This is a genomic window from Actinomadura opuntiae (genome assembly GCF_030283205.1).
Lineage (GTDB): Bacteria > Actinomycetota > Actinomycetes > Streptosporangiales > Streptosporangiaceae > Spirillospora.
Genome location: NZ_JASNWF010000006.1, coordinates 227221 through 283013, shown reverse-complemented (window position 1 = coordinate 283013; position 55793 = coordinate 227221). Strand labels below are relative to the sequence as shown.

Sequence of the window (55793 nt, the reverse complement as noted above, 5' to 3'; positions counted from 1 at the left end):
GTCCGCGAGCCCTACCAGGAGCCCGGGCAGCGCACCCGCTACGAGTACCACCTGACCAAGATGGGCCGGGACCTCGCGCCCACCCTCGTCAGCCTCATGGAGTGGGGCGAGACGTACCTGCCGGGCGAGGAGGGCCGGCAGGTCGCGCTCCGGCACGCCGGCTGCGACGAGCCCGTGACCGCGCAGGTCCGCTGCGCCGCCGGCCACGACGTCGCCGTCGACGAGATCGTGATGGGGTCGCCGTCGGATCCGGCCGGCGGCCCGCCCGCCTAGCCCTCCCCGCCCGGACGCGGCCGGACGCGGCCGGCCCGTCAGGACGGCCGCTGCCTCGGCGCGTCCACCACGGCGACGCGCAGCTGGGCGCTCCACCGCAGGACGGTGCCCGCCCCGACGCCGCCGGACAGGTTCCGGACCGCGGTGAGCCGGTCGCCGAGGTAGCGGTAGCTGCCGCGCGCCACGACGATCTGGAGGTTCTCGCCCTGCCCCGTGCGGGCGAAGCCGATGCCGCGGCGTCCCGCGCCGTCGACGGCGTCGCCGTCCAGGCGCACGCCCGGGACGCGGGCGAGCACGTCGTACAGCGCGGCCCGCAGATTGCGCGGCAGGTGGCCCTGCATGAGGTCGGCGATCGTCTCCACGGCCGCCTGGTCCCGGTCGAAGCCCTCCAGGAACGACTTCTCGTCGGCCTGGGCGTAGACGCGCGCGCGCAGCAGGGCGGGGTCGGTCGGCAGGGAGCGGACGAACTCCTCGTCGTCGGGGTCCCATCCGTGCTGGTCGGGCAGCAGCGCGAGCTTCTCCTCGCGCCCGTTCACCTGCCGGATGACCGTCGCCGGGACGACCGCGCACCAGCCGCCGCGGTCACCGCCGGGCCCGCAGTCGCGGATCTTCCCGCCGGTGGCCGGGTACCAGCTCCGGATGTGGAACGACGTGGTGGGACGCGGGGTGTCGGCGTCCTCGCCGGGGGCCCACATCACGCCCTGGCCGGGAACGCCCCGCTCGGTCGACTCCACGTAGATCCACTGGCCGGGACGGGCGACGGTGTCGAGTCCGACGCGGGTCGCGGCGGCGGCCCGGCGCAGCACGACGGCGGCCTCGGCGGGCGCGGCACCGTGTCCGCCGAGCACCGGCACGACCCCGATTGCGACCGCGGCGGCAGCGGCGAGTCCCCCGGCGAGCAGCGTCCGGCGGCCCGGCCTCGGCAGCGCGACGCGGCGGGTCCGCGGTGGACGGGCCGGTGTGGGGTCGGGCACGTCGGCGAGGATCCAGGTGAGCGTGGCGTCGAGCGCCTCCCGGCTCGGCGCGGGCACGTCGGGCTGCGCGGCGCGCAGCAGGTCCAGCTCGTTCACGGGGTGTCCTCCTGCGCGATCAGGGTGGGGTCGGAGCCGCCGAGCGCGTCGCGCAGCCGGCGGCGGGCGCGGTGCAGCCGGGACCGCACCGTGCCGACCGGCACGTCCAGGGCCTCGGCGACCTCCTCGTAGCTGAGGTCGGCCCACGCGACCAGCAGCAGGACGTTCCGGACGCGCGCGGGCAGCGCCGCGAGCGCGCCCGCCAGCGGCCCGTGCAGGCTCTGCGCGGTCACCCGGTCGGCGACCCGCTCGCCCAGGTCGTCGCCGGACGGGGCGGCGGCACCGGGCGCGGTGCGCTCCAGCAGCCGGTAGTTGCGGACCTCGGCCGCCCGGTGCCGGGCGATGAGGTTGGTCGCGATGCCGTACAGCCACGGCCGGGCGTCGGGGCGGCCCGGGTCGTAGCGGTGCCGGCTCCGGAACGCCACCAGGAACGTCTCGGCCATCACGTCCTCGGCGGCGTCCGGCCCGAGCCGCTGCGCGATGTAGCGGTGGATGCGGGGGGCGTGCCGGTGGAACAGCGGCGCGAACTCCTCGGGCCGCGCCAGCGACCGCGCGATGAGGACGGCGTCCCTGATCTCCGCACCCTGGCCCGCGCCCAGGCCCGCACCTGGGCTCGCGCCCGGGCCGTCAGAGGCCCCGGGCGCGGCGGCGTCAGGGGCCGCGAGCGCGGTGGCGGGCCGCCGCTCGCGTCCGCCGATCAGGGTCACGTCCGTCCCTGCCGGATCGTCGTGCTGTGCACTCTGGCCTCCTGTGCCGGGGAACTGTCATGGATGATTCCTCGCTCACGCGGAACGGGTTCCCCTGGCGGCACGGCGGACGGCGATCAGGCGGCGGGCGGAGGCGTCAGTTCTCCGCCCGGGCGGGTGTGGGCCACGGCCGCGGGCCCGGCTCGGACGGGGCGCGGGTGGACGCCGCGCCGGCGATCCGCAGCGCGTGCTCCACCAGCGCGACCAGCACCTGCTTCGCCGACCCCGTGCGCCGCGCGTCGCACAGCAGCACCGGCACGTGCGGCTCGATGTCGAGGGCGGTGCGGATCTCCGGCGGCTCGTAACGGTCGGCGTCGTCGAAGCAGTTCACCGCCACGACGAACGGCGTGCCCTTCTGCTCGAAGTAGTCGATGGAGGCGAAGCTCGCCATCAGCCGCCGCGTGTCGGCCAGCACCACCGCCCCGAGCGCGCCGCGCGACAGCTCGTTCCACATGAACCAGAACCGCTCCTGCCCCGGCGTGCCGAACAGGTAGATCGCGACGCCGTCGCGCAGCGTGATGCGGCCGAAGTCCATCGCCACGGTCGTGGTGGTCTTGGCGGCGACGCCGTCCAGGTCGTCGACGGCGGCGCCCGCGTCGGTCAGGGCCTCCTCGGTGCGCAGCGGGCGGATCTCGCTGACGGCGCCGACCAGGGTCGTCTTGCCGACCCCGAACCCGCCGGCGACCAGGATCTTCAACGCGACGCGGGGCCCGTCGTCCCGCTCGTCGTGCTCGGCGGCGTCGTCGAGCGGTCCGTCCCCGAGGGGACCGGTTCCGGGCGGGGGAGTCGGAACTGCTGGCATGTGAGTGTCCATGAGAGTCCGCAAGTGTCAGAGATGTTCACGATGGTGTTGACGTGCATTTCTGGAGTGGGCGGGAGCACCGGGGCGGGCCGAGGAGACCATGCCGCCGGCGGGCGACAAGTGGTGCCGAGGTCCCGGGTGCCGTTGTGCTGCTAGGGGTGCATGGTCAGGCCACATCGATTGCACGTTCGAATCGAGTGACTTAAAGTATCCGTCATGTTGCGGTCGGTTTCCGAGAGGGGGGCGTCTTTCACGCCGCCGTTCGTGGTGGCCGGGCCGACGGGCGTGGCGGTCCGCGACCGCCTCAAGGACCTGACGGCCGAGGACGAGCGGGTGCTGCGGCTGGCCGGAGCGCACCTGGGGTCGCTGGCCGGACGCGACCTGAAGGCTCGCTGCACCGATGGCCTGGATCACGACGCCGATCGCTGGGCGGCGCGCAAGCGGGCCTTGTCGGCCTCGTCGTCGGCGCGGTGGGCAGGGAGCATCACCAGGGCCACGCATGATCAGTGGGCGCTGGCGCGGCGGGGAAGACTCGCGCATCTGCGGTCCATGGAGGCCGGGGTCCGCACGATCGAACATCGGCTGTCCCAGCCGATCGGCCAGAAGGGCACCCGCCGGGAACCGGGCGGCTACCGCTCCAAGCGCGAATGGTTCGCCAAATCGCGCCGCCTTGCCGTGCTGAAGGAGCGGCTCGCCGCCGAGCGGGCCGACTGGGACGCCGGGCGCGTGCACGTGGTCCGGGGCGGGCGCCGACTCCTCAACAATCGCCATCATCTGGCGGAAGCCGGGCTGACCGCACAGGAATGGCGGCAACGGTGGGAGGCCGCTCGATGGTTCCTGCACGCCGATGGCGAGTCGGGCAAGCGGTACGGAAACCAGACCATCCGCGTCACCCCCAATGGAGAGGTGTCGGTACGACTTCCGACCCCGCTGGCGCACCTGGCCAACGCACCTCATGGCCGGTACGTCCTGGCGGCCCACGTGACCTTCCAGCACCGGGGCACCGAGTGGACAGACCGCATCGAGACCGACCGCGCAGTCGCCTATCGCATCCACCTGGACGTCGACCGGGACCGCTGGTATCTGACCGCTTCCTGGCAACGCGCCGCCGTCCCGGTCGTGCCCTTGGAGGGCGCACTGGCGCACGGCGTCATCGGGGTCGACACCAACGCCGACCACTTCGCCGCTTGGCAGCTCGACCGGCATGGCAACCCGGTTGGCGCCCCCAGGCGGTTCGGCTACGACCTGTCCGGGTCGGCTCCCCACCGCGACGCCCAGGTCCGGCACGCCATCACCGGCCTGTTGCGCTGGGCCGCGTCCTGCGGCGTCGCCGCGATCGGCGTCGAGGACCTGGACTTCAGTGCCGACAAGACTCGGGAACGGCACGGCCGCCGCAAGAAGTTCCGGCAGCTGATCTCCGGGATGCCGACCGGAAAGCTGAAGGCCCGGCTGGTGGCGATGGCCGCCGAGGCGGGCGTGGCGATCGTGGCCGTGGACCCCGCCTACACCTCCAAGTGGGGCTCGCAGCATTGGCGTGAGCCGATGAGCACCCCGCACCGCAAGGTCTCCCGGCACGATGCGGCGAGCATCGCCGTCGGGCGGCGCGCCTTGGGGCATCCGATCCGGCGACGGACGACACCGCCCCCACACGACCAGAGCGATCGTGCGGGGCATCGGACCGTTCAGGCCGGGCCGGGTGACCCACGGCGTGAGGGACCCCGCCTCCCCGCCACGGAACGCGCACACGATGCACGGCCTCCGACGCGGACGAGCAGAACGCGGGCGACCAGCGCGTCCAACACCGTTCGGGACGCGTGCAGTATCGGGATTCGAGTACACAACTCACTCCTGGACACTGTCTAGGAACGGTCAGAGCGCGCGGAGTTCATCGAGCACCCTCCTGAGCAGGTTCGGGTCGTTGTGCGGCTGGACGGACGGGGTGGCGGGGGCCCAGCGCTGCACGCTCACCAGACCCGAGTCGACCAGGTCGCCGGCCAGCACCCGGATCACGCCGAACGGCAGGTCCAGGTCGGAGGCCAGGTCGGCCAGGGCGTGCGGGCGGCGGCACAGCGCGAGCAGCCGCCGCTGGTGCCGCGACAGCCGGCCGGGCTCGGCGGGCGGCCGGCCGGTCGCGACGAGGATCGCCACGATGTCGAGCGGCTCGCCGCGCGGCCGGGTCCGGCCGCGGGTCACCGCGTAGGGGCGGACGATGGGGCCGGCGGCGTCGTCGATCCACCGCTCCGACCCCGGGGCACCGGAGGCGCCCTGAACACCGGAACCGCCCGGCACGCCGGAAGTACCCGGAGCGCCGGAAGCCCCGGGCAGAACGGGATATCCGGGATCGCCGGGCATCTCGGAGGAGCCCGGCACACCCGGGGCGCCCGGCGTCCCCGAGGCGTTCGGCATGCCCGGGTAGCCGGAACCGCCCGGCATGCCGGAGGCGTCCGGACGGGCCGGGTAGCCGGAACCGCCGGTGGCACCGGGATCGCCGGAGACGCGGAAACCGCCGGAGGCGGCGGGACCGCCGGGTCCCGGGGGCCCGCCGGTCCCGGGCAGGCCGGGACCGGCGGTTCCCCGGGGGGCGCCGGGTGCGCTGGGGGTCATTGCGGCTCACCCGGATCCGGGCCCCGGGCCCGGCTGTCTCAGGCCGGTGGACAGCTGCTTGCCGACCCGTTTGACCAGCATCGTCATCTCGTAGGCGACCAGCCCGGCGTTCGCGCCGACCTCGCTGAGCAGCGCCAGGCAGCTGTTGGCGCCGGCCGGGACGACGAAGAACAGCCCCTGGTCCATCTCGACCATCGTCTGCCGGACCTCGCCGGAGTCCAGCTGCGGCCGGGCGCCGATCGCCAGGCTGTGGAACCCGGCGGCGAGCGCCGCGAGGTACTCCGCGTCCTCCCGGCCGACGCCCCGGGACATGCCCATCACCAGGCCGTCCCGCGACAGCACGACGACCCTGCGGACCTGGGGGACCCGGTCGACCAGATCGTCCAGCAGCCAGTTCAGCTCGTTGGTGACTCCCTGCCGGCTCATGTCCGCTCCCTGCTGTCGGGTCCTTCGTCCTCGCCCCGGCCCCGCAGCCACCCCGACTGGAGGGCGGCGAACAGGTCGCGGGACGCCTCCGCCGACCGCTCCTCCCAGGCGACGAGCGCGTCGTCGGGGTAGGGCGTCGCCGTTCGCGGGGTCGCCCGCGGGTCGGTGTCGCGCAGTTGCGGCGCCAGGTTGCCGCCGCGGACGCGGCGCGGCAGCGGGGCCCGCCCGCCGCCCGCGGGCACCTCGCCGAACGACGCGGGCGCCTCGAACGCCTGCGTGTCGACGGGGCGCGCGCCGAGCACCGGCGTCGGCGAGCCCGGTGTCTCCAGGCGCCAGGCCTCCTGGAACGGCTGCGTCGCGTCCGGGGCCGGCGCCGTGCCGTAGGACGGCGGCGCGTCGTACGGCGGCGTCTCGTAGCGAGGCGGCGTCTCGTACGGCGGCGGGTCCTCGTACACCGTCCGCGGCACGAACTCCGGCGCGTCGTCGGCCGGGGCGTTGAACGCCACCGGGCCGTCGTACGGTTCCGGGGCGTCCGGCGCCATCGGTTCGGGCGGCGCCTCGACGTCGAAGGGGGTCGGCGCGTTCAGCATCGCGGTGCCGTTCGCGGGCGCGCTCCCCTGCCAGGGGCGCAGCGTCCCGTTGGCCGCACCGTTGGCCGCACCGTTCGCCGCGCCGTTCGCGGCGGCCGGACGCGCGGCGGGCGCCTCGTCGTCGTCATCGGAGCCGTCGGCGTCGACGATCAGCTCGCGCGGGATCAGCACGACCGCGCTGACCCCCCCGTACAGCGACGGCTGCAGCGCCACCTTGATGCCGTGCCGGTGGGCGAGCCGCCCGACGACGAACAGCCCGAGCCGGTCGGTGACGGCCAGGTCGAACTCCGGCGGCTGCGACAGCCGCAGGTTCAGCGCGTCGAGCTCGGACTGGTCGAGGCCGATGCCGCGGTCGATGATGTCGACCGCGAACCCGTTGGCGCCCATCTCGCCGCGCACCAGCACCTCGGTCGGCGCCGGCGAGAACACCGTGGCGTTCTCGATCAGCTCGGCGAGCAGGTGCACGATGTCGGCGACGGCCTCGCCGATCACCGCGGCCCGCCCGGACATCACCACGACCTCGACGCGGGTGTAGTCCTCCACCTCCGAGATCGCCGAGCGCAGCACGTCCTCGACGTGCACGGGCCTGCTCCAGCCGCGGCCCGGCGACGTCCCGGACAGGATGACCAGGCCCTCGGCGTGCCGGCGCATGCGGGTGGTGAGGTGGTCGAGCCGGAACAGGTCCTCCAGCGCCTTCGGGTCGGAGGCGCCGCGCTCCATCTCGTCGAGCATCCGCAGCTGCCGGTGCAGCAGCGACTGGCTGCGCCAGGCGACGTTGAGGAACACCCGGCTGATGCCCTGCCGCAGGTAGGACTCGCGGACGGCGGTCTCGATCGCGGTGTGCTGGACGCGGGTGAAGGCGTCGCCGACCCGGGAGACCTCCCGGCTCTTGCCGATGACCAGCGGCGGCGCCTCGGCCTCCACGTCCACCTCCTCGCCGCGCCGCAGCCGGGCCACCACGCGGGGCAGCCGGTGCTCGGCGAGGTCGAGGGCGGCGCGCTGCAGCCCGCGCAGCTCTCGGGAGAGGCTGCGCGCGGCCAGCAGCGACAGCACGATGGACGCCACGACCGCGAGCAGGCCGAACCCGCCCGCGACGACCAGCCGCGTGATGATGCGGTTGCCGATCGGCTTGGCCATGTCGTCCAGGGCCAGGCTCGCCTGGGTGACCTTCTGGTCCCACGCCTGCCCGAGCAGCTGCGTGGTGGCCGTCCAGTCGCCCGCCTCGGCGGGCAGCCGGTCGCCGCGCGCGTTCACGATCGCCGACTCGGCCGCGCGGTACCGCTGGAAACCGGCGGACTCGGCGAGTTTCTGCAGCGGCGCCCGGATGCTCGCGTTGAGGTCGGCGAGCCCGGCGTCGAAGGCCTGCCGCCCCTGCGCCGCGAACTGGACGAACGCGACGTGCTCGGCAGGGGTGAAGCGGCCGCCGCGCGCCATCGCGGAGATGACGAGCGAGTCCTCCTTGAGCATGGACGCGCGCGCGTTGCCGAGGCTGATCAGCGCGCGGCCCTGGGTGAGGATGTTGACGTCGTCGACCGCGACGAAGCCGTTGAAGACGGCGACGAGGTCGTCGAGGACGGTGCTGTAGGAGTTGATGAGGTCGAGCGGCTCGGTGCGGCCGGCGTCGACCCTGGCGCGCAGCTGCGGCAGCTTCTCCAGCTCCCGGAGGGCGGCGGTGAGCCGCTGCCTGGTCTCGGGTTTGGCGGCGTCCTGCGCGTCCTTGGACAGCGCCGACTTCTTGAAGGCGGCCTCCAGCCCGTCCACGCGGGCGCGCTGCCGGTCGAGCTTCTGCTGGTACTGGGGCTGCCGGGTGACCAGCGCGGCGACGCTCAGGGAACGTTCCGCCTGGAGCTGGCTCACCAGCGTGATGCCGGGCAGCCCGATCTTCTCGTAGGTGGTGGAGAAGTCGTACTTGTCGAACGCGTCGCCCAGCGTGATGTTCGCGGCGAACGCCCACAGGGCTATCAGGGAGACCAGCGGGACGAGCAGCAGCGCGGTGATGCGCATGCGGATCGGCCGCCGTCTCCTTCTGCCGGCGCCTCCCGCGCCGGCGTGCTCTCCGGCGAAGCGGTCTGCGCCGGTCTCGTCCCGGGCCGGGGCCGCGTGCGGGGCCGTCGGCCGGCCTTCGGTGTCCATCGGATCACCCACTCGTCGGGGTCGGGCCTGGTCTCGGCCCGGTGCAGGGTTCGTCGAACTCGGGTCGGTGCGGGCGGGCCGCGCCCGGCCGGGGCGGGCCGGTCACGGCCGCGCCTCGTCCAGCGCGGCGCGGGCGACCAGGCCGCGCAGCCGGCCGGTGATCATCGCCACCGCCTCGGCGTGCCCGCGCGCCGCCTTCTCCCGCGTGCTGTAGCGCCCGACGTCGGCGTGCATCGACAGGTCGGACACGATCGTCTGCCAGAGCAGGGGCCGCCCGTTCGCCGCGAACCCGAGGTCGATCACGGTGAACCAGGTGGACACGACCACCACGACTCCGCCGACGCGGATGACGTCCTGGGCGAGCAGCCTCGCCCGCACGTCCAGCAGGAGCCGCTGGGCCTCGTCCGACGTGGCGCGCGTCCCATCCGCCCGGTAGTACTCCACGGACATGGCAATCCCCATCGCCGCCGGTGCAGGCGTCCGGCGCCGTCGCGCGGCGTCCCGCCGCGGGGGCGGGGCGGAACCGCACGGCGCCGCGAGGTGAGCGGGTGCTCGTCAGTGCGGGTGCCGCTCGTCGTGCGGCCAGCCGGGCAGCTCGCACCAGACCGTCTTGCCGGACGCGGCGAGGTCGGTGCCGTGCCGCTCGGCGAGGGCGGCGACCAGGAACCAGGCCCGTCCGGTCTGCTCCATCAGGTCGACGGGTGCGGGGTGCGGGAGGGCGGCGCCGCGGTCGTGGACCTCGATCCGCAGCCGGGCGCCGGCCCGCAGCAGCCGCAGGCCCAGCAGCGCGTCCGGTCCGCCGGCCTGCCGGACGGCTCCGGTGACCAGCTCGGAGACCAGGACCTCGGCGTCGTCGCGGAGCGCGGCGCCGGCCGAGGCCAGGACGGCGCGGCCGAACGCGCGGGCCCGCGGGACCGACGCCCGCTCGGCGGGCAGCGTCAGCTCGCCGAGCAGGACGGGGTCCGGCCCGTCCATCGTGGTGAGGCCGTGCGCGTGGGAGGGGACGGGGTGGTGGGGGGTGGCCAGGGTGCTAGGCAACTCGATGGTGCGGTGTTCGCCCGACATGTGGAACGCCTCCTTGACTAAGGCGTGGCGGCCCGTCCCGGCCCGGCCTTGACACCCGGCCGGGGAGGTCGCTGGGGGTGAATGCCCGTGTCGCCGTCCGGGCTCCCCGGAGGGGGGACCCGCGCCTCCCGGCCCGCGGGGGCGGGACGGGGGCGTACGGCGGCACGGCGTGCGAAGGGGCGGGGGCCGCGCGGCCGGAGCCGGTCATGGCGCCTCGCTCCCTTCGGCGTGAGCGCCCGCCCGGGCGCGCAGCAGCCGGGCGGTGCTCGTGAACCACTCGTGGTGCTCCTGCTCGAACCGGCGGCCCCGCAGGCAGGTCAGATAGGGGCCGATCGGCGTGGCGCTGCGCAGGAACGTCTGCTCGTCCAGGTCGCCGCGCAGGCGTTCGAGCGTGCGCTCGAACAGCTCGACCTTCGCGGCGGACATGCGGGCGCGCTCCTCCAGCTGCGCGATCACCGCCTCCGCCGAGATGTGGTCGACGGCCTGCACCATGACCAGGATGTTCTCGCGGATGGTCCCGGGCTTGGCGGGCGTGGTGGCGAAGCGCTCCAGCTCCTCCACGCCGGCCCGGGTGACGGTGTAGACGCGCTTGTTGGGTCGGTCCCGCTGGATGACCTGCCGTCCGCTGATCAGGCCCGCGGTCTCCAACCTCGACAGCTCCGAGTAGAGCTGCTGCGGAACGGCATGCCAGAAGTTGGAGACCGACAAATCAAAGATCTTGGCCAGCTGGTAGCCGCTGTACTCGCCGTCGAGCAACGCCGCCAGGACCGCGTGACGCAACGCCATCGGACTTCTCTCCCTGCTTGACTCAGGGTGATGCCCGACGTTATCAGACAACGACATGATTAGTCATGCTTTTGACTATGCTGAGTATGGACGAATTTCGCGGCGCCCGGTTCGAGGTCGGCGCCGAGCACCGCGACCTCGCCGTCCAGCAGCGCCTGCCGGGTCGGCCCGCGCCGCAGCTTGCCGCTGGTCGTGCGCCGGACGGTGCCGCGCCCGGTGAGCACCACGCTGAGCGCGGGCAGCTCGTGCGCGCGGGCGACGGCGGCCTTGATGCGCCCCGCCAGCTCGTCCGGCGGCGTCCCGGCCGCGGCCCTGGTGCTGATCTCCTGGACGAGGACGACCTGCTCCCGGCCGTCGGCGGTCGTCGTGCCGTCGAGCACGAACGCGGCGCCGATCAGCGCGGCCGGGTGCGCCGCCTGCGCGGTCTCCTCGATGTCGTGGGCGTGGATGTTGCGCCCGTTGACGATGATCAGGTCCTTGCTGCGGCCGGTGACGAACAGCTCGCCGCCGTCCACGAACCCGAGGTCGCCGGTGCGCAGGAAGGGGCCGTCGCCCTCGGCGGTGTACGCCTCGAACGTCACGCGCGTCTCGGCGGGGCTCTGCCAGTAGCCCGCGGCGACGCTGCCGCCGCGGACCCAGATCTCGCCCGCGCGCCCGTCCGGCAGCGCCCGCAGGCTCTCGGGGTCGACGACGCGGACGTCCAGGGTGACCGGGCGGCCGCTGCTCACCAGCCGCCGCACCGCCCCCTCACCGTCTCTCTCAGCCTCGTGCCGGACCTCGTCGGCGTCCGCCGGCACGGCCCCGTCCGCCGGGACGGCCCGGTCGCGGGACAGGGCGGCGGCGTCGAAGTCGCGGATCACCGGGCCCGTGCCGTACGGCGCGGCGCTGATGAGCAGTGTCGCCTCCGCCATGCCGTAGCACGGCATCCACATCCACGGTTCGAACCCGGCGGGCGCGAACCGCTCGTTCCAGCGCTCCAGCGTCGCCGCGCGGACGGGTTCGGCGCCGTTCTTGACCGTCCGCAGCGACGACAGGTCCAGCGTCTCCAGCTGCCGGTCGGTGACGCGGCGCAGCGCCAGCTCGTACCCGAAGTTGGGCGCGACGGTGATCGTCGCGCGGTGCCGGGTGATCAGCTCCAGCCACAGCACGGGCCGCTTGATGAACGTGATCGGTGAGGTCAGCACGTAGCGCATGCCGAGGTACAGCGGCTCCAGGAACTGGCCGACCAGCCCCATGTCGTGGAAGTGCGGCACCCAGCCGACGCCGATCGTCTCCGGCGACCCGTGGATGCGCCGCCTGATCTCCTCGGCGTTGTAGAGCAGGTTCCCGTGGTTCACCATCACGCCCTTCGGCTCGCTCGTCGAGCCGGAGGTGTACTGCAGGAAGGCGAGCGTGTCCGGGCCGGACTCCGGCATCGTCCACGCGCCGGGGTCCTCGCCCTCGCCGGCCTCGGTGTCGAGGCACTGCACCTTCCCGGCGAGGCCGGCCTCCTTCAGCCAGCCCTCGATCGCCTCCAGGTGAGCGCCGTCGGTGAGGATCCAGCCGATGTCGGCGTCGCCGATGATCCGGCGGGTGCGGTCGAAGCGCCCGGCGTCCAGGACCGGAAGCGGCGCCGGGACGGCCACGACCCGCGCGTACAGGCAGCCGACGAACGCCGCGATGAACTCCAGGCCCTCCGGATACAGCAGCAGGACGGCCCGGTCCCGCAGCCCGCGCTCCTCCAGCCGCACGGCCAGCGCCCTGGCCCGCCGGTCCAGCTCGGCGAAACCGAGCACGTCCTCCTTGTACGAGCGTCCCGGACCGGCGTCCTCGGTGACGAAGGTGAAGGACCGCCGGTCCCCGTGCGTCGCCGCGTTCTCCCGGAACACCGAGACGAAGTCGGTGTGCGTCCTCGCATCCATACGCCTCACGCGTCCTCGGCCAGCGACGGCAGGGTGAACCAGCGGCGTTCGCCGGAGTCGCGGAACACCGCCTCCTCGAACGCCGGAAGGAACTCCTCCGACAGGACGGTGTCGGGATGGACGCGTTGCAGCAGCCGTTGCAGGCACAGCACGAGCCACTGCCCGTCGGCGAACGCGCCGCCGAACTCGCGGTGGTTGTGCAGCCACGTGAGCATGCACGACGACATCGCGTGCAGCTCGCAGTACCGGCGCGCCCGCATCAGCGCCGCGACCGAGGTGGTGTCGCCCTCGTTCGCGCGGACGCCCTCGTCGACCTTGGCGCGCAGCGCGCCGATGCCCGACATCAGATCCTTCAGCTCCGCCGCGACGCCGGGCGCCGCGTGCGCGTTCGCCGCCGCCAGCACCTCCTCGGCGATCGCCTCGAACCGCTGCCCGACCTCGTCGCGGCCCTCGTTGGTGAGCTGGAGGCGCCGCCCGTCCGGCTCCCAGGTCGGCGGGGTCCGCGTCCAGGAGAACACCTCGGCCAGCAGCTCGTCCTCGCCGCCGGTCTCCTCCGGCGGGCGGGCCAGGAACGGCAGCTGGGCCGCGACGTTGGCGAGGTTGACGTGCGTGGTCCCCTCGAAGACGCTCGCGATCGCGTGGTCGCGCTGGAGCTTCTGGAACACCCCGTGCGCGACGCCCTCGCGCAGGTAGCCGCGCGCCGCCAGGACCGTTCCCATGCTCGCGACGACCTCCTCGCCCTGCACCGGGACGAAGTACTTCACCATCGACGACCACAGGCTCAGCCGGCCGGGCGCGACCGTCAGGGCGCGCGCCACCGGGACCGCGAAGCATTCGGCGATCAGCAGGTCCAGGTGCGCCTTGAGGAGATGGTCGCGGATCACCGGTATGCGGTAGATGTCGGCGCCGTAGAGGGTGCGGCGGTGCGCGTACTCCGTCGCGATCCGCACCACCGCGTCCATCGTCCCGACCGACAGCGCCGCGATGGCGGTCCGGGTGATCTGCAGGGTCTTCAACGTCTGGACGAGCCCGGCTCCGCGTCGGCCGATCACGCAGTCCGCCGGCAGCCGCGCCCCATCGAACGCCACGCCGCTGAGGTCGTGGCCGCGCAGCCCGACCGTCCGCACCGGCGGCAGCGTCGACCAGGTGCCGGGATCGAGGGCCTTCTTGTCGACCAGCAGCAGCGAGAAGTCCCGCGTGCCGGTCTTGGCATAGGTGGTGACGAACCGGCCGCGGGTCGCGTTGCCGACCGGCCATTTCGTCCCGGTCAGCACCAGCTCGTCGCCCTTGCTCACCGCCTCGGACTCGCTCGCCATCACGTCGCTGCCGTGGTCGGCCTCCGACACCCCGAAGCAGGCGAGGTCGCCGTTCAGCACGCCGTCGGCGACCGTCCGGCGCTGCCGCTCGCTCCCCCACAGCCACACCGGGTTCACCGCCAGCAGCCCCGACCCGTACATCACCGCGACCGTGACGCTGCGCCGCGAGATGCCCCGGGTGACGAAGAACAGCTCCTCCAGCGTCGCCAGGCGCCCGCCCAGCCCGGCCGGCACCAGATATTTCGGGAAACCCCAGGCCCGCACCGCGTCGACCGCGCCGGCCGGCAGCTCGTCGCGCTCCTCGGCCTCGACGATCGCCTTGTAGGAGAACGGCCCGGCCTCGTCGTCCATGGGATCGCCGAGAAAACCGTCCAGATCGGCTGCGATGCCGTGCGCCGGCGACAGGCCGGCGCGTGCGGGGACCATTCCGCTGTCCATCTTCCACTCCCTTTGGCTGGACGTATCGCGGGGCCGCGCACCCTCACCGGCGCGCGGCCCCGCCGGGTCAGTGCCGCCCGCTCCGGGGGGCGGCCCCCCGCACCCCCCGGACCGGGCTCATGGCGTCGCCCCCTGCTCCTCCATCCGCCGGCCGACCACGCGGGCGAGGGTCATCGCCGCTGGCAGCGGGCGGACCATCACCGTCAGCCCGGTCACCAGCCCGGACTCCCCGAACGTGAGCAGGTCCAGGCCCTGCACCGCCTTGCCCGCCACCCGCGCGCTGAAGATCAGCGCCTGCGCCCCTTCGGGACTGGCGAGCTCGTGGGTGTAGCGGAAGTCCTCGAAGACCTCCAGCAGCACGCCCAGCAGCGCGGCGACCGTGTCACGGCCCTGGTAGGGCTTCACCATCACCGGGCTGAGGAACTCGATGCCGGGGTCCAGGGCCCGCGTGATCGCGCCGAGGTCCTGGGCCTCCACCGCCGCTCGGAACGTTCCGGGGACCGTCACCTTCGCCGCTCCCTTCACCGTGCGGACCTTCGTCGTACCGGCATTTCGCGGTTCGCCCTCCACGGCCCTGCGGTCCCCGGCGTTCCGCCGTCCCCGCCGCCCCGCGCGGGAACGGCCGCACGGGCGAGGTCGTTCGCCCAGGCGCGGTAGCCGGCGGCGGACGGGTGGAAGCCGTCGGCGGCGAACAGCGCGCGGTCATCGGCCAGCGCCTCGTCCATGGGGACGTGGACGGCCCCGGCGGCGTGCGCCGCCTCCCGCGTGACCCGGTCCATCCTGCGGGCGCGGGCGCCGAGGACCGTGCGCAGCGGACGCGGCAGCGCCGGGAACCGGTGCACCGGCGGCATCCCCGCGACCAGCACGGACGCGTCCCCGAACCCGCCGCGCAGCACGGCGACGAGGTCGGCGACGTCGTCCGCCCAGCGGTCGAGGGCGCGGCGCCGGATCAGGTCGTTGATCCCCACGGTGGCCACCACCAGGTCGGCGTGCCCGTGCCCGCCCGCGCGGCCGCGGGCGAGCCGGGCGACCCGGCGCGCGGTCGCGCCGTTCTCCCCGGCGACCGTCCAGGTCACGGCGCACCGCAGCCGCGCCGCCAGCGCCTCGGCGAGGAAGCCGGGCAGCGCCCGGGCGTGCTCGGCGGCGCCGACGCCGACGGCGGTGGACTCCCCGACCACCACCAGCCGGTAGGCCGGGGCCGCGCCGTGCCGGGGACCGGGCACCAGGCCGCGCTCGGCGCCGGACGCGGGGTCCAGCCGGGGCGTGCGGCGCACGGTCCGCCACGCCTGGACGGCCAGCACCGGCGCGAGCGGCACCAGTGCCAGCGACTGCGGGACATGGGCGGGCGATAATGGTCTCTTCATCGTCATCCCGACTCTTCGACTGCCCCCGAGACTGGCCTGGATCCTCAGCTCGCGCGCTCGCCGAGCAGGCCGGCGGCGAGGTGCCCCATCACCTCCGCGACATAATCGTGCCCGGCCGGGCTCAGGTGGATTCCGTCGGCGCTCCACATCGCGGGGTCGGCAATTTTCGTCACCGTTTCCGGTGCCGGGTACGCCATTCCGAACTCGCGCGCGGCACGCTCGAGCTCGGCATTGAAGAGGTCAATGCGCTGAAGCACGCGTTTCTTACGGAACTGCGAGATCAGGGACCGGTCGAGCAGCGGCGGGCGGGGCACCGGAATCGCCAGCGCGACCGCGCCGGCGCCGCGCGCCCAGCCGTACACCTCGTCCAGCCGGGCGCCGGCCGCGGCCCGCTCGAACCCGTTCAGCGCGTCGTTCATGCCGCAGCCGAGCATCACCAGCCGGGGCCGCGCGGCGCGGACGGCGGGCAGCTGGTCGCGGACCACGTCCTCGATGGTGGCGCCCGCGTCGGAGACGTTCAGCACGTCGCCTGGGGGCACCCCGAGGCGGCGGGCGAGCCGGCCGGCCCAGCCGAGCCAGCCGCCCGCGGGGCCGGGGTCGTCCCGGCCCTCGGCCACGCTGTCGCCGAGCACCACCATGGCGGCGCCCGCGGCCGGCGGGCCGGCCATCACGCGACGAGGTCGAGGAGGTAGTCGGTGAGGTCGGCGACCGTCTCGCGGCGCCGCGCCTCGGCCACGTCCACCTCGACCTGCAGGTGGTCCTCGATGTCGCTGATGATGCTGATGGCGTACACCGAATCGACGCCGTAGCGGGCGAGTTCCACCGCCGGGTCGATGTTTTCCGCCGGCCTGTCGAGGTAGAAGGCGATCCGGTCAAGAAGCCACATCTGGAGTTCGTCGTGGGAAATTGTCTGCGATCCGCTCACCGCACTCCCCTTTTTTCTCAGAGGATCTTGTGGACCAAACCCCGATGGTGCTCCGAACTTGAGCACATGGCACGGTACATGCATATGTACGACCTGTCACATGCGGTGCTGTGAACTATCGGACACGAGCATGTCACTTTTCCGTAAATTAAGTCAGCGACCCGGTAAAACGGATCCTTGGTACTCATGGGTAACAAGTTCCGTAACGGGCCCATGACACGAGGGGCGTGCCGGCGCCGTCACGGCCGCCCCACGGGGCCGCCCGTCCCCCGCGCGCCGACCCGCGGCACGCCACCTGCGCCGTTCCCCACGACCGCGCGCCCGCCACGGAACCGCCCGCGCGCCCGTCCCGGCACGTTCCATGAGAATTTCGGACAACCGCCCTAACGATCACCGATCGGGCGAGATGGGAAGGATCTTCTCTTCGTTCGCCGGACCGGTCAACAAGCAACCGACCGGGTTGGGCTCGCTCCGGCGCTCGATCCGCTCGCGGACCGCCAGCGCGCGCCGCCTGCGCCAGCGGTGCGCCGCCGTCCGCCGGAACCGCGCCAGGTGCGCCGCCTCCGGGCGCGCCCGCCCGGACAGCGCGTACCCGTGCCGCTGGAGCCGGGCCGCGAGGACGTGCTCGACCAGGTCGGCCTCCCACGCCTGCATCCGCTCCGTCCACGCGCCGACGCTCCGGTCGTTGACGGCCTCGTGCGTCCGCAGGTGCCACCTGCGCTCGGGCGGGACCGTCCGGCGCGCGTGGTGGTGCGGTTCGGCCATCGCCTCGTCGTACTCCTCCCCGAGAAACCCGCAGAGCGCGGCCAGCACCCGCTCCGGGTCGTCGACGAGGTCCTCGTAGCGCATCTCGTGGAAGGTGCCGGGGCCGAGCCGCCGCGCGAGCCGGCTCCCGGTGTCGACCGCCTCCCGCCAGGTCAGCGCGGCCGAGTGGACGTCCCCGTCGTACCAGGGCATCCGGGCGAGCGAGCTGACCGCGTCGCGCCCGTCCCGGACCAGGTGGACGAACTGCGCGTCCGGGAACATCCGCAGCAGCACCGGCACCCTGCGGAAGTAGCTCGGCCGCTTGTCGCCCCACCGCGGCCTGCCGTGCTCGCGCGCGTAGCGGCGGAACACGGCCGCCAGCGCGGACCCGAGCGTCGGCGGGCCCTGCACGATGTCGTCGACCACCGCGCCGGCGTCCAGCCCGAGGACGTCGAACTTCGTCCCGTCGCCGGTGGTGATCCACTCGCCGAGGGCCCGCCGGTTCGCCGCCCGCCGCAGGTCGCCGAAGCCGTGCCGCCGCGCGTAGGCGACGTGCACGAACCTGGTCTCGGACGGCACCGCCAGGCGCCGGTGCGAGTGCAGCATCTGCTGCAGCAGGGTCGTGCCGGAGCGGGGGCAGCCGAGGACGAACACCGGCCGGTGGGACTGCGTGGTCATGGCGGGTGAAAGTACGGCCGCCACCTGAATCCACCCTCAGCCGGAGCTCACCGTTCGCTGAAAGTGTCCGGCCGGTCGCCATGCGCGATGGACACATCATTACATACGCGTCCGGGCCCGGCGTCTCAACAAAAGACTTCCATGCCCCCGGAAACTGCGGTAAAGTAGCCCCCGGTGTGCCGGGAAGTCTGGTCGGCGAGACAGGATAGGTCTCCGATCAGGAGGGTCATATGACTCCCCGGCACTTTTCTATGGCACCGCCTCCGGCGCCGCGACGATCGCCGCGCCGCACCCCGCCTCCTGCCCTCAGCGGCTCCCGGCTCCGCGCCGGCCTGACCGCCGCGACCTGGGCGGACTCCTTCCCGGACACATGACGGGCCGCATTCGGCGAGCCCGCCGAATGCGGAAGCGCATTTCCTTTCCTGACCGGTGACCGCATTCGGGCGGGCCGGGCCGTTAATGACGCCTCCAGGCGGGAGCGTGCACGCGAATGGATGAATTCGTCGACACCGCACTCGGCTTCCCGACGGCGCTTTTCAGCTTCTCTCTGGTGGTGGTCGCCGCGTACTGGACGCTCGTCCTGCTCGGCGGCCTGGGGCACTTCCACGCCGGCACCGATGGCCATACGGGGGCCGGTGCCGGCGCGGGAGGCCACGTTCACGGCGGCGGCCATTTCCATGGCGGCGGGCATGCGGGCGGGCACGAGGGCGTGGGCTTCCACGACGGCGGCCACGGCGCCGCCCACGGGGACGGGGCGTCCCATGAGGACGGCCACGGGTCCGGCGGTCCGCTGGCCGCGATCGGGCTGGGCGGCGTGCCCGCCACCATCACGCTGTCGCTGCTGATCGCCCTGGCCTGGTTCGCGAGCCTGGCCGGGTCGGTGCTGGTCGGCGGCGGCACCCCGGCTCCGCCGCTCGCGCTCGCCGTGCTGGCCGCGGCGCTCGCGGCGGCCTGGCTCGGGACGCGGCTGGCCGTCGTCCCGCTGCGCCGGGTGTTCCGCGAGGAGCCGGCGGCGTCGCTGCGCGACTTCGTCGGCCGCACCTGCGTCGTCCGCACCGGCCGGGTCGGCGTGGACTTCGGCCAGGCCGAGGTCACCGCCGACGACGGGTCGTCCGCCATCGTGCAGGTCCGCCGGCACGTGATGGACGTCCCGCCGGGCGGTGCCGGGGTGCCGGCGCTCGCCGCCGGCAGCACCGCCCTCATCTTCGACTTCGATCCGGACGGCCAGTTCTTCTGGGTCACGCCGTACGACGGCCCGGCCCTCTGACCTCCCTCTCCCCCGCATCCCACATCCCCCCGACCAGACAGGGATCCCGATGGACGCCATCACGATCGGAGCGGGCGTGCTGATCGCGCTCGCGCTCCTCATCGCGCTCGGCACGACCCTGATGATGACCCGGCTGTTCCGCAAGGTCGACCAGGGCAGCGCGCTGATCATCTCCAAGCTGAAGAAGGTCGACGTCACCTTCACCGGCGCCGTCGTGCTGCCCGTCCTGCACAAGGCCGAGCTGATGGACATCTCGGTGAAGACGATCGAGATCGAGCGGACCGGCCGGGACGGGCTGATCTGCCGGGACAACATCCGCGCCGACATCCGCATCACGTTCTTCGTCCGGGTCAACAAGACCGTCGAGGACGTGATCAAGGTGGCGCAGGCAATCGGCACCGACCGCGCGAGCCACCAGGACACGCTGCAGGCGCTGTTCGCGGCGAAGTTCTCCGAGGCGCTCAAGACCGTCGGCAAGCACCTGGACTTCACCGACCTGTACACCCGCCGGCACGAGTTCCGCGACCACATCATCGAGCTCATCGGCACCGACCTGAACGGCTACAGCCTGGAGGACGCGGCGATCGACTACCTGGAGCAGACGCCGCTGCTGTCGCTGGACGGGTCCAACATCCTGGACGCGCAGGGCATCCGGAAGATCACCGAGCTGACCGCGATCGAGCACGTCCGCACCAACGAGTACACCCGCAACGAGGAGAAGGAGATCACCCGGCAGAACGTCGAGGCGCGCGAGGCGATCCTGGAGCTGGAGCGCCGCCAGGCGGACGCGGAGCTGCGGCAGCGGCGCGAGATCGAGACCGTCCGGGCGCGGGAGCAGGCGGAGACCGAGCGGGTGCAGGCCGAGGAGCGGCTGCGCGCGCGGACCGCGGACATCCGCACCGACGAGCAGCTCGGCGTGCAGCAGGAGAACCGCAACCGCGAGGTCGCGGTGGCGGAGAAGAACAAGGAACGGGTCATCGCGGTCGAGAACGAGCGGATCGAGAAGGACCGGATGCTGGAGGTCATCGCCCGCGAGCGCGAGACGGAGCTGACCCGGATCGCGGCGAACAAGGAGATCGAGGCGGAGAAGCGGGCGATCGCCGACGTGGTGCGCGAGCGCATCGCGGTCGAGCGGACCGTCGCCGAGCAGGAGGAGGCCATCAAGCGGGTGCGGGTGGTGGAGGAGGCCGAGCGCACCCGGCAGGCGGTGATCATCCAGGCCGAGGCGGAGGCGCAGGAGAGCCTGGTCAAGGACATCAAGGCGGCGGAGGCGGCGGAGGCCGCGGCCCAGCACCGCGCCCGCGAGCAGCTGACGATGGCCGAGTCGCGGCGGCAGGCGTCCGAGCTGGACGCGCAGGCGAAGGTCCGGCTGGCCGAGGGGATCCGCGCGGAGGCCGCGGCGGAGGGCCTCGCGCAGGTCGAGGTCCGGGAGCGGGACGCGGCGGCGATCGAGAAGGTCGGCCGCGCGGAGGCGGCGGTCGCCGAGCGGAAGGCCCTCGCCGAGGCGGCGCGGATCCGGGAGGCGCTGAAGGCCGAGGCGGAGGGGCTGACCGACAAGGCGGCGGCGATGGCGGCGCTGGACGACGCGACGCGCCAGCACGAGGAGTACCGGCTGCGGTTGCAGGCGGAGAAGGACATCCGGCTCGCCGGGATCCAGGTGCAGCGGGACGTCGCGGAGGCGCAGGCGGCGGTGCTCGCGGCTGGGCTGGAGAAGGCCGACATCGACATCGTCGGCGGCGACAGCGTGTTCTTCGACAAGCTCGTCGGGTCGGTCGCGCTCGGCAAGAGTGTGGACGGGTTCGTGGAGAACTCGCAGGTCGCGCGGGCGCTGGGCGGTCCGTGGCTGGACGGGACCGGCTCGTTCGCCGGCGACCTGACGCGGATCCTGGAGTCGGCGGGCGGCGGAGGCGTCGGGGACCTGACGATCGCGGCGCTGCTGACGCGGCTAGCCTCGTCCGGCGGCCCGAACGCGCCCGCGCTCAGCGACCTGCTGGACGCCGCCGAACGCCTCGGCGTCGCCAACGCCCCCCTCACCGCCGCCAACGGCACCCCCCTCACCCCGGCGACCTGACGTCGACTTGCGGCGTGTCGTCGTTATGCGGCGTCGCATAACGACGACACGCCGCAAGTGAACGGGTGTTCATGATGGAGAGCGGAGGGGACGCGTGAGCGGGCTCGACCAGGGGACGTACGAGGTGCTGCGGGCGCGGCTCGCGGAGCGGGCGGCGGAGACGGCGCGGCGGGCCGAGGCGCTGAACGCCCGCCGGCTGGAGGTGTTCGGCGGCGCGGAGCTGCGGCTGACCGGCACCGAGCAGGTCCGGACGGAACGCGCGGGCGTGCCCCGCGACGTGGTCGCAATCGGCAGGGTGCTGCTGCTCGGCTGCGACACGCCCGCCGCCGTGGGCGAGACCGCGGTCGAGGACGTGTTCTCGCTGCACCGGTTCGAGGACGGCGGCGGATTCGCTCCGGCGGGCCCGGACGCGGTGCCGGGGCTGCTGGACGACCCGCACTTCCGCCGCGACTTCGCCGACACGGTCCGCTACTACCGGCAGGCGCGGCTGCTCCAGCTCCGGCGGGTGGACGGGCGGCTCCTCGCGGTGTTCCAGACCGGCCCGCAGGTGTCGGACGTGCGCGTCCTGCGCTGGCGGACGGCACCGGACGGCACCGTCGCCTACGAGGACAACCAGGGCGAACGCGACCACGCGTTCCCGCCCGCGCACGACGTCGAGTGGATCGGGACGACCCGCGACGACCACGTCCGGGGCCCGCACCCGCACATCTCGATCGAGGGCGAGGTGTTCGTCGGGACGGTCGGCGGGGCGCTGACCGTCAAGATCGAGAACGACACGGGTACCGGCGACGGCGTGTTCCGCGAGCCGGTGGACGAGCCGCTGCAGGCCCTCGCGGACGCCGACGTCCGGTACGCGCGGGTCGGCGCGCTGATCCTGCTGCGGATCCGCCCGTACAACGAGCCGGCGTGGCGGCATCTGGTGTTCAACGTCCGGACGAAGGAGGTCGTGCGGCTCGACGGGATCGCGCAGGCGTGCCGGCGGCTGCCCGACGACCACGGGATCGTCTTTCCTGGCGGCTACTGCCTGGACACGGGCGTGGTGAAGACGTTCGACACCGACGTCTCCGGGCTGGAGTACGAGCGGGTCGTCCGGTCCCCCAACGGCGAGGACGTCCTGTACGTGTTCCATTCGCGGGCGGACGGGCGGTCGCTGCTGCTGCCGTACAACGTGATCCGCAAGCGGGTCGCGGCACCGATCACCTGCCACGGGTACGCGCTGTTCGACGACGGGGCGCTGGTGGTGCTGCGGGCGCTGCCGGCCGAGCCGGTCCGGGCGCATCCGGCGCAGGTGTGGGCGACGCCGTTCGCGTCGGAGGAGCACGCCGCCGCGCAGCCGGTCGGGACGGGCCCGCTGGAGCGGGTCGGCAACGCCGACCTGGTCCGGGGCATCTCCGAGTGCCTGTCGATCACCCGGATGGCGGACGAGATGTCGCCGTCCGCGCGGGTGTTCGAGGCGCTGATCGCGGCGTGCACGCGGACGGCCGACCTGTTCCACTGGCTGGCCGACGAGGAGCTGGGCGACCTGGCCGCACCGCTCGCGGAGGTCCGCGCGACGGCCGGGCAGGTGCTGGAGGAGTACGCGAAGGTCCGCGCGCTCACCGAGCAGGCGGCGGCCGCGCTGGACGAGGCCGCCGGGCAGGTCGCGGCGCTGGTCCGGCGGGTGAACGGCGAGGCGCCCGCGACGGCGGACGGCTGGATCGCGCAGCTCGCCGGGATGCGCCGCGCGCTGGGGCGTCTCGAAACGCTCCGCGACCTGCGGTATGTCGACACCGGCCGCATCGACGAGCTGTCGGCGACGGTCGAGACGGAGCTGCGCGGCCTCGGCGAGCGGTCCGTCCGGTTCCTCCAGGGCGAGGACGCGTTCACCGGCTACCACGCGGAGGTCGAGCGCATCACCGAGGCCGCCGCCGCCATCGCCACGGCCGCCGACGCGGTGCCGCTCGCCGAGCTGATCGACGCGCAGAACGAGGGCCTGGAGGTCGTCACCGAGGTCGTCGGGGACCTCGACATCACCGACGCCACCGCCCGCACCGCGATCCTGGAGCGGGTCGGCGAGGTCCTCGGCGGGCTCAACCGGGCCCGCGCCGTCCTGGACAACCGGCGCCGCGACCTGCTGGAACACGAGGGCCGCGCCGCGTTCGCCGCCGAGCTCGCGCTGCTCGACCAGGCGGTCGCGGGCGCGGTGGCGGGCGCGTCCACGCCGGAGCGCTGCGACGAGCAGCTCGGCCGCCTGCTGCTCCGCCTGGAGACGCTGCAGGCGCGCTTCGCCGAGCTGGAGGAGTTCGTCTCCGAGCTGGAGACCAAGCGCACCGAGCTGCACGAGGCGTTCTCGTCCCGGCGGCAGGCGCTGCTGGACGAGCGGACGCGCCGCGCGGCGCGGCTCGCTGAGTCCGCCGATCGGATCGTCACCGGGGTGCGGCGGCGGGCCGCGACGCTCGCCTCGCCCGACGAGGTCAACGCCTACTTCGCGACCGACGCGATGGTGGCGCGGCTCCGCGCGATCGCCGGCGAGCTGCGCGACCTCGGCGACGACGTCCGCGCCGAGGAGCTGGACGGGCGGGTGAAGGCGGCCCGGCAGGAGGCGGCGCGGGCGCTGCGCGACCGGCTCGACCTGTACGGCGACGGCGGCGCGACGATCCGGCTCGGCCGGCACCGGTTCGCGGTGAACACCCGCCCGATCGAGCTGACGCTCGTCCCGCACGACGGCGGGATCGCGTTCACGATCACCGGGACCGGCTACCGCGCGCCCGTCCGCGACGAGGCGTTCGCCGCGACCCGCGAGCTGTGGAGCCAGACCCTCGTCTCGGAGACGCCGGAGACGTACCGCGCCGAGTACCTCGCCGCGTCGATCCTCGCGTCCCGCCCGGTCGCCGAGCTGCGGGACGCCGACCTGCTGCGGGTGGTGCGGGAGGCGGCGGCCGACCGCTACGACGAGGGCTACGAGCGGGGCGTCCACGACCACGACGCCGCCCGCATCCTGGACGTGCTGCTGCGCCTGTACGCCGACGCGGGGCTGCTGCGCTACCCGTCCGCCGCGCGCGCCGCCGCACAGTTGTTCTGGACGCACGGCCCCGACGCGTCCGCCCGCGCCGCCTGGACGACCCGCGCCCGCTCCCTGGTCCGGGCCCGCCGGGCCTTCGGCCGCACGGACGCGCCGGCCGGCCTGATCGCCGAGCTGGCCGCGTCCGTCGCGGACTTCGCGGCGCGCACCGGCCTGCCCGCCCCGGACGCCCACCAGGCCGCCGAGTACCTGGTCGAGGAGCTGACCACCGCGCCGGACGGGTTCGTCACCAGCACCGGCGCCCGCGAGCTGCTGAAGTCGTTCGGCCCGCACCTGCCCGGCCTGGAGGAGGACCTGCGCGCCCTCGGCGGCGACCTCGCCGCACGCCACCAGCTCGCCGAGACCTGGCTCGGCTCCCACCTGGCCGCCGCTCCGGACGCCGACCCGGACGACCTGCCCGAGGCCGTCGCGACCCTGCTCTGCCCGTCGGCCCGCTACGACTCGCCCGCCGCGCTGACCGCCCCCGTCGACGACCTGCTCGGCGCCCATCCCCGCATCACCGGCCGCCGCCTGGACCTGCGCCTGGACGAGTTCCTCGCCCGCACCCACCGCTTCCGAACCGAGCGCGTCCCCGCGTTCCGCGCCTACCAGCGCAGGCGCAACGACCTCATCGCGGCGGAGTCCCGGCGTCTCGGCCTGGCCGGCCTCAAGCCGCGGACGATGAGCGCGTTCGTCCGCAACCGCCTCGTCGACGAGGTGTACCTCCCGCTCATCGGCGACAACCTCGCCAAGCAGCTCGGCGCGACCGGCGACGGCAGGCGCACCGACCAGATGGGCCTGCTCCTGCTGATCTCGCCGCCCGGCTATGGCAAGACCACCCTGATGGAGTACGTCGCCGACCGCCTGGGCCTCGCCCTGGTCAAGATCGACGGCCCGGCGCTCGGGCACGAGGTCACGTCCCTCGACCCGGCGAAGGCGCCCGACGCCACCGCCGCCCGCGAGGTCGAGAAGATCAACTTCGCGCTGGAGATGGGCGACAACGTCCTGCTCTACCTGGACGACGTGCAGCACACCTCGCCGGAGTTCCTGCAGAGGTTCATTCCGCTCTGCGACGCCCAGCGCCGGATCGAGGGCGCCGCACGCGCGTACGACCTGCGCGGCAAGCGCTTCGCGGTCTGCATGGCCGGCAACCCCTACACCGAGTCGGGCCGACGCTTCCAGATCCCCGACATGCTCGCCAACCGCGCCGACGTGTGGAACCTCGGCGACGTCCTGTCCGGCAAGGACGGGCTGTTCGCGCTCAGCTACGTCGAAAATGCGCTGACGTCCAACCCGGTGCTCGCCCCGCTCGCCGGCCGCGACCGCGGCGACGTCGAGCTGCTCGTCCGGCTGGCGTCCGGCGACCGGGGCGTCCGCCCGGACCGCCTCGCCCACCCCTACTCGCAGGCGGAGCTCGACCAGGTCCTGTCCGTGATGGCCAAGCTCCGGCACGTCCAGCGGGTCGTGCTGGCGGTGAACCGCGCCTACATCGCCTCCGCCGCGCAGGACGACGCGTCCCGCACCGAGCCGCCGTTCCGCCTCCAGGGCTCCTACCGCGACATGAACCGGCTCGCCGAACGCATCCTGCCGGTGATGAACGCCGACGAACTCGAGACCCTCATCGACGACCACTACCGGGCCGAAGCGCAAACCCTCACCACCGGCGCCGAGGCCAACCTGCTGAAACTCGCCGAACTCCGCGGCGCCCTCACCCCCGAGCAGCAGGCCCGCTGGACGCAGATCAAGGCCGCTTACGTCCGCGACCGGACCCTCGCCGCCCACCGGGACGACCCGTCCGTGGGCGCTCTCCTCCACATGGCCGACCAGCTCACCGCAATAGAGAAGACCCTCCGCCCCCGCTGACGCGGCGCCGGGGCTCAGGGACGGAGAAAGGCGCGCCCGGGATTCGGGCGCGCCTTTCTCCTGGAGTCAGTCCTGGTCGGACCTGGTGCGGCGCATCAGCGCCGGCATCTGCTTGATCAGGATGGCGGCCATGGCGGCCGCCAGCATCCCGACCATCATCCGGGCCGCCATCGCCCGCATGGCGCCCTGCCTGCGCATGCCCGCCCGCCGCATGTTCTGCTTCATCATCGTGTTCAACTCCTTCCCGTTCCGGTCGTGGCGCGGTCCGTGCCGCGCGGGTCGCCGGACGACAGCGCGGCCAGCAGCCGGTCGAGACCGGTGCCGCCGAACAGGTCGGCCGGAGTCTGCGGGGCCACCTGCGGCCAGTCGTACAGGACGATCGGCGCGGCGAGCACCGTGCCGTGGCCGCCCGGGGCGCCCGCCAGGACCGGCCAGAGGCCGTCGCTGCGGCAGGCCGCCGCGGCGTCCGCGAGGTGCCCGGGCGGGTCGGACGGCGAGACGAACGCGCCGCCGGACGCGTCCGCGACGAGGTGCGCGCAGAGCATCGCCGCGGCCATCGCCTCCTCGCGGTCGGCCGCGGTGCCGGTGTTGACGACCACGGCGCGCAGCCGGACCGCTCCGGGTCCGACCTGCTCGGCCGACAGCACGACGGTCCCGGACACCCGCTCCCAGGTGCGGGCGATCCACGCCGTGCCCTCGATCGGCTCCTCGGCGAGGCCCGCGGCGATCGCGACGGGCACGCGGACGGGCGAGCGCAGCAGCCGCGCCACGTCCAGCCGGCCGCTGGTGATCTCCTGTTCGCGGGCCTCCGGCCGGGTCCGGTGCACGCCGGTCCCGGTGCGCAGTTCCTGCACCGGGGCGTCGCCGTCCATCACCTGGCGGTGCACCGCGTGCAGGAAGCGCAGCTTGAACTCCACGCTCGCGTCCGGCTCGGTCTCCATGAGGAATTCCGCGGACACCGTCCAGCGGTCGCCGGACCGTTCCGCCGCGCCCTTCGGATGGACGCCGCCGATCGTCCAGCGCTGCCGTTGCCGCACCGCCGACGCCCGGTAGGGCCAGAGCAGATGGCCTTCGTAGAGGACGGTCTCGGCGATCGCCCTCACGGGGTCCATGGCCCGCTCTCCTCCGGACGCATGGCCATCTCCGTGCTCAGCGCCACGTCGCGCAGGGCCGGGCCGGTGTCGTTCAGCGCGCTCAGCCGCGCGGGATCGTCCGGCTCGTCGGCGACGCCGTGCTGGGCCTCGGCGGCGCGCAGCAGCTCGTCGACGGTGTCGTCGAAGGAGGTGTGCGCGCGGCGCGCCCGGTAGGCGGCCAGGCGGTCGAAGCGGTCCTCGTCCAGGCGCAGCCACCGCACGGCGCCGTAGTAGCGGTCGACGAGGCTGCGCCACACGGCGACCGGAAGCTCGCCGGTCGCGCGATGCCGGCACGGGAGCTGCGCGGTGCGCAGCACGCCGTCCTCGCCCGGGTAGAAGACCGTCCCGTCGAAGGCCAGGTCGAGCGGGACCATGCCGCCGTTCAGGGCGCGCAGGTACTGGTCGGCGGTGGCCTGCATGTCGTGGCCGCAGGGCAGCGCGACGGTCAGCTCGGTCGCGCCGCGGAACGTCGGGACGGTGACGCCGATCCGCGCCCACGTCAGCCCGCCCGGCGCGGCGGCCGCGAGCGTGTCCGGCGGCGCGTCCGGCGGCGCGTCCGGCGGCGCGTCCGGCGGCGCGTCCGCGGGCGTGTCCGGGACGGCGGACGGGCCTATCACGCAGGCCAGCCGGGCGCGTTCGGCCGCGTCGTGGCGGCGGCGCGCCGTCGCGATCGTCACCGTCGTGGTGAGCAGGACGCACTGGACGGGCCCGCCGTCCGGGCGGCGCAGTCCGATGCGCAGGTTCAGCGTGGGCGCCGCCGCGAACGGCTCGGGCTCGATGCCGAGCAGTTCCAGCGCCAGTTCCGGGACCGCGTTCGTGCGGGCGCCGCGCGCGTTCACGCGGGCCCCGCGCCGCATTCGCCGGCTGTGGTCATGGCCTTCCCCCAGAGATCATCGACCAATCCGGCCTGCCCGCCGGGATTCCGCCGCAAACACCGCCGGAAAACCCCTCCCTGGCAATTCCATGATTGGGCAAAGCGGGCGGTCCACCAGCGAAGATCCGGGCAGTGCACCCCTTGCCGCCAAGCGCCCGCAACCGGCGGGAAAGCGCGCGAATGGGCCGCGGCACGGGTGCAATATAGGGGCGGTCGTCCGATATGCGAATGCCGGCGGCCCGGCCCGTGAGCGAAGATTTTCCGCAGTCATGCCGGACACGATCCGATGCCGCCCGCCGGCTTGACCTGGAGCGCGCTCCAGCACCTAGCGTGCTGCCCGTCAACTCTCAGAAGGAGACCGCATTGCAGTACCGGAAGCTCGGCCGTACCGGCGTCGAGGTCAGCACCCAGTGCCTCGGCGCGATGATGTTCGGCGCGGTCGGCAACCCCGACCACGACGACTCGGTGCGCGTCGTCCACCGCGCCCTGGACGCCGGGATCAACTTCGTCGACACCGCCGACATGTACTCCGCCGGGGAGAGCGAGGAGATCGTCGGCCGCGCGCTCAAGGGCCGCCGCGACGACGTCGTCCTGGCCACCAAGTTCTTCTTCCCGCTCGGTGACGAGCGCAATGCGCGCGGCGGGTCCCGCCGCTACGTCGTCCGGGCCGTCGAGGCCAGCCTGCGCCGCCTCGGCACCGACCACATCGACCTCTACCAGATGCACCGCCCCGACTGGGACACCGATCTGGAGGAGACCCTCGACGCCCTCACCGACCTCGTCCGGCAGGGCAAGGTCCGCTACATCGGCTCCTCGTCGTTCCCCGCGGACCAGATCGTCGAGGCGCAGTGGGCCGCCGAGCGCCGCGGCGGCGCCCGGTTCGTCTGCGAGCAGCCGCAGTACTCGATCTTCGCGCGGTCGATCGAGGAGACGATGCTGCCCGCCGCGCGGCGGCACGGCATGGGCGTCATCCCGTGGAGCCCGCTCGCCGGCGGCTGGCTGACCGGCAAGTACCGGCGCGACGAGGCGGCCCCCGCCGGCTCCCGCTTCGCGCCCAGGGACGACACGAACTGGAGGGGCCGCACCGTCGACACCGACCCGAGCGCGCCCGTCCGCTACGACGCCGTCGAGCGCCTCACCAAGATCGCCGACGAGGCGGGCCTGTCGCTCACCCACATGGCGCTGGCCTTCGTCGGCGAGCACCCGGCGATCACCTCGACCATCATCGGCCCGAAGACCATGGCCCAGCTGGACGACCTGCTCGCCGCCGCCGACGTCCGCCTCGACCCGGCCGTCCTGGACGCGATCGACGAGGTCGTCCCGCCCGGCACCGACATCGCCGGCATCAAGCACCTCACCGGCAACCCGTCCCTGAACCCCGAGAACCGCCGCCGCCCCCGCTGACCGCGACTTCAGACGGGCTGGCCGATGGGGCGGATGGTCAGGGTGTTGACGTCGACGCCCGCCGGCTGGTCGAGGGCGTAGCAGACGGCGTCGGCGACGGGCTGGGGAGGCAGGGCGAAGGGAGGAGCGCCGGCGTCCTGCCAGAAGGGCGTGTCGATCATGCCGGGGTTGACGAGGGTGACGCCGATGCCGCGGGACGTGGCGTGCAGGCGCAGGTTCTCGGCGAGTCCGGTGGTGGCCCACTTGGTGGCCGAGTAGAGATTGCCGGGAGAGTTCTTCAGCCCAGCGACGCTGCCGATGAGCACCAGCCGCCCGCCGGTGGCCTCGAGGTGGGGCAGGGCGGCGTGCGCCAGCAGGGCGGGGCCGAGGACGTTGGTGAGGACCATCGGCGCCCACGACGCCGGGTCACCGGCCCCGATGGAGTCACCGGTCATGAACCCGGCGTTCGCCACCGCCGCGTCGAGGGCGCCGAAGTGCTCCACGGTGCGGGTCACGGCCGACTCGGTGGCCTCCCAGTCCGCCGCGTCCGCGATCATGCCGAGCAGCCGGTCGGGGTGGCCGGCCTCGTCCAGGAAGGACTTCAGCCTGGTCTCGTCGCGGCCGGTGACGGCCACGCGGTGGCCGCGGTCGAGCAGCGACCGCGCGGTGTGCGCGCCGATACCGCTGGTCGCGCCGGTGATCAGTACGGTCTTCGTGGCCATGCCATGCTCCTGGGGTATGAGTGGCGGACGGCGCTGAAGGAGTGCCGTCCGACTGCCGATCCCCACGAAACCGCCGCCGTCAGGGCCGAACAAGGCCGCGTTTATGGGGGTATAAACGCAACCTCCCTATCGCCCGGCCGCTGGGTACCGTGGACGGATGGAGTCTCCGCGCGATCGCACCGACAACCGCTCGGACATCCGCGACTTCCTCACGAGCCGGCGCGCCAAGCTCGCCCCGGAGCGGGTCGGGCTGCCCACGAGCCGGCGGCGCCGGGTTCCGGGACTGCGACGCGAGGAGGTCGCGGCCCTCGCCGGCGTGAGCACCGAGTGGTACACGCGGCTGGAGAGGGGCCACATCGGCGGCGTCTCCGAGGACGTGCTGGAAGCGGTCGCCCAGGCACTGCTCCTCGACGAGGACGAGCGCATCTACCTGTTCGATCTGGCCAGAGCGGCTCGCCCCGCCCGCCGCAGGTCGCACCGCCGCAAGGACGTCGAGATCCCGCCATCCGTCCAGTGGATGGTCGACTCCATGACCATGGCCCCCGCCTTCGTACGCAGCGGCCGCTTGGACATCGTGGCGAGCAACGCGCTGTGCAGAGCCCTCTATTCACCGATGTTCGACAGCGACACCACCGCTGATCGGGGCTGCGCCAACTTTCCCCGCTACTTCTTCCTCGACCCCGGCTCTTCCCATTTCTTCGTCGACTGGGAGGAAGGCGCTAGGGCCACGGTCGCCGTCCTCCGCGCCGAAGCCGGACGCGACCCTCACGACCGGGCCCTGCGCGAGCTCGTCGGCGAACTGTCCACGCTCAGCCCCGAGTTCCGCACCATGTGGGCCAGTCACGACGTCCGGATCCACCACGAGGGCGTCAAGCGGCTGGACCATCCCGAGGTCGGCCGCCTGGAGCTGGCGTTCCGCTCCCTGAACCTGCCCCTGGCGCAGCGGGCCGTGCACGACCTGACCGTCTACGCGGCCGAGCCGGGCACCCCCTCGGAGGACCGCCTCAAACTCCTCGCCAGCTGGACGGCCCCTCGCCCCTCGACCACGGAACCGCTCCGCTGAAACCGCCGTCGCCATGACCGAGCCGAGCGCCCGGCCCGCCACCCGCTGACGCAGCGGTGCGCACTCGTCCTGCACCACACGGCGGGCCACCCGGTGGCCGAGGTAGCGCGGGCCATGTGCCGCACCCTGCGGGCGCACCAGGCACCGGCCGCCGTAGGCGACGACGACCGGACCGCCACGACAGCATCCCCACGCCTGCCGGTGGCCATGACGGAGCCCGAGAAATGCGCTGAAGGTAATCTGGTCAAGTACCCGCACCCACCTGGACCGGAGGCACGACGAGCCATGCACGCGCTGACTCTCCCATTGCCGTCCGGTGACACCTGGACTCGTGCAGACTATGAGGCGCTGCCCGAAGACCTTCCGGTGCGCGTGAGCCTGGTCCACGGAGAACTTGTTGTGAACCCACGTCCTCGCCCGATCCACCAGCGCATCGCGCGGCGTTTGGCGACTCGAATCGAAGACGCCGCTCCTGATGCCTGGCAGGTCGACACCGACGTGGACGTCCTCTTGGACGACGACGAGCTGGAGCCGGTCGAGATCGCCCCCGACATCGTCGTGTACTCCGCCGACCACGACGTCTACGAGCGTCCCATCCCCGCCGATCTGATCACTCTCGTCGTCGAGGTCGTTTCGCCGTCCACCAAGCGCAAGGACCGGCGGATCCAGCCGGCCCTGTACGCGGAGGCGCAGATCCGCCACTACTGGCGGGTGGAGACCGACCAGACCGCACCGGCTTTCGCCGTCTACACCTATGAGCTGGACGATGCCACCGGCGGATACGTGGCGACCGGCGTACACCATGACCGGATCACCGCGACCTTGCCGTTCGTCCTCGACATCGATCTCAAGGCCGTCCACGGACGCTAGTGCCGCAGCATCCAACGCTTGCCCGATATGAGCTGCTGAGTACGATCCTGGGATCTCAGGGGCTTTCCACGAAGCGCGCGCCCGGCCCGGGCGTGCGGCAGACGTCCTCCGGGGCTAGGTGGCTGTGCCCCGCAGCGCACTCGAGGACGATCTTGACCGGCTCGTCGCAGCAGCTCGAATCGTCGACGGGTCGGTGCCGGACGATGACCGACGGGCCCTGCGGGTCGGCGAGGTAGGTGTCGCCCCATTCCAGGAGCGCCACGAGCGTGGGCCGCAACGCCCGGCCCTGCTCGGTGAGCTCGTAGGCGAAGCGCTGCCGGTCCCCGGGCTCCTGATAGGGCACGCGGCGCATCACTCCCGCGGTCACCAGGGTCTCGAGCCGAGTCGCCAGGAGGTTCCTGGCGATCCCGAGGCGGGAGTGGAACTCGCCGAACCGGCGCGCGCCGTCCAGCGCTTCGCGAACGATCAGCAGTGACCAGCGCTCCCCCACCACCGAGAGGGCGCGCGCCACCGAGCAGTTCACCGGGTCGATCCGCCGCGTCTCCATGCGACGAGTGTAGCCATCTGGGTTTACAAGCTGTACTTAGCCCCCGTAGGCTCCGGCCTGAGTTGAAGAACTAAACTCAGTAAAGGGGATCGGCCATGCCCATGCTCGACGTGTACATTCCCGACGGCGCGCTCCAGCCGGACGCCGAGGCGGCGCTGCTGAACCGCATCACCGAGATCCTCATCCGCAACGAGGGATTCGACCCCGCCGACCCGGTGACCCGTTCCGTCTCCTGGCTCTGGCTGCACCGACCGGCCGGCGTCTACGTCGGCGGAGAACCCGCGGACGCACCTCGCTACAAGGTCGTCCCGTCCGTCCCCGAGGGCCAGCTCGACGAGCAGAAGCGTGCGAGCGTCATCGCCGAGGTCACCGAGGCGATCCTCGACGCGGAGAACGGCGCCTGGCCGCGTGACGCCAGCCGGATCTGGGTCTTCCCCACCGAGATCCCCGAGGGTCACTGGGGCGGCCGGGGCCAGATCAGGCCGCTCGCAGCGATCCTCGCCCGGCTCACCGGCGACGACACCAAGCGGGCCCGTACGCTCGCGCGTGAGCGGATCGCCGCCACCCGAGCCGAACACGCCCGCCTGCCCTGATGAGCGGCGAACGAAGTGGGGATCGATGCGGCCGATGACACAGTCGTGAGGAGGCGGGGGCGCGGCTGTCACGGGCCCGTGCTCGTGCTGAAAGGCGCCCCGCGTCCCCAGGGCTGGGAGCCATACCAGCACGACGGTGTGACGGGACGCCCCCGTGGCGTGGAGGGGGCCGTCCGAGCGGGGTTATAGGTGGACGGCCCACCGCGACTCAGCCTGTGGGAGGCGGGGGACGCGGTGGAGCGGTCAGCGAGCGGCGAGAGCGGAGTTCACAGCGCTACGCAGGGCCGCACGGGTGACCAGCAGGACGGGCCCGTCCGGGTCCTTGCTGTCCCGCACCGCCACCGCGTCCGCCACCGCCCCGGCCGCATCAGCCAACTCAACGCACTCAGCCGCGTTCGAGCCGCTGTAGACGCTTTTTCGCCATGAGAGCCCTGCCATCTCGACGCAGTTGCCGCCGTTGGAACTGGTGTAGCTGCTTTTGCGCCACTGGGCGCTTTTCAGGGACATGGTTTCAGTCTCGGACGCAGGGACGTGGCTGTCACGGGCCTCTGTTCGCATCGGGAGGCGTCCAGCGTCCGAAGGCAGCGTCCAGACCGTCACGGCAAGGCGACGACGGCCCTCCGTGGTGCGCGGCGGGCCGTCGCGGGTGAGGCGGGTGGCCCGCGGCGACTTGGCCTGGGGGAGATGGGGGACGCGTTGCGGGACGGTCAGCGGGTGCTCAGGGCGGAGTCCACGGCGCTGCGCAGGGCCGCACGGGTGACCAGCAGGACGGGTCCGTCCGGGTCCTTGCTGTCCCGCACCGCCACCGCATCGACCACGTCCGCCAACTCGACACAGTTGCCGCCATTGGAGGCACTGCGCGTGCTCTTACGCCACGCAAGCCCGGCCAACTCCACGCAGTCGCCACCGTTCTCGCCACTGCGGCTGCTTTTGCGCCACGACAGCCCCGCCAGCTCGATGCAGTTGCCGCCGTTGGGTCCGCTGTAGCTGCTCCTGCGCCACTGCGCACGTTCCAGGGACATGTTTTCAGTGTCGGATGTGGGGGCGCGGCTGTCACGGGGCCGCCGCTCGTACCGTCCGAAGGCGGAGGGATCGGGCGGTCACAGCAGGATGACGGGCACCCTCTGTGGTGTGCAGCGGGCCGTCCGAGCGGGATTAGGTGGACGACCCGCCGCGCCCGAGTCTGTGGGATGCGGGGGACGGTGGTGGAGCGGTCAGCAGGTGCTCAGGGCGGAGTTCACGGCGCTGCGCAGGGCCGCACGGGTAACCAGCAGGACGGACCCGTCCGGGTCCTTGCTGTCCCGCACCGCCACCGCGTCCACCGCGTCCGCCGCGTCCGCCGCGTCCGCCAACTCAACGCATTCAGCCGCGTTGGATGCACTGTGGCTACTCTTGCGCCACGAGAGCCCTGCTAGCTCGATGCAGTTGCCGCCGTTCTCACCACTGCGGCTGGACTTACGCCAAGTGAGCTTCGTCAGGTCCATTTCTCCAGCGCCTCTTTCAATCTGTCCCGGGACATGTCTTCGGGGAGCGCCCTCGCTCGCAACCCTCTGAGCGATTCGGAGAGTTTGGCCAGATCGGAGGGATTGTCGGTCGTGATGCCTCGTACTGTCGTCTCCATGTAGGCGACCTCGCTCCGGTCCTCCATAGTAGCCACCACGAAAGCACCTCCCGTGCCTGTCGGACGCCCGTTGTTCCGAACGATCTGGATGGTGATGTTGGGAAGCTCGCTCAGGGCGATCAGGTGCTCTATCTGCTCATACATGACCTCGGGTGAGGTCACCAGGTAGTCGAGGACGTACTCGCCAAGGAGCGCGACCAGCACTGTGGGAGGTGCATCCTCGCGGGTGAGGATGGCCTGGCGTGCCATGCGCGCCTCCACGGCTTCGTCGGAATTGAGAAACGCGCGAGCGTAAGCCGGAGTCTGGAGCAGTCCTGGGACGATCGTGTGCTCCCAAGTAACGAGTTCTGCGGCGTCCGACTCGGTCTGCGGCCAGTCGAACCAGATCGGAACAGGGTGTCCGTCCCGGTTCAGGTCCTCCCACAGGCTCAGGAGCGATCCGCCTGCCTCCAGGTAGTCGTCCACGGTCTTCACGAATGAGCGGGTGGCGCGCTTCTTCCCGTTCTCGATGCGGCTCACCTGGGCGGGACTGACCTTCGTCAGGTTGGCGATCGTCTCTTGCAGGACGTCCTTGGCTTCCCTCAGCCGTCGCATCTGGCGACCAAAGGCCACGAGCGCTGGGGATTCGTTGGGACGTTGACGCCGTGCAGGCATGATCACTTACCTCTCTCGGCAACTTGCACCCACGCCTCGACGCTTGCCACCGCCATCCGCTTTCAGGCGGCATGCCAAATCTAACTTCGAAAGTGGCTGAATGTGTGGTGTTCACCACACACAGTGAGGAGATGGATCATGGGCGAGGCGGCGCGGGGCGAGAACGAGATGGCGGTGAAGCAGGATCTTGCGGTCGTGGCGGAGGTGCGGCGGTTCGTGCGGCTGGTCACGGGCCAGTGGGGCATGGACGACTTCGTGCCGTGCCTGGTGGCCAGCGAGCTCGTCACCAACGCGCTGCGGTACGCGTCCGCGTCCGACGACGACGTGACGTTCCGGATCGGGCGGGCCGACGACGGCGGGCTGTGGATGGAGGTGCAGGACGCGACGTGCGACCTGCCGTGCGTCCAGCGGGCCGACACGATCAGCGAGGCCGGACGGGGCCTGTTCATCGTCGATCGGTTCTGCCGCTGCTGGGGCGTGCGGCCGGTCGCCGGCAAGGCAGGCAAGATCGTCTTCGCCGTCCTCAACCCCTGAGCGCCCGACCTGCTTCGTTGACTTGCGGCGAGTCGTTGTTATGACGCCGCTCATAACAACGACTCGCCGCAAGTCAACGAGGGGGCAGTCGTCATGTGGGCGATGGGTGGGGGAAATCGGGAGATCATCTGGGCTTTGGTGGGGCGGCCGAGCATTCAGGGGTTTCCCCGATCGGTGAGGACGGCCATGTGCCTTGATGGACAATGCGAGCGGCACGCCGCCGCGCTACCGGCCGGCGACGGCGCGCACACCCTGGACCGGCGGCGGCTGCTGATGGCGGCCGCGACGGGAGCGGCGCTGACCCTCGTCCCCGTCTCCTTCCCTTCGGCGCGCGCCGCCGCCACCGGACCCGCAGCCGCGCCGTCCGGTGGCGGGGACGTCAGCCGTACCGTCACCGGGCACCTGGAGACCGGCGCCGCCGACTTCGTGTACCTGCCCGTCGAGGTGCCGAAGGGCGTGCAGAAGATCGCGGTCGAGTACTCCTACGACAAGCCGGCCGTCCCGGCGGGCACGCCCGGCAACTCCTGTGACATCGGCATCTTCGACCAGCGCGGCGTCAAGCTGGGCGGGAAGGGGTTCCGCGGCTGGTCCGGCGGATTCCGCAGCTCGTTCGAGATCAGCGCGGCGGAGGCCACGCCGGGCTATCTCCCCGGCCCGATCGGGGCCGGGACGTGGAACATCGTCCTCGGCCCGTACCAGGTCGCGCCGCAGGGCATGAACTACCAGGTCAAGATCACCCTGACGTACGGCAGGGACGGTGCGCCCTTCGCGCCGGAGTACCCGCCCACGAGGGCGAAGGGGCGCGGGCGCGCCTGGTACCGGGGCGACGGCCACCTGCACACCGTCCACTCCGACGGCAGGCGGCTCCCGTCCGAGGTGGCGGCAGGGGCGCGGGCGGCAGGGCTCGACTTCATGGTGTCCACCGACCACAACACCTCCTCGTCCCACGGCGTGTGGGGCAAGTTCGCCGGTGACGATCTGCTCGTCATCACCGGTGAGGAGGTCACCACCCGCAACGGCCACTGGCTGGCGCTCGGCCTGCCCGCCGGCGAGTGGGTCGACTGGCGGTACCGGGCCCGGGACGACGGCTTCGCCCGGTTCGCCCGTCAGGTGCGGCGCTCCGGCGGCGCCGTCGTGCCCGCCCACCCGTACTGCCCCTACGTCGCCTGCCAGTGGAAGTTCGGTTACGACGAGGCCGACGCGGTCGAGGTGTGGAACGGTCCGTGGACCTATGACGACGAGTCCGCGGTCGACACCTGGGACGCCAGGCTCGGGGAGGCGGTGCGGTCGGGCAAGGGCTGGCTGCCCGCGATGGGCAACAGCGACGCGCACAGCGAACCGCAGGTCATCGGGCTGCCGCACACCGTCGTGCACGCTGACGAGCTGAGCACCGGCGCCGTCCTGGCCGGGATCCGCGCCGGACGCAGCTGGATCGCCGAGTCGTCGTCGGTGAATCTGACGTTCACCGCGACCGCCGGTGGACGGGAGGCGGGGATCGCGGACACGCTCACAGCGAAGGCCGACGCCCCCGTCGACGTGCGGCTGGAGGTGTCCGGAGTGCCGAACGGCACCGTCCGGTTCATCACCGACGAGGGCCAGATGCACCAGGAGTCGCTTCCGGCCTCCGGGAAGGGCACCGTGGTCTGGCGGACGACGACGTCGCTCGCGGCCTACGTGCGGGCGGAGGTCCGCCATCCGATGGCCGACGGCAGTCCCGGCAAGGGGAACAGCATGGGACCGGCCCTGGTCTGGGGCCCGATGGCCGCGCTCACCAACCCGATCTTCCTCAAGCGCGCCTGAGGAGGCCCGGCCCCGGGGGTTCCGGTCCGACCGGAACCCCCCGGGGCCGCGGTCACTTGATCAGCGGGTCGCGGGGAAGGCGGAGGATCCGCTCGGCGATCTGGTTGCGGGTGATCTCGGACGTGCCGCCGGCGATGGACATGCCGCGCGAGCCGAGGCGCAGGCGGCCGGCGAACGCGCCGAGCCCCTCGGAGAAGACCAGGTCGGGCCCGGCGAACGCGGACAGCAGGTCGGCGGTGGCGTGGCCGTGCTCGGCGAGGACGAGCTTGGTGATGTTGCCCTCGGGTCCGGGCTCGCCGCCGGCGACGGCCCGCTCGGCGCTGCGCAGGTTGAGCAGGCGCAGCGCCTGCGCCTCGGCCTCGTGGGCGCCGACGCGCTCGGCGGCGGCGGGGACGCGGTCCGGGTGCGCGGTGCACAGTTCGACCAGGTCGGGCAGCTGGTAGGAGCCGCCGACGCCGCCGCCGATGCTGACGCGCTCGTTGCCGAGGGTGGCGCGGGCGACGGTCCAGCCCTGGTTGGGAGTGCCGACGACGTCGGAGTCGGGGACGAAGACGTCGGAGAAGAACACCTCGTTGAAATCCGAGTCGCCGGTGATCTGGCGCAGCGGGCGGACCTCGACGCCGGGGTGCTCCATGTCGATGACCATCATCGTGACGCCGGCGTGCTTGGGCGCGTCGGGGTCGGTGCGGACGGTCGCGAAGCCCCAGCGGCAGTAGTGGGCGCCGCTCGTCCAGACCTTCTGGCCGTTGACGATCCAGCCGCCGTCGGTCTTGACGGCGCGGGTCCGCACGGACGCGGCGTCCGACCCGGCCTCGGGCTCGCTGAACAGCTGGCACCAGATCTCCTCGCCGAGCAGCGCGGGCCGCACCCAGCGGTCGATCTGCTCCGGGGAGCCGTGCTGGATGATGGTGAGGATGTTCCAGCTGGTGATGCCGTACTGCGGGCGCTTCACGCCGGCGGCCTTGAACTCCTCCTCGATGACGAGCTGGAGCCCGGCCGGGGCCTCCAGGCCCCAGGGCTTCGGCCAGTGCGGTTGGACGTAGCCGGTCTCGATCAGCCGGACGCGCTGCTCCTCCTTCGGCAGCGCGGCGATCTCGCGGGCCAGCTCGCGGACCTCGGCGCGCTTGGCCTCCGCCTCCGGCGGCAGGTCGAGGGTGGCGGTGCGGGCGACGCCGGCGGCGCGCAGCCGGGTGACGTCGCGGGCGGCGGCGTCCGGGTCGACGACCGCCTCGATGGCGGCGGCGCGGCGCATCAGCAGGTGGGCGTCGTGCTCCCACGTGAAGCCGATGCCGCCGTGGACCTGGATGTTGAGGCCGGAGTCGTCGAGGAAGGCGGGGACCGCGAGCGCGGCGGCGATGGCGGCGGCCAGCTCGAACTGGTCGGCGGGACCGGACGCGGCGCGCGCCGCGTCCCACACGGCGGCGGTGCCGAGCTCGGCGGCCACCAGCATGTTCGCGCAGTGGTGCTTGACGGCTTGGAACGTGCCGATCGTGCGGCCGAACTGCTGCCGGACCTTGGCGTACTCGGTGGCGGACTCGACGCATTCGAGCGCGCCGCCGACCGCCTCGGCGGAGTACAGGGTGCGGGCGAGCGCGACGGCGTGACCGGCGGCGCCCTCGATGACCTCGGCGGACGCCCCGTCCAGGCGGACGCGGGCGCTGCGGCGGGACGGGTCGAGGTTCTCCGGCACCTCGACGGTCACGCCCGGCGCGTCCGCGCGGACGATCACGACGTCGTCGCCCGCGACCAGGAGCAGCAGGCCGGCGAGGCCGCCGCCGAGCACCACGGCCTCGCCGGACGCGGCGCCGCCGTCCACGGTGACCGAGCCGTCCAGGCCGAGGGCGGCCGGGACCTCGCCGGACGCCAGGCCCGGCAGCAGCCGCGAGCGCTGCTCGTCGCCGCCGCGCGCGGCGATCACCGCGGACGCCGCCATGGTCGGGACGAGCGGTCCGGGCGCGGCGGCGCGGCCGAGCTCCTCCACGACGACGACCAGTTCGGGCAGCCCGTACCCGCCGCCGCCGTGCTCCTCGGGCAGGTGCAGGCCGAGCAGGCCGAGGCCGGCGAACTCCTTCCAGAACGCGGGGAGGGTCTCCTCGCCGGCCTCCAGCAGCGCCCGGTTCGCGGCGCGCGCGTCGTGGTCGCGCAGGAACGCGCGCGCCGTCCGCGCCAGTTCGCGATGCTCCTCGCTGATGGCGATCGCCATGGGTCCTCCCTGGGGTGTTCCGCGCCGGCGGCGCATGTCGGGGTCGGTGCCGCTCAGCTAATAATTGCTCGCTTACACACCCCGCTGTCCAGCGGCCCCCCTCATCGCCGCACGGCGCGATGCCGGGTCAGTCGTCCTTCCGGTCGTCGCCGGAGCCGTCCCCGCGCACGCCGGACGGGCGGGTCGGCTCGTCGTCGGCGGACGGGCGGGTCGGCTCACCGGGTTCGGTGGCGGCGGCGACCTCCGGGGGCAGCTCCTCGGGCGGGTCGCGCAGCGCCGGCCAGGCCCGGTAGACGACCGCCACGATCGGCACCGCGACGGCCGCGCCGGGGATCCCGCCGACGATGCCGCCCACGCTGATCGCCATGATGATCGCCAGGGGGTGCAGCCGGACGAGCCGGCCGACCAGCAGCGGCTGCAGCAGGTGGCTCTCGGCCTGGTGCTCGACGATCAGCACGCCGAGGAAGATCAGCGCGATGACCCCGCCCTTGGCGGCGAACGCGACCGCGACCGCCAGCGCGCCGCCGACCAGGATGCCGACGATCGGGATGAAGCTGCCCAGGAAGATGACGACCGCGAGCGGCGCGACCAGCGGGACGCCGAGCGCGGCCAGCACGATCGCCAGCACCACCCCGTGGATGGCGGCGACGATGACGGTGCCGTGCACGTACTGCGACAGCGTCTCCCAGGCGGCGCGCCCGGCGCGGTCGACGCGGTCGCGGTAGCGGCCCGTCCCGCCGATCAGCCATGACCAGATCCGGGCGCCGTCCTTGAGCAGGAAGAACGTGATGAACAGCATGAGCACGAGGGCGGCCAGCACCTCGATGGTGACCGCGCCCGCCTGCACGGCGGTGTTCGCCAGCTTGCCGCGCCGCTTCTCCAGGTAGTTGACGCCCTGGTCGATGGAGTCCTGGATCTGGGAGTGCTTGACGTGCAGCGGGCCGGTCTCCAGCCAGTGCTGCAGGGACTGCGCGGTTGACTGCACCTCGTCGGCGAGCTTGGGGAACTCGGAGTTGGCCTGGATGCCGACGAAGGTGCCGATCCCGCCGAGCACCGCCAGCGCGAGCAGCATCGTGATCCAGGTGGCGGCCAGGGCCGGCAGCCCGGCCCGTTCGAGCCGGGCGGTGAGGGGGCGCAGCAGCGCGCAGAAGAACAGCGCGATCGCGCACGGCAGGAAGACGATCTTCAGCGTGCCGATGATCCACACGACGCCGTAGCCGACCGCCCCGATGGCGATCAGCCGCCAGGACCAGGCCGCGGCCGCGCGCAGCAGGGGCGGGGCCGGTGGGGAGACCGGCGCCGCGGGGCGCCGGTGCTGCTCGTTGCTCATTCGCGTCCATCCGAAGGGACGCCTCTCTTCTCCCCCACGTAACGCACTCTATGCACCCCGCCGGGCGTCAGGTGCGGCGCTGGAACCCCTTGATCGCGACGGCGGCGGCGACGGTGCCGACGGCCGCGCTGACCGCCAGCGCGGTGACCGCGTCGGCGAGCGCGGGACCGCCGAGCGCGAGGGCGCGGGCCGCCCGGATCCCGTAGGTGGCGGGGTTGGCGCGGACGACCGCGCGCAGCCAGCCCGGCAGGGCGGCGGCCGGGACGAACGCGGTCGACGCGAAGATCAGCGGGAACGTCGCCAGGCCCGCGACGCTCTGCACCAGCTCGGTGTTGCGGATCCAGCAGGCGATGGCGATGAAGATCCAGCCGAGGCAGCAGCCGACCGCGAGCGCGAGCGCGGCGGCGCCGAGCGCGCCGAGCGGCCCGCCCGCCGGCCGGAACCCCAGCAGCGCCGCCGCGAGGACGACCAGCAGCACCTGCTGGAGGGCGCAGCGGACGGTGTCGGCGGCGCTGCGGGCCAGCAGCACCGAGCCCGGCCAGATCGGCATCGAGCGGAACCGGGCGATGATCCCGCCGCGCATCTCCTGGGTGAGCCCGACCGCGGTGTTCAGCGCCGCCTGCATCGCCGACGTCACCATGATCGCCGGAACGAGGAAGTCGACGTAGCGGACCCCGGCCGGGAAGCCGGGCGCCCGCGCGACGCTGCCGAACAGCTGGCTGAACGTGCCCAGCATCAGCAGCGGGCCGAGCAGGCTGGCGACGACGAGCCGCGGGTCGAGGACGAGCGCGCGCAGCGACCGCCCGGTGAGGACGCGCAGCTGCGTCGCGATCCCGGCGTCCTGCGGGGCGGGCGGCGGGGCGCCCGTTCCGGTGGGCGCGTCCGCCAGCTCGTCCGAGACCGTCATGGCGCCTCCGCCCGCCCGGCCTCCGCGCGGGCGGCGGCCGGGCCGGTCAGCGACAGGTACACGTCGTCGAGGGTCGGGGCCGTCACCGTCAGCTCGTAATCGCCGGCGACCTGCGCGTCGAGCGTCCGCGCGACGATCGCGAGGTCGCGCGGGCCGGTCAGCGGGACGGCGAGGACGCCGCGGCGCGGGTCGTACTCGGGGCCGAGGCCCTCGGTCCGCAGCGCCCGGGCGGCGGTGCGCACGGCGGCCGGTCCGGGGAGCCGCGCGGCGGCGGTGCGGCCGCCGACGCGGGCCTTGAGGTCGGCGGGCGCGCCGGTGGCGACGACGCGGCCGTCGGCGAGCACGGCGATGGTGTCGGCGAGGCGGTCCGCCTCGTCGAGGTACTGGGTGCTGAGCACGACGGTCGTCCCGCCGCGGACGAGTTCCTCGACGACCGTCCAGGTGGCGAGGCGTGCGGCGGGGTCCAGGCCGGTGGTGGGCTCGTCGAGGAACAGCACCTCGGGGCGGCCCGTCATGCCCGCCGCCAGGTCGAGGCGGCGCCGCATCCCGCCGGAGTAGCCGCGCACCGGGCGGTCGGCCGCGCCGGCCAGGTCGAACGTCTCCAGCAGCTCGGCGGCGCGGCGCAGGGCCTCGCGCCGTCCGGCGCCGCGCAGCCGGGCGACCAGCACGAGGTTGTCGCGGCCGGAGATCTGCTCGTCGACGGCTGCGAACTGCCCGGTCAGCGCGATGCGGCGGCGGACCTCGCGGCCCTGGCGGACGACGTCGTACCCGGCGACGCGGGCCGTGCCCTCGGACGGCCGGCACAGCGTGGCGAGCACGTTGATCAGCGTGGTCTTGCCGGCGCCGTTGTGCCCGAGCAGCCCGAGGACCGTGCCGGGCGGCGCGGCGATCGTCACCCCGTCCAGCGCCCGCACCGGCCCGAACCACTTCCCGACGCCGGCGGCCTCGATCGCGTACTCCCCCATCCCGGTCATCCCGGGTTCCGGGCGGGTGCGAGCAGCCGCTTCATCAGCGCCGACACCAGCCGGTCGTACCAGCGGGTGAACCCCCACGCCGCTAGGGCACCGGCCGCGACCGCCACGGCCGCCTCGACGGGACGCCTCGCAGGGACGGGCGCGCCCGCGACGGCGCCGGGCAGCGCGGCCGCGAGCAGCAGCAGGTTCCGGACGATCATCGCCTGCCCCATCACCGACCCCTTCGAGCCGAAGCAGCGGCACTCGGCGAACACCCCGCCGTGCACGGCGCGGACGGCGATGCCGATGAACAGCACGAGCAGCGCGGACGCCAGCGCGAACCCGGCGCGGGCCGCCGGCGGCAGCGCCAGCAGCACCACGGCCGTCCCCTCCCCCGCGACGACCAGCGTGCCCGCCGGGACGGCCGCCCGCTCCGGCAGGATCGCCAGCTGCCGGATCGACCCGGCGAACCCGCGGAACCGGGACGCGCTGCGCGCCTTCCCGGCGAACGCGGCGGCGAACACGGTCAGGATCAGCGCCCGGCAGCCGAGCAGGACCAGGCCCGTCATCGGTCCGCCTGCGCGCTGCCGGGCGCCGCGACCACCATCGTCTTGGCGAACGCCAGCACCTCGGCGCGCTCGCCCACCGGCTCGCCGTCGGCCTCGACCCACGCGTGCGCGCGGAACGGCTCCATGCGGACGCCGGTGCACCAGTCCGGCCACGTCCCGGCCGCCCGGCACAGCAGCACCGTCGCGAGCGAGCGCTGCAGGCAGCCCTGCCCGGCGCACTGCACGCTCACCGTCACCACCGCCTGCCGCGCCGCGAGCGCCTGCCCGCCCGACGCGGGCCGCGCGCCGCGCCGCAGCAGGCACAGGACGCGGCGCAGCCGGCGCGGCGGCAGCTTCGCGATCAGCCGGGCGGCGCCCACCGCGGCGTGCGCTCCGATCCGGCGCCGCCGCGTCAGCCGGACGGACGGTTCCAGCGCGACCGGGATCGTCACGGCGCCATCACCTCGGCGTCGCGCAGCGCCCGGACGAACGCGCCCACGTCCGCGGTGACCCGCTCGGCCTGGTCCGGGTGCCGTTCCCGCAGCTCGCGGACCGCGTCGTCGACGGTGCCGCCGTCCAGCAGCAGCCGGATCACGGTGGTGCCGGTCGCGTTCAGCGCCCAGTAGCGGCCGGTGCGCTCGTCCAGCAGCACCGTGCCGTGCTCGGTCTCGGTCATCGTCACGTGGGGCGACAGCGACGCCCCGGGAGTCACGGGCATCTCGGGCCTCCGGTTCATCGGGCGGGGACCGGCCGGCGCTCGACGGCGCGCAGCCAGGTCTCGCAGGCGAACGTGCTGATCAGCGGCATCAGGGTCAGGGACGAGGGCGGCAGCGTCTCCAGCGTGGCGCGCAGCGCGGCGGCGTCGACGAGGCCGCGGCCCGCCAGCCGCATGTCGTCGCCGCACAGGCCGAGCAGCGCGGCGCGGTGCCGGCGAAGGCTCTCGTACGCCTCCGCGCTGTACTCCGACTTCGTGGCCCGTCCGAGGATCCGCGCGGGGACGATGCCGGCCATCGCGGTCGACAGGGCGGGCTTGTAGCGGTCGGGCATCGTGGTGTCCTGGAGCCGGATGGCGAGCGCGGCCTCGATGACCCGGTCGTCGACGAACGGGGCGTGCCAGGCCACCCCCTCGCGGGAGGTGAGGCGGTCGACGCGGCGGATCGTGTCGCCGCAGAGCCGGGCGTCCTGGAGCGCGGCGTGCTGCCCGCGCAGCGGCGCGAGCGGTTCGACGCCCGACGCCCCGACCCGCCGGAACAGCGTGCGCGCGGCGTCGGCGGCGTCGCCGGACGCCCAGGGCGGCAACCGGTAGGCGATCCCCCAGCCGAACGCGGGCGCGCCGCCGACCTCGCGGACCGGATCGGTGAGCGCCCCGGCCGACGCCGCGAGCCACTCCCCGAACGTGTCGCGGTTCAGCAGCGCCCGCACCGCCGGGAGCAGCGGCCACCGGTACATCGCCCGGTACGCGCGCAGGTGCCGGACGGCGCGGCCACGCCGCGTCCGCAGCAGCGTGTGCAGGTTGAGCGGGTTGCCGAGGAACAGTTCGTCGCCGCCGTGCCCGGTCAGGTGGGAGGCGGAACCGGCGGCGGCGACGCGGCGGGCCATGTGCGTCAGCCGGGCCCGCGTCCGGATCCACGCTAACGGACCCTCGACGTCGGGCTCCGGATCGGGCTCGGCGATCCCGTCGAACCAGGTCGGGGCGGTGTCGCGGGCCAGCACCAGATGCTCGGCGGACGGCAGCTCCTCGGCGGCGAGCCGCGCCCAGTGCCGGTCCTCGTCGGCGCGGTCGACGGCCTCCCAGCGGGTCGTGACGAGCCGGTCCGCCTCGTCGGCGGCCAGGAAGCACAGGCTGGTGGAGTCCATCCCGCCGGACAGGTCGGCGCTGACCGTCTTGACGTCCCGGGCCCGGACGGCGACGGCGTCGCGCAGCGCGTGCCGGACGCGGCGCGCCCCGTCTGCCAGCGGCAGGTGCGGTTCCGGCGGCGTCCACCACCGGACCGGGCGGCCCCGCCCGTCCGGGCCGACGTCGAGGTAGCACCCGGCCGGGACCGCCTCGACGCCCGTCCACAGCGGCGTCTCGCTGATCGGCCATGGCGCCCACGGTGCGACGAGCCGGGCCGCGAGCAGTTCGTCGTCCACCCGGTGATCGCCCGGCAGGGACATCGGCGAGTCGGCCGCGACCGTCACTCCGCCGAACGAGGTGTGGAAGACCTGTCGCGCGGTGGAGACGCTGCCCTGCACGCGGACGTGCCCGTCGATCGACGCGACCAGATGGAAGCTGCCCGCGAGCCGCCCGCACAGCGCGTCCAGGTCGCGCACCGAGCGGACGCGGGAGAGGACGCGCTCCAACTCGTCGCGGGTCGTGTCGGCGGGGCCGAAGAGCGCGACGCGGCTGCGCCCGGCGGCGGCGTGCACGACGCTCCCGTCGTCCCAGCGCCCGACGATCCAGGGGCGGCCCGACGCGTGCGCCAGCCGCCGCGCCGCCGGGGGCCCGGTCGCCGCCGGGGGCCCGGCCGCGGCAGCCGCGACGGCGGCGTCCGGAAGAACGCGGAACTCCACCATTGCCCTTTTCCCTTTCACCAGTCGTGCCGGCGCCGGGCTGAACCGGCGCCGGCACGGCCATTGCGAGCTGACAGACCGCGCAGGCGTCAGCAGAGCATGACGCACGACCAGTCGTTCTCGAAGCCCCAGCTCGGCCGGCCGAGGGTCAGCTCGGCGAAGCCGCCGACCTCCATCAGCGCGGGCGGCTCGTAAGCCGCGACCTTCTGCTGCATGAAAACACCCTCCTTGCGAACCGGGGCGGCCCCGGATGGGCCTCCCCGTTGCACTACCACATTAGGAGGGCCGTCATTTCACTTACCTTGCAGTTGCCTTTCAGCAGGACCGCGCGGTATTGAGCTCCCCGGTCGGCGGCGGGAGTATCTGCGGGGCAGGAGAAACGATCGAAGGAGCCGGCGATGACCCTTGTTTCCATTCTCGACACCGCGCCCGTGTGGCAGGGATCGTCGCCGTCGCGGGCGCTGCGCGAGTCGCTGCGGACCGCGCCGGAGGCCGAGCGGATGGGGTACCACCGGTACTGGGTCGCCGAGCACCACAACGCCCCGTTCATCGCCAGTTGCGCCCCGCCGGTGCTCGTCGCGCACATCGCCGCCGCCACGTCCCGGATCAGGGTCGGCTCCGGCGGCGTCATGCTGCCCAACCATCCGCCGCTGGTCGTCGCCGAGCAGTTCGGGACGCTGGAGGCGCTCAGCCCCGGCCGCATCGACCTCGGCGTCGGCCGCTCCCCCGGCACCGACATGACCACGGCGAAGGCGCTGCGCCGGGTCAGCAGCCCGCCCGGGTCGCAGGCCTACCGGGACCAGGTCCGCGAGCTGGTCGCGCTGCTGTCGCCGCGGCCCGGCGACCCGGTCGTCGCGGTCCCGGCGGCGGGCGGCGCGCCGGACGTGTGGCTGCTCGGCTCCAGCGTCGACAACGGCCGGTTCGCCGGCGAGCTGGGGCTGCCGTTCGCGTTCGCGCACCACATCCGCCCGCTCAACGCCGAAGCCGCGCTGCGCGCCTACCGTGACGCGTTCCGGCCGTCCGCGGCGTTCCCCGAGCCGCGCACGCTGCTCGCCGCGTCGGTCATCGTCGCCGATTCCGCCGCGCACGCCGAATGGCTCGCCGGGCCGTCCAGAGTGATCGTCGACCAATCTCTGAAGGGCACGCGGAACGCGCCGAACGTCACACCGGAAGACGCCGCGAAAATCCACTGGACGGCCGATGAGGAGGCGATGCTGCGCGAGCACATGGCCCATCACGTGATCGGCGATCCGGAAACCGTCCGGGAGCGCCTGAACGATCTGCTCGCGCGGACGGAGGCCGATGAACTCATGGTGCTGACGCTCGTCCACGACTACGACGAGCGCCTGCGCTCCTACGAACTGCTGGCCAAGACGATGCTCGCCGAAACAATCGAATACTGAAGGGTCACAGCGAAAGGACCGAATGGTCGTCGCGGAGGATCGCCATCTGCAGGCGGCGCAGTTCGAGATCGGGATCGACGCCGAACTCGTCGCGCAGCTGAGAGCTGACCTTCCGGTACGCCGCGAGCGCCTCGACGCGGCGGCCCGACCGCGACAGCGCCAGCATCAGCTGCCACCAGAACCGCTCCCGGAACGGGTACCGGTCGGTCAGCGCCCGCAGCTCCCCCACCATGCCGTCGTGCTCCCCGAGCTCCAGCCCGACCTCGCAGCGCCGCTCCACCGCCCGCAGGTACTCCTCGGTCAGCCTCGGCACCTCGGTCTGCTGGAGCGTGTCGGACCGCACGTTCGCCAGCACCGGCCCGCGCCACAGCGCCAGCGCCTCCCGCAGGACCGCCGACTGGGCGGCAAGGTCGCCCCGCTCCCCGGCCGCGGCGGCCTCGCGCGTCAGCGCGCGGAAGCGCAGCAGGTCCAGCCGGCCGGGCCCGAGCTCCAGCACGTAGCCGCCGGACGAGGTGGTCAGCAGCTCCGCGGACCCGGGCGAGTGCCGATCGAGCCACTGCCGCAGCCGGGAGACGCAGGAGTACAGCGCCCCGCGCGGCCGGTCGGGCAGCCGGTCGCCCCACATGTGGTCCAACAGGTGCTCGACCGGGACGACCTGCCCCGCGTTCAGCGCCAGCGCGGCGAGCAGCACCCGCTGGCCGCCCTTCGGCAGCTCCACCCGCCGTCCGTCCACCACGGCCTCCAGCGGCCCGAGCACCTTGAGACCGACCCCGTCCATGTGGCTCCCCCCTGCGTCCGTACGGCTGCATCGGCAGTACAGCTCAGTTTGCGCAGAGTCGGGATGTCTGTCATGACGGTCGTTCGGGGGTCATGGCCTCCGCCCTGCGCGAGGTAGCGGGCGTCACCGAGGAGCCAAAGGAAACTCTCTATGACGGAACGGTCTCTCTCAGTAAGATCGAGGGGTTGTCGCCCCCCGCCGAGCAGACCGCCCTGACGCACGCCCTCGAACGAGCACGCTCCCGCCGGCCCGCCCCCGCCGCCACGCCCCTGTCGCCAGTCCCTGCCGCCACGCCCCCCGTCCGAGCAAAGGTCGAACCCGCACCCCGATGGCTCCCACCCGCCGCGTCACCGTCGCCGTCGTCGACGACCACGATGTGGTGCTGTCCGGCGTCCGCGCCTGGATCGACGGCGACCCGCGCCCCGTCGAGATCGTCGACACCGCCGCCACCATCGACGGCCTGGACCCGGCGCTCGCCCCCGACGTGCTGGTCATCGACCCGCGGATCGGCGGCGAGGCGGCGTTCGAGCGGATCGCCGAGCTCGCCGCGGCCGGCCACCGCATCGTCGTGTTCTCCCAGCTCGCCGAGGCCGGCCTCGCCCGCCGCGCCGAGCTGGCGGGCGCCCGCGCGTTCGTGCGCAAGGAGTCCGCGGAGGGCCGGCGCCGGCTCGTCGACGCCATCCTCGCGGCGGCCGGCGACGCCCCGGCCGCCCGGGCCCCGGCGCCGCCCGAGCCGGGGACCGCGCCCTGCCGCCCGCAGTTCTCCGAGCAGGAGCTGCGGACGATGCGGCTGTGGCTCGGCGGCCTCACCCGCGCCGCCGTCGCCCGCCAGATGGGCATCAGCGAGCACACCGTCAAGCAGTACCTGGAGCGGGCCCGGGAGAAGTACGCCAGGGCGGGCCGCGACGCGTCCAACCGGATCGCGCTGTACCGCGAGGCGCACCGCGACGGCCTGCTCGACGACTGACCGGCCCGCCCGCGAAGAGCGTCCGGGGCCGATCCGGGCCGGTGACGCAGCGGAGTGGTTCCAGCCGACCTCGTGAGCATCGTTCCGTGGGCGGTGAGGGTAGAGGATACTGTCGTCTGAGTCACGTGTTTGACAGAGTTCGATTGAGCGCGGTGGCCGCTGACCGGTGCTCACGATTCAGACGGAGTCGCTGGAGCCGATGAGCAGCAACCCGACGTACCTTGACTACGCGGACGAGGTGGAACCCGACCCCGATCCGGCGCCGCCCCGCAGGCGCGGCCGGCGGGTGCTGAAGTGGGTCGCGATCGCCACCGCCGTGCTGGTCGTCCTCGCCGGCGCCGCCGGCTACGGGTTCTACTGGCAGCTCCAGCACAACATCGACCACGAGGACACCGACAAGCTGATCGGCGGCAACCGCCCGCCGAAGCTGAACAGCGCGCTGAACATCCTGATGCTCGGCACCGACAGCCGCGCCGGCGCCAACGCCAAGTACGGGCGCGGCATGAAGAACGACCCGCCCCGGTCGGACACGATGATCCTGCTGCACCTGTCGCCGGGCGGGAAGCAGGCGATGGGCATGAGCTTCCCGCGCGACCTGATGGTGCCGATCCCGGCCTGCCGGCGCACCGACGGCACCAGCTCGCCCGCCGCGGCGGTCGGGATGATCAACAGCTCGTTCACCAACGGCGGCGCGTCCTGCACGGTCAAGACGATCGAGAACCTGACCCACATCAAGATCGACCACTTCATGCAGGTCGACTTCACCAGCTTCAAGGCCGTCACCGAGGCGGTCGGCGGCGTGGAGGTCTGCCTGCCGCAGGACGTGAACGACAAGGACTCCAAGCTGCACCTGGCCAGGGGCAAGCACACCATCCAGGGCGAGACGGCGCTGGCCTACGTCCGCGACCGGCACGGCCTCGGCGACGAGTCCGACCTGCAGCGGATCAAGCGGCAGCAGCAGTTCATGGGGTCGCTGGCGAACAAGGTCCTCAGCGCCGGGACGCTGACCGACCCGAAGAAGGTCTACGACCTGGCCGAGGCCGGCACCAAGTCGCTGACCACCGACGAGGGCCTCGACCTCGGCACCATGGTGAAGATCGCGCGGAGCATGCACGGCCTCACCGCCGGCAGGCTGGACTTCGTCACCGTCCCGGTGGCCGCCTACGCGCCCGACCCGAACCGGGTGGCGCTGCTCCAGCCCGACGCCGGCCGGTTCTTCACCGCCGTCCGGCAGGACCAGTCCCTCGAGGCCGCGGCGAAGAAGACCGCGGGGCCGGTGAACGTGCGGCTCTACAACGCCACCGGCCGGGCGAGCACCGCGGCGAAGGTCGCCAAGCAGCTCACGGGGCAGGGCTTCAAGATCGTCGGCACGGAGACCATGAGCACCCGGCGGACGACGGGCGTGTACTACGCGCAGGGCTCCCAGCAGCAGGCCGCCGCGCTCGCCGCCGTGGTCCCGGGCGCGAGGAAGGCGCTGTACCCCAAGGCCGGGCCGGGGGTGGTCAACCTCGTCCTCGGCACCTCCTTCACCGCGGTGAAGGAGAAGAAGAAGGCGGGCATCCCGACGCTGCAGGGCGAGATCCACGCCGACGGCGACATCTGCAACACCGGAGCCTGATCAGGCGCCCGGCAGGGTGATGCGGAACGTCGAGCGGCCGGCCAGCTCGGCCCGGCCGGCGTGCGCGGCGGCGACCGCCTGGACGATCGCCAGCCCGAGGCCGGTCCCGCCGGCCGCGCGGGAGCGGCCGTGGCCGGCCCGCACGAACCGGTCGAAGATCTCGTCGCGGATCTCCGCCGGGACGCCCGGCCCGTCGTCCTCCACCTCCAGCACCACGGCGGCGTCCCGCCGGGTGAGCCGGACGGTGACGTGCGTGCCGGGCGGGGTGTGGGTGCGGGCGTTGGCCAGCAGGTTGGCCAGCAGCTGGTGCAGCCGGCGGCCGTCCCCCGTGACCGTGACCGGCTCCTCGGGCAGCACCATCTCCCAGCGGTGGTCCGGGCCGGCGGCGCGGGCGTCGCTCGTGGCGTCCAGGACGAGCCGGGTCAGGTCGACCGGCTCGGACTCCAGCGGGCGCCCCGCGTCCAGCCGGGCGAGCAGCAGCAGGTCGTCGACCAGCTCGGTCATCCGGACCGACTCGGCCTCGATCCGGCCGAGCGCGTGCCGCACGTCCGAGGGGACGCCGTCGCGGGTGCGCAGCGCCAGCTCGGCGTGGCCCCGGATCGCCGCGACCGGGGTGCGCAGCTCGTGGCTGGCGTCCGCGGCGAACCGGCGCAGCCGCTCCTCGCTCGCGTGCCGGCGGGCGAGCGCGCCCTCCACGTGCCCGAGCATCCGGTTCAGCGCGGCGCCGACCCGTCCGACCTCGGTGCCGGGATCGGTGTCGGGGACGCGGTCGGGCATCGCGACCTCGCCGCTGGCCAGCGGCAGCTCCGTCACGCGGGACGCCGTGGCGGCGACGCGGCGCAGCGGCCGCAGCGCGAGCCGCACCCACGCCGCCGCCGCGATCCCGGCCGCGATCAGCACCGCGGCGAACACGATGAGCTCCACCCGTTCCAGCCGGTGCACGGTCTCCTCGACCGGCCGCAGCGGCAGGCCGGTGACCAGCACGTCGCCGTCGTCGCCGCGGACCGCCGCCATCCGGTAGTCGCCGAGCGCCGACAGCTCCACGTCATGGCCCTCGCCGTCCGGCGGCAGCGCCGCCAGTGCGCGGGCGTCGCCGGTGCTCAGCGGCACCCCTTCGACGTTCGGGCCGCGCACGACCGCGGCCCGGGTGACCTGCCCCTGGAACAGCCGCGCGCCGCACGTCCCGGACGCCTGCCCGCGCGAGTCGGGCCGGTTGTCGGCGTCGGGGCGGCGCTCGTGTTCCAGGCTGGCCGGGAAGTGCCCGCCGGTCGCCGCGAGCTGCTCGTCGATCCGGCCGACCAGGAACCGGTCGAGCGCGGCGGTGGTGGCGACGCCGACCGCCAGGCAGCTCAGCGCCAGCAGGACGACCAGCCCCGCCGTCAGCCGGGCCCGCAGCGTCCGGACGCGCGGCACCCTCACGAGAGCCCCGGCGGCTTCAGCACGTACCCGACGCCCCGGACGGTGTGGATCATCGGCGTCCGGCCCGCGTCGATCTTCTTGCGCAGGTAGCTGATGTACAGCTCGACCACGTGCGCCTGGCCGCCGAAGTCGTAGTCCCAGACGCGGTCGAGGATCTGCGCCTTGGACAGCACCCGGCGCGGGTTGCGCATCAGGAACCGCAGCAGCTCGAACTCGGTCGGGGTCAGCTCGACGAGCTCGCCGTCCCGGGTGACCTCGCGGGCCTCCTCGTCCATGGCCAGGCCGCCGACGGTCAGCAGCCCGGCCGTGCCCGACTGGCGGGTCATCCCGGCGCGGCGCAGCAGGCCGCGCAGCCGGGCGAGGACCTCCTCCAGGCTGAACGGCTTGGTGACGTAGTCGTCGCCGCCGGCGGTGATCCCGGCGATGCGGTCCTCGACGGCGTCCCGCGCGGTGAGGAAGAGCACGCAGACGTCGGGGGCGGCGGCGCGCAGCCGCTTCAGCACCTCCAGGCCGCCGAGGTCGGGCAGCATCACGTCCAGGACGACGGCGTCCGGGTGGAACTCGCGGGCCGCGGCGAGCGCGCCCGCGCCGTCGCCGGCGGTGCGCACCGACCAGCCCTCGGACGCCAGCACGCGCGACAGCACCTCGGCGAGATCGGGTTCGTCGTCGACGACCAGGACGCGGACGGGCGTCCCGTCGGCCCGGCGCAGTCCGGCGCCCGCGGGTTCGGGAGTGCTCATGATGCGGCCCAGCCTCCCTCCCCAACCTCTGCGTTTCCTCAGAGAAACCTCTCAGTGCCCCTGTTCCCCCAGGAATCAGAAGAACCTCAGAAATTGCGTTGGCAGGGTGACCGGCATGACCACGACCAGGCATGACATCGGGCGGATCGCCCCGCCGGCCCCGCGCCCGGCATGGCGCGCCCCCTCCTCGTGGCCGCAGGTGCTGATCTACGCGGGCGCGGCGGCCGTGCTGCTGCTGTGGTGGCACGGCACCCGGTCGGTCACCGGCCTGGACGGCTGGCTGACCGAGGCGGGCCGCGTCACCGGGCTGATGGCGGGCTACGGCTGCGCCGTGCTGCTCGCGCTGATGGCGCGGATCCCGGCGCTGGAGCGCGGCGTCGGGACCGACCGGCTGGCGCGCTGGCACGCGATGGGCGGCCGGTACACCGTCTGCCTCGCCTGCGCGCACGCGCTGCTGATCATCTGGGGCTACGCGGTGACGGCGCGCACCGACGTGGTGCACCAGACGGCCACGATCGTCTTCGACTACCCGGAAATGATCAAGGGGACGCTCGGGTTCCTGCTGCTGCTCGGCGTCGGGATCACCTCGGCGCGGGCCGCGCGCCGCCGGCTGCGCTACGAGACCTGGTACTACCTGCACTTCGCCACCTACCTGGCGATCTACCTCGCGTTCTGGCACGCGCTGGCCGACGGCGCCCAGTTCGCCGGCACCCCCTGGGCGAAGGCCGCCTGGTACGCGCTGTACGGCGGCGTCGCGGTGGTGCTGGTGTGGTTCCGGTTCGTGATGCCGGTCGTGCGGGGGCTGCGGCACGACCTGCGGGTCGCCGCCGTCCACGCCGAGGCGCCCGGCGTCGTGTCGATCTACATGACGGGCCGGCACCTGGACGAGCTGCGCGCGCGTCCCGGCCAGTTCTTCCGCTGGCGGTTCCTCGCGCCCGGCCTGTGGTGGGCGGCGAACCCGTACTCGCTGTCGGAGCCCGTCCGGGACGGCCGGATGCGGATCACCGTGAAGGCCGCAGGCGACCACAGCGCGGCGCTTTTCCGGCTGCGTCCCGGCACCCGGGTGTGGGCGGAGGGCCCGTACGGCGGGTTCACCGGGACGCGCCCGCACCACGACCGCGCGCTGCTGCTGGCGGGCGGCGTCGGCATCACGCCGCTGCGGACGCTGTTCGAGACGCTGCCCGGCGACGTCGTCCTGCTCTACAAGGCGCGCCGCCCGGAGGACCTGGCGTTGCGCGACGAGCTGGACGCGATCGCCGCCGCGCGGGGCGCCCGCGTGCACTACTTCGTGAGCGAGCCGGCCGGCTATTCGCTGCCGCTCACCGGGCAGGCCCTGCGCGGCCTGGTGCCCGACATCGGGCACCGGGACGTGTACCTGTGCGGGCCGCCCGGGATGACCGGCGCCGCGCTCGCGGCGCTGAAGCAGGCGGGCGTGCGGCGCCGCCATATCCGTCACGAATCGTTCGAGTTCTGAGGGGCCGTTCCGTGCGCAGAGCCTTGATCACCACCGGTTCGACCGTGGCGGGCATCGTCCTGCTGCTGTCGTTCAAGCCGCACCACAGCACGACTGCGAAGGCGGCGGCCGCGGCACCGCAGACGACCGGGACACCGGCCCCGGCGCCGTCGTCCACGACCACGGCAGCCGGGAAGGCGGGCGGCACCTACAAGGGCGACGTGATCGACACCCGCTGGGGTCCCGTGCAGGTCGAGATCACGATGGCGAACGGCAAGCTCACCGCGGTCAAGGTGCTGCAGGTGCCGACGGAGAACCCCCGCGACCGGGAGATCAACCAGTTCGCCGTGCCGCAGCTCACCCAGGAGGCGCTCGCGGCGGGCAGCGCGCGCATCGACTCGGTCTCCGGCGCCACCTACACCAGCGAGGGCTACATCCAGTCCCTGCAGAGCGCGTTGGACGCCGCCCATGCGTGACCATGCCGCGTCCGTGCACCACGTCGAGCACGTCATGGGGACGGTGTTCTCCTTCGACATCCGCTCCCCCCGCACCCCGGAGATCACCGTGGCGCTCGCGCAGGCCGTCGCGTGGCTGCACCGCGTGGACCGCGTCTTCTCCACCTACCGCGCCGACAGCCAGGTCAGCCGCCTCGCGCGCCGCGAGATCGGCCTCGGCGAGTGCGACCCGGAGGTCGCCGAGGTGCTTGCCCTGTGCGAGGAGACGGAGCGGGCCACGGGCGGGGCGTTCAGCGCGGCGCCGGCCGGGCGGCTCGACCCGAGCGGGCTGGTGAAGGGCTGGGCGATCGAGCGGGCGTCCACGATCCTGCACGACGCGGGCGCCCGCGACCACTGCGTGAACGGCGGCGGTGACGTCCAAGCGCGCGGCGAGGCCGCACCCGGCGAGCCGTGGCGGATCGGGCTCGCCGACCCGGCGGACCCGGCCGCGCTGGCCGCCGTGGTGGCGGGGACCGACCTCGCCGTGGCGACGTCCGGCATCGCCGAACGCGGCCACCACATCACCGACCC

54 protein-coding genes (2 of these 54 only partly in view) are annotated in these 55793 nt (G+C 73.4%); 17 read left to right on the top strand and 37 right to left on the bottom strand.

The window, feature by feature from the left end:
• On the top strand, nt 1-273 hold the 3' portion of the coding sequence (locus tag QP089_RS15115) for a winged helix-turn-helix transcriptional regulator (protein WP_285912214.1). 225 nt of this gene lie to the left of the window's left edge; only the last 273 of its 498 coding nucleotides appear in the window; its start codon lies off the left edge, out of view; it ends in the stop codon at nt 271-273.
• A 38-nt stretch (nt 274-311) separates the two neighbouring features.
• On the opposite strand, the gene QP089_RS15110 is transcribed toward QP089_RS15115, so the two are convergent.
• The 3 genes from QP089_RS15110 to QP089_RS15100 form a co-directional block, all read right to left on the bottom strand.
• Entirely contained in the window at nt 312-1343 is a 1032-nt protein-coding gene (locus QP089_RS15110; protein ID WP_285912213.1) for a CU044_5270 family protein, read from the bottom strand.
• Nucleotides 1340-2050 (bottom strand): RNA polymerase sigma factor, encoded by a 711-nt coding sequence (locus QP089_RS15105; RefSeq protein WP_353070588.1) that lies wholly within the window; start codon nt 2048-2050, stop codon nt 1340-1342. Before QP089_RS15105 ends, QP089_RS15110 begins: the two co-directional genes overlap by 4 nt.
• A gap of 136 nt (nt 2051-2186) precedes the next feature.
• Nucleotides 2187-2891 carry a GTP-binding protein gene (locus tag QP089_RS15100; RefSeq protein ID WP_285912212.1) on the bottom strand — a complete coding sequence of 235 codons (705 nt, stop codon included), beginning with the start codon at nt 2889-2891 and terminating at the stop codon, nt 2187-2189.
• A 216-nt stretch (nt 2892-3107) separates the two neighbouring features.
• Between QP089_RS15100 and QP089_RS15095 the strand changes: the two genes are divergently transcribed.
• Entirely contained in the window at nt 3108-4754 is a 1647-nt protein-coding gene (locus QP089_RS15095; protein WP_285912211.1) for a transposase, read from the top strand.
• A gap of 6 nt (nt 4755-4760) precedes the next feature.
• Here the strand turns inward: QP089_RS15095 and QP089_RS15090 are convergent, their stop codons facing one another.
• The 13 genes from QP089_RS15090 to QP089_RS15030 form a co-directional block, all read right to left on the bottom strand.
• A complete protein-coding gene (locus QP089_RS15090) occupies nt 4761-5495 on the bottom strand; it encodes a DUF742 domain-containing protein (protein WP_285912210.1) in 735 nt (244 codons plus the stop codon).
• Nucleotides 5496-5501: 6 nt separating this feature from the next.
• Nucleotides 5502-5921: a roadblock/LC7 domain-containing protein gene (locus tag QP089_RS15085; RefSeq protein WP_285912209.1), complete on the bottom strand. Its 420-nt coding sequence runs from the start codon at nt 5919-5921 to the stop codon at nt 5502-5504.
• Nucleotides 5918-8644 (bottom strand): sensor histidine kinase, encoded by a 2727-nt coding sequence (locus QP089_RS15080; protein ID WP_285912208.1) that lies wholly within the window; start codon nt 8642-8644, stop codon nt 5918-5920. The genes QP089_RS15085 and QP089_RS15080 overlap by 4 nt, the downstream gene beginning before the upstream one ends.
• Before the next feature lie 102 nt (nt 8645-8746).
• On the bottom strand, nt 8747-9094 hold the full coding sequence (locus tag QP089_RS15075) for a hypothetical protein (protein ID WP_285912207.1): 348 nt from the start codon (nt 9092-9094) through the stop codon (nt 8747-8749).
• A 105-nt stretch (nt 9095-9199) separates the two neighbouring features.
• Nucleotides 9200-9709 (bottom strand): ATP-binding protein, encoded by a 510-nt coding sequence (locus QP089_RS15070; protein WP_285912206.1) that lies wholly within the window; start codon nt 9707-9709, stop codon nt 9200-9202.
• 204 nt (nt 9710-9913) lie between these two features.
• On the bottom strand, nt 9914-10495 hold the full coding sequence (locus tag QP089_RS15065; protein WP_285912205.1) for a PadR family transcriptional regulator: 582 nt from the start codon (nt 10493-10495) through the stop codon (nt 9914-9916).
• Nucleotides 10496-10554: 59 nt separating this feature from the next.
• Entirely contained in the window at nt 10555-12396 is a 1842-nt protein-coding gene (locus QP089_RS15060; protein WP_285912204.1) for a fatty acyl-AMP ligase, read from the bottom strand.
• 5 nt (nt 12397-12401) lie between these two features.
• Nucleotides 12402-14150, bottom strand: a complete 1749-nt coding sequence (locus QP089_RS15055) for an acyl-CoA dehydrogenase family protein (RefSeq protein ID WP_285912203.1) — start codon at nt 14148-14150, stop codon at nt 12402-12404.
• 117 nt (nt 14151-14267) lie between these two features.
• The gene (locus tag QP089_RS15050; RefSeq protein ID WP_285912202.1) at nt 14268-14657 is read right to left on the bottom strand and encodes a nuclear transport factor 2 family protein; all 390 of its coding nucleotides are present in this window, start codon (nt 14655-14657) and stop codon (nt 14268-14270) included.
• 14 nt (nt 14658-14671) lie between these two features.
• Nucleotides 14672-15520: an SGNH/GDSL hydrolase family protein gene (locus QP089_RS15045; protein ID WP_285912201.1), complete on the bottom strand. Its 849-nt coding sequence runs from the start codon at nt 15518-15520 to the stop codon at nt 14672-14674.
• Between the two features lie 38 nt (nt 15521-15558).
• Complete coding sequence (locus QP089_RS15040) at nt 15559-16182, bottom strand: SGNH/GDSL hydrolase family protein (protein ID WP_285912200.1); 624 nt, start codon at nt 16180-16182, stop codon at nt 15559-15561.
• Complete coding sequence (locus QP089_RS15035) at nt 16182-16400, bottom strand: acyl carrier protein (protein ID WP_285912199.1); 219 nt, start codon at nt 16398-16400, stop codon at nt 16182-16184. Before QP089_RS15035 ends, QP089_RS15040 begins: the two co-directional genes overlap by 1 nt.
• 429 nt (nt 16401-16829) lie before the next feature.
• Entirely contained in the window at nt 16830-17861 is a 1032-nt protein-coding gene (locus tag QP089_RS15030; RefSeq protein WP_285912198.1) for a sulfotransferase family protein, read from the bottom strand.
• A gap of 490 nt (nt 17862-18351) precedes the next feature.
• Here QP089_RS15030 and QP089_RS15025 point away from each other — a divergent pair, with 490 nt between their 5' ends.
• From QP089_RS15025 to QP089_RS15015, 3 genes are all read left to right on the top strand, one after another.
• A complete protein-coding gene (locus QP089_RS15025; RefSeq protein WP_285912197.1) occupies nt 18352-19128 on the top strand; it encodes a hypothetical protein in 777 nt (258 codons plus the stop codon).
• A 49-nt stretch (nt 19129-19177) separates the two neighbouring features.
• Nucleotides 19178-21199: a flotillin family protein gene (locus tag QP089_RS15020; protein WP_285912196.1), complete on the top strand. Its 2022-nt coding sequence runs from the start codon at nt 19178-19180 to the stop codon at nt 21197-21199.
• A 94-nt stretch (nt 21200-21293) separates the two neighbouring features.
• Nucleotides 21294-26102, top strand: a complete 4809-nt coding sequence (locus QP089_RS15015; RefSeq protein WP_285912195.1) for a DNA repair ATPase — start codon at nt 21294-21296, stop codon at nt 26100-26102.
• 66 nt (nt 26103-26168) lie between these two features.
• Here the strand turns inward: QP089_RS15015 and QP089_RS15010 are convergent, their stop codons facing one another.
• Genes QP089_RS15010 through QP089_RS15000 form a run of 3 tightly spaced genes read right to left on the bottom strand, consistent with a single transcriptional unit; the run spans nt 26169 to nt 28074 of the window.
• Nucleotides 26169-26330 (bottom strand): hypothetical protein, encoded by a 162-nt coding sequence (locus QP089_RS15010; protein ID WP_285912194.1) that lies wholly within the window; start codon nt 26328-26330, stop codon nt 26169-26171.
• A gap of 5 nt (nt 26331-26335) precedes the next feature.
• Nucleotides 26336-27214, bottom strand: a complete 879-nt coding sequence (locus QP089_RS15005; protein WP_285912193.1) for a hypothetical protein — start codon at nt 27212-27214, stop codon at nt 26336-26338.
• On the bottom strand, nt 27202-28074 hold the full coding sequence (locus QP089_RS15000; protein ID WP_285912192.1) for a DUF6084 family protein: 873 nt from the start codon (nt 28072-28074) through the stop codon (nt 27202-27204). The genes QP089_RS15005 and QP089_RS15000 overlap by 13 nt, the downstream gene beginning before the upstream one ends.
• Before the next feature lie 398 nt (nt 28075-28472).
• On the opposite strand from QP089_RS15000, the gene QP089_RS14995 reads away from it, so the two are divergent.
• The gene (locus QP089_RS14995; protein WP_285912191.1) at nt 28473-29513 is read left to right on the top strand and encodes an aldo/keto reductase; all 1041 of its coding nucleotides are present in this window, start codon (nt 28473-28475) and stop codon (nt 29511-29513) included.
• A gap of 8 nt (nt 29514-29521) precedes the next feature.
• On the opposite strand, the gene QP089_RS14990 is transcribed toward QP089_RS14995, so the two are convergent.
• A complete protein-coding gene (locus QP089_RS14990) occupies nt 29522-30214 on the bottom strand; it encodes an SDR family oxidoreductase (RefSeq protein WP_285912190.1) in 693 nt (230 codons plus the stop codon).
• Between the two features lie 157 nt (nt 30215-30371).
• Here QP089_RS14990 and QP089_RS14985 point away from each other — a divergent pair, with 157 nt between their 5' ends.
• Nucleotides 30372-31277 (top strand): helix-turn-helix transcriptional regulator, encoded by a 906-nt coding sequence (locus QP089_RS14985; RefSeq protein WP_285912189.1) that lies wholly within the window; start codon nt 30372-30374, stop codon nt 31275-31277.
• A 114-nt stretch (nt 31278-31391) separates the two neighbouring features.
• Nucleotides 31392-32147 carry a Uma2 family endonuclease gene (locus QP089_RS14980; RefSeq protein WP_353070587.1) on the top strand — a complete coding sequence of 252 codons (756 nt, stop codon included), beginning with the start codon at nt 31392-31394 and terminating at the stop codon, nt 32145-32147.
• Nucleotides 32148-32202: 55 nt separating this feature from the next.
• Here QP089_RS14980 and QP089_RS14975 read toward each other — a convergent pair whose 3' ends face one another.
• Nucleotides 32203-32694 carry a winged helix-turn-helix transcriptional regulator gene (locus QP089_RS14975; RefSeq protein ID WP_285912188.1) on the bottom strand — a complete coding sequence of 164 codons (492 nt, stop codon included), beginning with the start codon at nt 32692-32694 and terminating at the stop codon, nt 32203-32205.
• 95 nt (nt 32695-32789) lie between these two features.
• Here QP089_RS14975 and QP089_RS14970 point away from each other — a divergent pair, with 95 nt between their 5' ends.
• Nucleotides 32790-33287: a tautomerase family protein gene (locus tag QP089_RS14970; protein ID WP_285912187.1), complete on the top strand. Its 498-nt coding sequence runs from the start codon at nt 32790-32792 to the stop codon at nt 33285-33287.
• A 243-nt stretch (nt 33288-33530) separates the two neighbouring features.
• Here QP089_RS14970 and QP089_RS14965 read toward each other — a convergent pair whose 3' ends face one another.
• The 4 genes from QP089_RS14965 to QP089_RS14950 form a co-directional block, all read right to left on the bottom strand.
• Nucleotides 33531-33794 carry a DUF397 domain-containing protein gene (locus QP089_RS14965; RefSeq protein WP_285912186.1) on the bottom strand — a complete coding sequence of 88 codons (264 nt, stop codon included), beginning with the start codon at nt 33792-33794 and terminating at the stop codon, nt 33531-33533.
• Between the two features lie 200 nt (nt 33795-33994).
• On the bottom strand, nt 33995-34309 hold the full coding sequence (locus QP089_RS14960) for a DUF397 domain-containing protein (RefSeq protein ID WP_285912185.1): 315 nt from the start codon (nt 34307-34309) through the stop codon (nt 33995-33997).
• 192 nt (nt 34310-34501) lie between these two features.
• The gene (locus QP089_RS14955) at nt 34502-34771 is read right to left on the bottom strand and encodes a DUF397 domain-containing protein (protein ID WP_285912184.1); all 270 of its coding nucleotides are present in this window, start codon (nt 34769-34771) and stop codon (nt 34502-34504) included.
• A complete protein-coding gene (locus QP089_RS14950) occupies nt 34762-35562 on the bottom strand; it encodes a helix-turn-helix domain-containing protein (protein WP_285912183.1) in 801 nt (266 codons plus the stop codon). Before QP089_RS14950 ends, QP089_RS14955 begins: the two co-directional genes overlap by 10 nt.
• A gap of 138 nt (nt 35563-35700) precedes the next feature.
• Between QP089_RS14950 and QP089_RS14945 the strand changes: the two genes are divergently transcribed.
• Together QP089_RS14945 and QP089_RS14940 are read left to right on the top strand one after the other, a co-directional pair.
• Nucleotides 35701-36096, top strand: a complete 396-nt coding sequence (locus QP089_RS14945; protein WP_285912182.1) for an ATP-binding protein — start codon at nt 35701-35703, stop codon at nt 36094-36096.
• Between the two features lie 186 nt (nt 36097-36282).
• On the top strand, nt 36283-37896 hold the full coding sequence (locus QP089_RS14940) for a CehA/McbA family metallohydrolase (RefSeq protein ID WP_285912181.1): 1614 nt from the start codon (nt 36283-36285) through the stop codon (nt 37894-37896).
• Nucleotides 37897-37948: 52 nt separating this feature from the next.
• Here QP089_RS14940 and QP089_RS14935 read toward each other — a convergent pair whose 3' ends face one another.
• From QP089_RS14935 to QP089_RS14895, 9 genes are all read right to left on the bottom strand, one after another.
• On the bottom strand, nt 37949-40099 hold the full coding sequence (locus QP089_RS14935) for an acyl-CoA dehydrogenase family protein (RefSeq protein WP_285912180.1): 2151 nt from the start codon (nt 40097-40099) through the stop codon (nt 37949-37951).
• Nucleotides 40100-40226: 127 nt separating this feature from the next.
• On the bottom strand, nt 40227-41429 hold the full coding sequence (locus QP089_RS14930) for an AI-2E family transporter (protein WP_285912179.1): 1203 nt from the start codon (nt 41427-41429) through the stop codon (nt 40227-40229).
• A 67-nt stretch (nt 41430-41496) separates the two neighbouring features.
• Complete coding sequence (locus tag QP089_RS14925) at nt 41497-42336, bottom strand: ABC transporter permease (RefSeq protein ID WP_285912178.1); 840 nt, start codon at nt 42334-42336, stop codon at nt 41497-41499.
• Nucleotides 42333-43310: an ATP-binding cassette domain-containing protein gene (locus tag QP089_RS14920; protein WP_353070586.1), complete on the bottom strand. Its 978-nt coding sequence runs from the start codon at nt 43308-43310 to the stop codon at nt 42333-42335. Before QP089_RS14920 ends, QP089_RS14925 begins: the two co-directional genes overlap by 4 nt.
• Complete coding sequence (locus QP089_RS14915; protein ID WP_285912177.1) at nt 43307-43858, bottom strand: MauE/DoxX family redox-associated membrane protein; 552 nt, start codon at nt 43856-43858, stop codon at nt 43307-43309. The genes QP089_RS14920 and QP089_RS14915 overlap by 4 nt, the downstream gene beginning before the upstream one ends.
• The gene (locus QP089_RS14910) at nt 43855-44289 is read right to left on the bottom strand and encodes a lasso peptide biosynthesis B2 protein (protein ID WP_285912176.1); all 435 of its coding nucleotides are present in this window, start codon (nt 44287-44289) and stop codon (nt 43855-43857) included. The genes QP089_RS14915 and QP089_RS14910 overlap by 4 nt, the downstream gene beginning before the upstream one ends.
• The gene (locus tag QP089_RS14905) at nt 44286-44555 is read right to left on the bottom strand and encodes a lasso peptide biosynthesis PqqD family chaperone (protein ID WP_285912175.1); all 270 of its coding nucleotides are present in this window, start codon (nt 44553-44555) and stop codon (nt 44286-44288) included. The genes QP089_RS14910 and QP089_RS14905 overlap by 4 nt, the downstream gene beginning before the upstream one ends.
• Nucleotides 44556-44569: 14 nt before the next feature.
• Nucleotides 44570-46393 carry an asparagine synthase-related protein gene (locus QP089_RS14900; RefSeq protein ID WP_285912174.1) on the bottom strand — a complete coding sequence of 608 codons (1824 nt, stop codon included), beginning with the start codon at nt 46391-46393 and terminating at the stop codon, nt 44570-44572.
• An 86-nt stretch (nt 46394-46479) separates the two neighbouring features.
• Nucleotides 46480-46605 carry a lasso RiPP family leader peptide-containing protein gene (locus QP089_RS14895; RefSeq protein ID WP_151544399.1) on the bottom strand — a complete coding sequence of 42 codons (126 nt, stop codon included), beginning with the start codon at nt 46603-46605 and terminating at the stop codon, nt 46480-46482.
• Nucleotides 46606-46788: 183 nt separating this feature from the next.
• On the opposite strand from QP089_RS14895, the gene QP089_RS14890 reads away from it, so the two are divergent.
• The gene (locus QP089_RS14890) at nt 46789-47793 is read left to right on the top strand and encodes an LLM class flavin-dependent oxidoreductase (protein ID WP_285912173.1); all 1005 of its coding nucleotides are present in this window, start codon (nt 46789-46791) and stop codon (nt 47791-47793) included.
• Nucleotides 47794-47797: 4 nt separating this feature from the next.
• On the opposite strand, the gene QP089_RS14885 is transcribed toward QP089_RS14890, so the two are convergent.
• A complete protein-coding gene (locus QP089_RS14885) occupies nt 47798-48571 on the bottom strand; it encodes an AfsR/SARP family transcriptional regulator (RefSeq protein ID WP_285912172.1) in 774 nt (257 codons plus the stop codon).
• A gap of 328 nt (nt 48572-48899) precedes the next feature.
• Between QP089_RS14885 and QP089_RS14880 the strand changes: the two genes are divergently transcribed.
• Together QP089_RS14880 and QP089_RS14875 are read left to right on the top strand one after the other, a co-directional pair.
• Nucleotides 48900-49538: a response regulator transcription factor gene (locus tag QP089_RS14880; protein ID WP_285912171.1), complete on the top strand. Its 639-nt coding sequence runs from the start codon at nt 48900-48902 to the stop codon at nt 49536-49538.
• Nucleotides 49539-49704: 166 nt separating this feature from the next.
• Nucleotides 49705-51156, top strand: coding sequence for an LCP family protein (locus QP089_RS14875; protein WP_285912170.1), 1452 nt, complete (start codon nt 49705-49707; stop codon nt 51154-51156).
• On the opposite strand, the gene QP089_RS14870 is transcribed toward QP089_RS14875, so the two are convergent.
• Together QP089_RS14870 and QP089_RS14865 are read right to left on the bottom strand one after the other, a co-directional pair.
• Nucleotides 51157-52575, bottom strand: a complete 1419-nt coding sequence (locus QP089_RS14870) for a sensor histidine kinase (protein ID WP_285912169.1) — start codon at nt 52573-52575, stop codon at nt 51157-51159.
• A complete protein-coding gene (locus tag QP089_RS14865; RefSeq protein ID WP_285912168.1) occupies nt 52572-53315 on the bottom strand; it encodes a response regulator transcription factor in 744 nt (247 codons plus the stop codon). The genes QP089_RS14870 and QP089_RS14865 overlap by 4 nt, the downstream gene beginning before the upstream one ends.
• Before the next feature lie 115 nt (nt 53316-53430).
• On the opposite strand from QP089_RS14865, the gene QP089_RS14860 reads away from it, so the two are divergent.
• The 3 genes in view from QP089_RS14860 to QP089_RS14850 are tightly spaced (at most 11 nt apart) and all read left to right on the top strand, a layout consistent with a single transcriptional unit that may run on beyond the window.
• Nucleotides 53431-54789, top strand: a complete 1359-nt coding sequence (locus tag QP089_RS14860; RefSeq protein ID WP_285912167.1) for a ferredoxin reductase family protein — start codon at nt 53431-53433, stop codon at nt 54787-54789.
• Between the two features lie 11 nt (nt 54790-54800).
• Complete coding sequence (locus QP089_RS14855; RefSeq protein ID WP_285912166.1) at nt 54801-55244, top strand: FMN-binding protein; 444 nt, start codon at nt 54801-54803, stop codon at nt 55242-55244.
• Nucleotides 55237-55793 carry the 5' portion of an FAD:protein FMN transferase gene (locus tag QP089_RS14850; RefSeq protein ID WP_285912165.1) on the top strand. Its footprint extends 220 nt past the window's final position, so 557 of the gene's 777 nt are visible here — the first part of the coding sequence; its start codon is at nt 55237-55239; its stop codon lies beyond the right edge, outside the window. The genes QP089_RS14855 and QP089_RS14850 overlap by 8 nt, the downstream gene beginning before the upstream one ends.

Bases quoted from the DNA above. Each gene is read 5' to 3' on its own strand.
- QP089_RS14975 (WP_285912188.1), bottom strand. From the start codon at position 32,694: ATGGAGACGCGGCGGATCGACCCGGTGAACTGCTCGGTGGCGCGCGCC.
- QP089_RS14880 (WP_285912171.1), top strand. From the start codon at position 48,900: ATGGCTCCCACCCGCCGCGTCACCGTCGCCGTCGTCGACGACCACGAT.
- QP089_RS15040 (WP_285912200.1), bottom strand. From the start codon at position 16,182: ATGGCCGGCCCGCCGGCCGCGGGCGCCGCCATGGTGGTGCTCGGCGAC.
- QP089_RS14990 (WP_285912190.1), bottom strand. From the start codon at position 30,214: ATGGCCACGAAGACCGTACTGATCACCGGCGCGACCAGCGGTATCGGC.
- QP089_RS15070 (WP_285912206.1), bottom strand. From the start codon at position 9,709: ATGTCGGGCGAACACCGCACCATCGAGTTGCCTAGCACCCTGGCCACC.
- QP089_RS15035 (WP_285912199.1), bottom strand. From the start codon at position 16,400: ATGTGGCTTCTTGACCGGATCGCCTTCTACCTCGACAGGCCGGCGGAA.
- QP089_RS15030 (WP_285912198.1), bottom strand. From the start codon at position 17,861: ATGACCACGCAGTCCCACCGGCCGGTGTTCGTCCTCGGCTGCCCCCGC.
- QP089_RS14930 (WP_285912179.1), bottom strand. From the start codon at position 41,429: ATGAGCAACGAGCAGCACCGGCGCCCCGCGGCGCCGGTCTCCCCACCG.
- QP089_RS15025 (WP_285912197.1), top strand. From the start codon at position 18,352: ATGGATGAATTCGTCGACACCGCACTCGGCTTCCCGACGGCGCTTTTC.
- QP089_RS15010 (WP_285912194.1), bottom strand. From the start codon at position 26,330: ATGATGAAGCAGAACATGCGGCGGGCGGGCATGCGCAGGCAGGGCGCC.
- QP089_RS15065 (WP_285912205.1), bottom strand. From the start codon at position 10,495: ATGGCGTTGCGTCACGCGGTCCTGGCGGCGTTGCTCGACGGCGAGTAC.
- QP089_RS14925 (WP_285912178.1), bottom strand. From the start codon at position 42,336: ATGACGGTCTCGGACGAGCTGGCGGACGCGCCCACCGGAACGGGCGCC.
- QP089_RS15090 (WP_285912210.1), bottom strand. From the start codon at position 5,495: ATGACCCCCAGCGCACCCGGCGCCCCCCGGGGAACCGCCGGTCCCGGC.
- QP089_RS15005 (WP_285912193.1), bottom strand. From the start codon at position 27,214: ATGGACCCCGTGAGGGCGATCGCCGAGACCGTCCTCTACGAAGGCCAT.
- QP089_RS14865 (WP_285912168.1), bottom strand. From the start codon at position 53,315: ATGAGCACTCCCGAACCCGCGGGCGCCGGACTGCGCCGGGCCGACGGG.
- QP089_RS15055 (WP_285912203.1), bottom strand. From the start codon at position 14,150: ATGGACAGCGGAATGGTCCCCGCACGCGCCGGCCTGTCGCCGGCGCAC.
- QP089_RS14885 (WP_285912172.1), bottom strand. From the start codon at position 48,571: ATGGACGGGGTCGGTCTCAAGGTGCTCGGGCCGCTGGAGGCCGTGGTG.
- QP089_RS15075 (WP_285912207.1), bottom strand. From the start codon at position 9,094: ATGTCCGTGGAGTACTACCGGGCGGATGGGACGCGCGCCACGTCGGAC.
- QP089_RS14950 (WP_285912183.1), bottom strand. From the start codon at position 35,562: ATGCCTGCACGGCGTCAACGTCCCAACGAATCCCCAGCGCTCGTGGCC.
- QP089_RS14980 (WP_353070587.1), top strand. From the start codon at position 31,392: ATGTGCCGCACCCTGCGGGCGCACCAGGCACCGGCCGCCGTAGGCGAC.
- QP089_RS15060 (WP_285912204.1), bottom strand. From the start codon at position 12,396: ATGGATGCGAGGACGCACACCGACTTCGTCTCGGTGTTCCGGGAGAAC.
- QP089_RS14905 (WP_285912175.1), bottom strand. From the start codon at position 44,555: ATGCCCGTGACTCCCGGGGCGTCGCTGTCGCCCCACGTGACGATGACC.
- QP089_RS14985 (WP_285912189.1), top strand. From the start codon at position 30,372: ATGGAGTCTCCGCGCGATCGCACCGACAACCGCTCGGACATCCGCGAC.
- QP089_RS15045 (WP_285912201.1), bottom strand. From the start codon at position 15,520: ATGACGATGAAGAGACCATTATCGCCCGCCCATGTCCCGCAGTCGCTG.
- QP089_RS15020 (WP_285912196.1), top strand. From the start codon at position 19,178: ATGGACGCCATCACGATCGGAGCGGGCGTGCTGATCGCGCTCGCGCTC.
- QP089_RS14890 (WP_285912173.1), top strand. From the start codon at position 46,789: ATGACCCTTGTTTCCATTCTCGACACCGCGCCCGTGTGGCAGGGATCG.
- QP089_RS14900 (WP_285912174.1), bottom strand. From the start codon at position 46,393: ATGGTGGAGTTCCGCGTTCTTCCGGACGCCGCCGTCGCGGCTGCCGCG.
- QP089_RS14895 (WP_151544399.1), bottom strand. From the start codon at position 46,605: ATGCAGCAGAAGGTCGCGGCTTACGAGCCGCCCGCGCTGATGGAGGTC.
- QP089_RS14935 (WP_285912180.1), bottom strand. From the start codon at position 40,099: ATGGCGATCGCCATCAGCGAGGAGCATCGCGAACTGGCGCGGACGGCG.
- QP089_RS14945 (WP_285912182.1), top strand. From the start codon at position 35,701: ATGGGCGAGGCGGCGCGGGGCGAGAACGAGATGGCGGTGAAGCAGGAT.
- QP089_RS14970 (WP_285912187.1), top strand. From the start codon at position 32,790: ATGCCCATGCTCGACGTGTACATTCCCGACGGCGCGCTCCAGCCGGAC.
- QP089_RS14940 (WP_285912181.1), top strand. From the start codon at position 36,283: ATGTGCCTTGATGGACAATGCGAGCGGCACGCCGCCGCGCTACCGGCC.
- QP089_RS15100 (WP_285912212.1), bottom strand. From the start codon at position 2,891: ATGCCAGCAGTTCCGACTCCCCCGCCCGGAACCGGTCCCCTCGGGGAC.
- QP089_RS15085 (WP_285912209.1), bottom strand. From the start codon at position 5,921: ATGAGCCGGCAGGGAGTCACCAACGAGCTGAACTGGCTGCTGGACGAT.
- QP089_RS15095 (WP_285912211.1), top strand. From the start codon at position 3,108: ATGTTGCGGTCGGTTTCCGAGAGGGGGGCGTCTTTCACGCCGCCGTTC.
- QP089_RS14960 (WP_285912185.1), bottom strand. From the start codon at position 34,309: ATGTCCCTGGAACGTGCGCAGTGGCGCAGGAGCAGCTACAGCGGACCC.
- QP089_RS14860 (WP_285912167.1), top strand. From the start codon at position 53,431: ATGACCACGACCAGGCATGACATCGGGCGGATCGCCCCGCCGGCCCCG.
- QP089_RS14965 (WP_285912186.1), bottom strand. From the start codon at position 33,794: ATGTCCCTGAAAAGCGCCCAGTGGCGCAAAAGCAGCTACACCAGTTCC.
- QP089_RS14920 (WP_353070586.1), bottom strand. From the start codon at position 43,310: ATGACCGGGATGGGGGAGTACGCGATCGAGGCCGCCGGCGTCGGGAAG.
- QP089_RS14955 (WP_285912184.1), bottom strand. From the start codon at position 34,771: ATGGACCTGACGAAGCTCACTTGGCGTAAGTCCAGCCGCAGTGGTGAG.
- QP089_RS14915 (WP_285912177.1), bottom strand. From the start codon at position 43,858: ATGACGGGCCTGGTCCTGCTCGGCTGCCGGGCGCTGATCCTGACCGTG.
- QP089_RS15080 (WP_285912208.1), bottom strand. From the start codon at position 8,644: ATGGACACCGAAGGCCGGCCGACGGCCCCGCACGCGGCCCCGGCCCGG.